56 protein-coding genes and 1 tRNA gene (2 of these 57 only partly in view) are annotated in these 54,555 nt (G+C 67.1%); 25 read left to right on the top strand and 32 right to left on the bottom strand.

What is annotated here, in order from left to right:
* The 7 genes from ACN8ZM_RS04520 to ACN8ZM_RS04550 form a co-directional block, all read left to right on the top strand.
* Positions 1–1,013 carry the final stretch of a glycosyltransferase family 2 protein gene (locus tag ACN8ZM_RS04520; protein ID WP_420210659.1) on the top strand. It extends 1,060 nt beyond the left edge of the window, so the window shows 1,013 of its 2,073 coding nt (coding positions 1,061–2,073); its start codon lies off the left edge, out of view; the stop codon is at positions 1,011–1,013.
* Between the two features lie 34 nt (positions 1,014–1,047).
* Positions 1,048–1,980, top strand: a complete 933-nt coding sequence (locus ACN8ZM_RS04525) for an ABC transporter permease (RefSeq protein WP_143330969.1) — start codon at positions 1,048–1,050, stop codon at positions 1,978–1,980.
* A 2-nt stretch (positions 1,981–1,982) separates the two neighbouring features.
* The gene (locus ACN8ZM_RS04530; RefSeq protein WP_089450040.1) at positions 1,983–2,717 is read left to right on the top strand and encodes an ABC transporter ATP-binding protein; all 735 of its coding nucleotides are present in this window, start codon (positions 1,983–1,985) and stop codon (positions 2,715–2,717) included.
* A 69-nt stretch (positions 2,718–2,786) separates the two neighbouring features.
* Positions 2,787–3,644 (top strand): glycosyltransferase family 2 protein, encoded by an 858-nt coding sequence (locus ACN8ZM_RS04535; RefSeq protein WP_420210660.1) that lies wholly within the window; start codon positions 2,787–2,789, stop codon positions 3,642–3,644.
* Entirely contained in the window at positions 3,641–4,606 is a 966-nt protein-coding gene (locus ACN8ZM_RS04540; RefSeq protein WP_420210661.1) for a UDP-glucose 4-epimerase family protein, read from the top strand. Before ACN8ZM_RS04535 ends, ACN8ZM_RS04540 begins: the two co-directional genes overlap by 4 nt.
* A gap of 5 nt (positions 4,607–4,611) precedes the next feature.
* Positions 4,612–5,628 (top strand): MraY family glycosyltransferase, encoded by a 1,017-nt coding sequence (locus ACN8ZM_RS04545; RefSeq protein ID WP_089450043.1) that lies wholly within the window; start codon positions 4,612–4,614, stop codon positions 5,626–5,628.
* Between the two features lie 12 nt (positions 5,629–5,640).
* Complete coding sequence (locus ACN8ZM_RS04550) at positions 5,641–7,524, top strand: polysaccharide biosynthesis protein (protein ID WP_089450044.1); 1,884 nt, start codon at positions 5,641–5,643, stop codon at positions 7,522–7,524.
* Between the two features lie 84 nt (positions 7,525–7,608).
* On the opposite strand, the gene ACN8ZM_RS04555 is transcribed toward ACN8ZM_RS04550, so the two are convergent.
* Genes ACN8ZM_RS04555 through ACN8ZM_RS04575 form a run of 5 tightly spaced genes read right to left on the bottom strand, consistent with a single transcriptional unit; the run spans position 7,609 to position 13,046 of the window.
* On the bottom strand, positions 7,609–8,715 hold the full coding sequence (locus ACN8ZM_RS04555; RefSeq protein ID WP_089450045.1) for an MraY family glycosyltransferase: 1,107 nt from the start codon (positions 8,713–8,715) through the stop codon (positions 7,609–7,611).
* Between the two features lie 27 nt (positions 8,716–8,742).
* Positions 8,743–9,765, bottom strand: a complete 1,023-nt coding sequence (gene galE, locus ACN8ZM_RS04560; protein WP_089450046.1) for a UDP-glucose 4-epimerase GalE — start codon at positions 9,763–9,765, stop codon at positions 8,743–8,745.
* Between the two features lie 15 nt (positions 9,766–9,780).
* Positions 9,781–10,917, bottom strand: coding sequence for a glycosyltransferase family 4 protein (locus tag ACN8ZM_RS04565; RefSeq protein WP_089450047.1), 1,137 nt, complete (start codon positions 10,915–10,917; stop codon positions 9,781–9,783).
* A gap of 51 nt (positions 10,918–10,968) precedes the next feature.
* Entirely contained in the window at positions 10,969–11,793 is an 825-nt protein-coding gene (locus ACN8ZM_RS04570; protein WP_420210662.1) for a glycosyltransferase, read from the bottom strand.
* Entirely contained in the window at positions 11,790–13,046 is a 1,257-nt protein-coding gene (locus tag ACN8ZM_RS04575) for a lipopolysaccharide biosynthesis protein (RefSeq protein ID WP_089450049.1), read from the bottom strand. The genes ACN8ZM_RS04570 and ACN8ZM_RS04575 overlap by 4 nt, the downstream gene beginning before the upstream one ends.
* A gap of 263 nt (positions 13,047–13,309) precedes the next feature.
* Between ACN8ZM_RS04575 and ACN8ZM_RS04580 the strand changes: the two genes are divergently transcribed.
* From ACN8ZM_RS04580 to waaA, 4 genes are all read left to right on the top strand, one after another.
* A complete protein-coding gene (locus ACN8ZM_RS04580) occupies positions 13,310–14,704 on the top strand; it encodes a phosphomannomutase/phosphoglucomutase (RefSeq protein ID WP_089450051.1) in 1,395 nt (464 codons plus the stop codon).
* A 175-nt stretch (positions 14,705–14,879) separates the two neighbouring features.
* Positions 14,880–15,875 (top strand): lipopolysaccharide heptosyltransferase I, encoded by a 996-nt coding sequence (gene waaC / locus ACN8ZM_RS04585; protein ID WP_043183065.1) that lies wholly within the window; start codon positions 14,880–14,882, stop codon positions 15,873–15,875.
* A 34-nt stretch (positions 15,876–15,909) separates the two neighbouring features.
* Entirely contained in the window at positions 15,910–16,794 is an 885-nt protein-coding gene (locus tag ACN8ZM_RS04590) for a Kdo hydroxylase family protein (protein ID WP_085039638.1), read from the top strand.
* A 37-nt stretch (positions 16,795–16,831) separates the two neighbouring features.
* On the top strand, positions 16,832–18,187 hold the full coding sequence (waaA, locus tag ACN8ZM_RS04595; protein WP_420210663.1) for a lipid IV(A) 3-deoxy-D-manno-octulosonic acid transferase: 1,356 nt from the start codon (positions 16,832–16,834) through the stop codon (positions 18,185–18,187).
* 63 nt (positions 18,188–18,250) lie between these two features.
* On the opposite strand, the gene ureG is transcribed toward waaA, so the two are convergent.
* The 16 genes from ureG to hemN all read right to left on the bottom strand — a co-directional run bounded on the left by ureG (position 18,251) and on the right by hemN (position 32,985).
* On the bottom strand, positions 18,251–18,898 hold the full coding sequence (ureG, locus tag ACN8ZM_RS04600; protein WP_420210664.1) for an urease accessory protein UreG: 648 nt from the start codon (positions 18,896–18,898) through the stop codon (positions 18,251–18,253).
* Between the two features lie 17 nt (positions 18,899–18,915).
* Positions 18,916–19,596, bottom strand: coding sequence for an urease accessory protein UreF (locus ACN8ZM_RS04605; RefSeq protein WP_420210665.1), 681 nt, complete (start codon positions 19,594–19,596; stop codon positions 18,916–18,918).
* Positions 19,583–20,194, bottom strand: a complete 612-nt coding sequence (ureE, locus tag ACN8ZM_RS04610) for an urease accessory protein UreE (protein WP_420210666.1) — start codon at positions 20,192–20,194, stop codon at positions 19,583–19,585. Before ureE ends, ACN8ZM_RS04605 begins: the two co-directional genes overlap by 14 nt.
* 22 nt (positions 20,195–20,216) lie before the next feature.
* A complete protein-coding gene (ureC, locus tag ACN8ZM_RS04615; RefSeq protein WP_043181640.1) occupies positions 20,217–21,923 on the bottom strand; it encodes an urease subunit alpha in 1,707 nt (568 codons plus the stop codon).
* A gap of 29 nt (positions 21,924–21,952) precedes the next feature.
* Positions 21,953–22,258 carry an urease subunit beta gene (locus ACN8ZM_RS04620; protein ID WP_043181642.1) on the bottom strand — a complete coding sequence of 102 codons (306 nt, stop codon included), beginning with the start codon at positions 22,256–22,258 and terminating at the stop codon, positions 21,953–21,955.
* A gap of 8 nt (positions 22,259–22,266) precedes the next feature.
* Positions 22,267–22,569 carry an urease subunit gamma gene (gene ureA / locus ACN8ZM_RS04625; RefSeq protein WP_006406310.1) on the bottom strand — a complete coding sequence of 101 codons (303 nt, stop codon included), beginning with the start codon at positions 22,567–22,569 and terminating at the stop codon, positions 22,267–22,269.
* Positions 22,570–22,805: 236 nt separating this feature from the next.
* Entirely contained in the window at positions 22,806–23,681 is an 876-nt protein-coding gene (locus ACN8ZM_RS04630; RefSeq protein WP_301770326.1) for an urease accessory protein UreD, read from the bottom strand.
* A 208-nt stretch (positions 23,682–23,889) separates the two neighbouring features.
* Positions 23,890–24,582, bottom strand: coding sequence for an urea ABC transporter ATP-binding subunit UrtE (gene urtE / locus ACN8ZM_RS04635; protein WP_420210667.1), 693 nt, complete (start codon positions 24,580–24,582; stop codon positions 23,890–23,892).
* Between the two features lie 4 nt (positions 24,583–24,586).
* Positions 24,587–25,444 carry an urea ABC transporter ATP-binding protein UrtD gene (gene urtD / locus ACN8ZM_RS04640; RefSeq protein ID WP_420210668.1) on the bottom strand — a complete coding sequence of 286 codons (858 nt, stop codon included), beginning with the start codon at positions 25,442–25,444 and terminating at the stop codon, positions 24,587–24,589.
* Positions 25,441–26,628: an urea ABC transporter permease subunit UrtC gene (urtC, locus tag ACN8ZM_RS04645; RefSeq protein ID WP_420210669.1), complete on the bottom strand. Its 1,188-nt coding sequence runs from the start codon at positions 26,626–26,628 to the stop codon at positions 25,441–25,443. The genes urtD and urtC overlap by 4 nt, the downstream gene beginning before the upstream one ends.
* Before the next feature lies 1 nt (position 26,629).
* Positions 26,630–28,249, bottom strand: coding sequence for an urea ABC transporter permease subunit UrtB (urtB, locus tag ACN8ZM_RS04650; RefSeq protein ID WP_420210670.1), 1,620 nt, complete (start codon positions 28,247–28,249; stop codon positions 26,630–26,632).
* 143 nt (positions 28,250–28,392) lie between these two features.
* Positions 28,393–29,700, bottom strand: a complete 1,308-nt coding sequence (urtA, locus tag ACN8ZM_RS04655) for an urea ABC transporter substrate-binding protein (protein ID WP_039367747.1) — start codon at positions 29,698–29,700, stop codon at positions 28,393–28,395.
* 456 nt (positions 29,701–30,156) lie between these two features.
* Entirely contained in the window at positions 30,157–30,480 is a 324-nt protein-coding gene (locus tag ACN8ZM_RS04660) for a rhodanese-like domain-containing protein (protein WP_011351193.1), read from the bottom strand.
* 14 nt (positions 30,481–30,494) lie between these two features.
* A complete protein-coding gene (locus ACN8ZM_RS04665; RefSeq protein WP_043181658.1) occupies positions 30,495–31,151 on the bottom strand; it encodes a protein-L-isoaspartate O-methyltransferase family protein in 657 nt (218 codons plus the stop codon).
* Positions 31,152–31,255: 104 nt separating this feature from the next.
* Entirely contained in the window at positions 31,256–31,513 is a 258-nt protein-coding gene (locus tag ACN8ZM_RS04670; protein ID WP_006488573.1) for a hypothetical protein, read from the bottom strand.
* Between the two features lie 80 nt (positions 31,514–31,593).
* Entirely contained in the window at positions 31,594–32,985 is a 1,392-nt protein-coding gene (hemN, locus tag ACN8ZM_RS04675) for an oxygen-independent coproporphyrinogen III oxidase (RefSeq protein ID WP_420210671.1), read from the bottom strand.
* Positions 32,986–33,146: 161 nt separating this feature from the next.
* Between hemN and ACN8ZM_RS04680 the strand changes: the two genes are divergently transcribed.
* The 3 genes from ACN8ZM_RS04680 (at position 33,147) to ACN8ZM_RS04690 (ending at position 34,963) form a co-directional block, all read left to right on the top strand.
* A complete protein-coding gene (locus ACN8ZM_RS04680) occupies positions 33,147–33,473 on the top strand; it encodes a YkgJ family cysteine cluster protein (RefSeq protein ID WP_301770321.1) in 327 nt (108 codons plus the stop codon).
* Positions 33,470–34,051: a DUF1439 domain-containing protein gene (locus ACN8ZM_RS04685; protein WP_420210672.1), complete on the top strand. Its 582-nt coding sequence runs from the start codon at positions 33,470–33,472 to the stop codon at positions 34,049–34,051. The genes ACN8ZM_RS04680 and ACN8ZM_RS04685 overlap by 4 nt, the downstream gene beginning before the upstream one ends.
* A gap of 81 nt (positions 34,052–34,132) precedes the next feature.
* Positions 34,133–34,963 (top strand): undecaprenyl-diphosphate phosphatase, encoded by an 831-nt coding sequence (locus ACN8ZM_RS04690; protein WP_043181663.1) that lies wholly within the window; start codon positions 34,133–34,135, stop codon positions 34,961–34,963.
* Between the two features lie 111 nt (positions 34,964–35,074).
* On the opposite strand, the gene trmB is transcribed toward ACN8ZM_RS04690, so the two are convergent.
* Both trmB and ACN8ZM_RS04700 read right to left on the bottom strand, forming a co-directional pair.
* A complete protein-coding gene (gene trmB, locus ACN8ZM_RS04695) occupies positions 35,075–35,842 on the bottom strand; it encodes a tRNA (guanosine(46)-N7)-methyltransferase TrmB (RefSeq protein ID WP_089450063.1) in 768 nt (255 codons plus the stop codon).
* A gap of 347 nt (positions 35,843–36,189) precedes the next feature.
* Entirely contained in the window at positions 36,190–36,714 is a 525-nt protein-coding gene (locus ACN8ZM_RS04700; protein WP_420210673.1) for a 2-oxo-4-hydroxy-4-carboxy-5-ureidoimidazoline decarboxylase, read from the bottom strand.
* A gap of 34 nt (positions 36,715–36,748) precedes the next feature.
* Here ACN8ZM_RS04700 and ACN8ZM_RS04705 point away from each other — a divergent pair, with 34 nt between their 5' ends.
* Positions 36,749–37,081 (top strand): hypothetical protein, encoded by a 333-nt coding sequence (locus tag ACN8ZM_RS04705; protein WP_420210674.1) that lies wholly within the window; start codon positions 36,749–36,751, stop codon positions 37,079–37,081.
* A 237-nt stretch (positions 37,082–37,318) separates the two neighbouring features.
* On the opposite strand, the gene ACN8ZM_RS04710 is transcribed toward ACN8ZM_RS04705, so the two are convergent.
* Positions 37,319–37,393 (bottom strand) — tRNA-Gly (locus ACN8ZM_RS04710).
* A 335-nt stretch (positions 37,394–37,728) separates the two neighbouring features.
* Between ACN8ZM_RS04710 and ACN8ZM_RS04715 the strand changes: the two genes are divergently transcribed.
* The 3 genes from ACN8ZM_RS04715 (at position 37,729) to ACN8ZM_RS04725 (ending at position 40,253) form a co-directional block, all read left to right on the top strand.
* Positions 37,729–38,697: an Imm71 family immunity protein gene (locus ACN8ZM_RS04715; RefSeq protein WP_420210675.1), complete on the top strand. Its 969-nt coding sequence runs from the start codon at positions 37,729–37,731 to the stop codon at positions 38,695–38,697.
* Entirely contained in the window at positions 38,694–39,599 is a 906-nt protein-coding gene (locus ACN8ZM_RS04720; RefSeq protein WP_420210676.1) for an Imm72 family immunity protein, read from the top strand. The genes ACN8ZM_RS04715 and ACN8ZM_RS04720 overlap by 4 nt, the downstream gene beginning before the upstream one ends.
* A gap of 309 nt (positions 39,600–39,908) precedes the next feature.
* Complete coding sequence (locus tag ACN8ZM_RS04725) at positions 39,909–40,253, top strand: cupin domain-containing protein (RefSeq protein WP_006752094.1); 345 nt, start codon at positions 39,909–39,911, stop codon at positions 40,251–40,253.
* A gap of 121 nt (positions 40,254–40,374) precedes the next feature.
* Here ACN8ZM_RS04725 and ACN8ZM_RS04730 read toward each other — a convergent pair whose 3' ends face one another.
* A complete protein-coding gene (locus ACN8ZM_RS04730; protein WP_420210677.1) occupies positions 40,375–41,430 on the bottom strand; it encodes a GlxA family transcriptional regulator in 1,056 nt (351 codons plus the stop codon).
* A 333-nt stretch (positions 41,431–41,763) separates the two neighbouring features.
* Positions 41,764–43,158 (bottom strand): GABA permease, encoded by a 1,395-nt coding sequence (gene gabP / locus ACN8ZM_RS04735; RefSeq protein ID WP_043183073.1) that lies wholly within the window; start codon positions 43,156–43,158, stop codon positions 41,764–41,766.
* Between the two features lie 508 nt (positions 43,159–43,666).
* Here gabP and ACN8ZM_RS04740 point away from each other — a divergent pair.
* Positions 43,667–44,827 (top strand): mandelate racemase/muconate lactonizing enzyme family protein, encoded by a 1,161-nt coding sequence (locus ACN8ZM_RS04740; protein WP_420210678.1) that lies wholly within the window; start codon positions 43,667–43,669, stop codon positions 44,825–44,827.
* Here the strand turns inward: ACN8ZM_RS04740 and ACN8ZM_RS04745 are convergent.
* The 3 genes from ACN8ZM_RS04745 to ACN8ZM_RS04755 all read right to left on the bottom strand — a co-directional run bounded on the left by ACN8ZM_RS04745 (position 44,813) and on the right by ACN8ZM_RS04755 (position 46,978).
* Complete coding sequence (locus tag ACN8ZM_RS04745; RefSeq protein WP_420210679.1) at positions 44,813–45,457, bottom strand: LysE/ArgO family amino acid transporter; 645 nt, start codon at positions 45,455–45,457, stop codon at positions 44,813–44,815. The two genes, ACN8ZM_RS04740 and ACN8ZM_RS04745, sit on opposite strands and share 15 nt — an antisense overlap.
* A gap of 126 nt (positions 45,458–45,583) precedes the next feature.
* Positions 45,584–45,925 (bottom strand): DMT family transporter, encoded by a 342-nt coding sequence (locus ACN8ZM_RS04750; RefSeq protein WP_420210680.1) that lies wholly within the window; start codon positions 45,923–45,925, stop codon positions 45,584–45,586.
* A gap of 123 nt (positions 45,926–46,048) precedes the next feature.
* Positions 46,049–46,978 (bottom strand): LysR substrate-binding domain-containing protein, encoded by a 930-nt coding sequence (locus ACN8ZM_RS04755; RefSeq protein WP_089450069.1) that lies wholly within the window; start codon positions 46,976–46,978, stop codon positions 46,049–46,051.
* A gap of 170 nt (positions 46,979–47,148) precedes the next feature.
* On the opposite strand from ACN8ZM_RS04755, the gene ACN8ZM_RS04760 reads away from it, so the two are divergent.
* The 3 genes from ACN8ZM_RS04760 to scpB all read left to right on the top strand — a co-directional run bounded on the left by ACN8ZM_RS04760 (position 47,149) and on the right by scpB (position 50,562).
* The gene (locus ACN8ZM_RS04760) at positions 47,149–48,471 is read left to right on the top strand and encodes an MFS transporter (protein ID WP_420210681.1); all 1,323 of its coding nucleotides are present in this window, start codon (positions 47,149–47,151) and stop codon (positions 48,469–48,471) included.
* 61 nt (positions 48,472–48,532) lie between these two features.
* Positions 48,533–49,756, top strand: a complete 1,224-nt coding sequence (locus ACN8ZM_RS04765; protein WP_420210682.1) for a CaiB/BaiF CoA transferase family protein — start codon at positions 48,533–48,535, stop codon at positions 49,754–49,756.
* Complete coding sequence (gene scpB, locus ACN8ZM_RS04770; RefSeq protein WP_420210683.1) at positions 49,753–50,562, top strand: methylmalonyl-CoA decarboxylase; 810 nt, start codon at positions 49,753–49,755, stop codon at positions 50,560–50,562. Before ACN8ZM_RS04765 ends, scpB begins: the two co-directional genes overlap by 4 nt.
* 119 nt (positions 50,563–50,681) lie before the next feature.
* Here the strand turns inward: scpB and ACN8ZM_RS04775 are convergent, their stop codons facing one another.
* The 3 genes from ACN8ZM_RS04775 to ACN8ZM_RS04785 form a co-directional block, all read right to left on the bottom strand.
* A complete protein-coding gene (locus ACN8ZM_RS04775; protein ID WP_420210684.1) occupies positions 50,682–51,221 on the bottom strand; it encodes a chromate transporter in 540 nt (179 codons plus the stop codon).
* Positions 51,218–51,829 (bottom strand): chromate transporter, encoded by a 612-nt coding sequence (locus tag ACN8ZM_RS04780; RefSeq protein WP_089450073.1) that lies wholly within the window; start codon positions 51,827–51,829, stop codon positions 51,218–51,220. Before ACN8ZM_RS04780 ends, ACN8ZM_RS04775 begins: the two co-directional genes overlap by 4 nt.
* Before the next feature lie 374 nt (positions 51,830–52,203).
* Complete coding sequence (locus ACN8ZM_RS04785) at positions 52,204–52,959, bottom strand: DeoR/GlpR family DNA-binding transcription regulator (protein WP_089450074.1); 756 nt, start codon at positions 52,957–52,959, stop codon at positions 52,204–52,206.
* Positions 52,960–53,040: 81 nt separating this feature from the next.
* On the opposite strand from ACN8ZM_RS04785, the gene ACN8ZM_RS04790 reads away from it, so the two are divergent.
* The 3 genes from ACN8ZM_RS04790 to ACN8ZM_RS04800 all read left to right on the top strand — a co-directional run.
* A complete protein-coding gene (locus tag ACN8ZM_RS04790; RefSeq protein WP_089450075.1) occupies positions 53,041–53,640 on the top strand; it encodes an NUDIX domain-containing protein in 600 nt (199 codons plus the stop codon).
* Positions 53,637–54,017 (top strand): NUDIX hydrolase, encoded by a 381-nt coding sequence (locus ACN8ZM_RS04795; protein ID WP_043181683.1) that lies wholly within the window; start codon positions 53,637–53,639, stop codon positions 54,015–54,017. The genes ACN8ZM_RS04790 and ACN8ZM_RS04795 overlap by 4 nt, the downstream gene beginning before the upstream one ends.
* A gap of 174 nt (positions 54,018–54,191) precedes the next feature.
* Positions 54,192–54,555 carry the start of an SIR2 family NAD-dependent protein deacylase gene (locus ACN8ZM_RS04800; protein WP_420210685.1) on the top strand. It continues 509 nt past the right edge of the window, so 364 of the gene's 873 nt are visible here — the first part of the coding sequence; its start codon is at positions 54,192–54,194; its stop codon lies off the right edge, out of view.

The raw sequence follows: 54,555 nt of genomic DNA on the forward strand, positions 1-54,555 counted from the left end.
ACATCACGTTCTCGTTCCGCGGTTGGGACTACGAGCAATCTCGCGAAGGGGCGTTTCAAACGTTCGAACACGTGCCGGCGGACGCGCCACTCGTGAGCATCGTGGTGCGTACGTGTGCGGGGCGCCTGGGCAAGCTGAAAGAGGCCGTGCAGTCGGTCGTGCATCAGACTTACCCGAACGTCGAGCTCGTGGTGGTGGAGGACGGCTCGGATACCGCGCAATCGTTCGTCGAAGCCGTTCGGGCATCGGGCGCGCTTGCGCGGGTGCAGTACCACCCGATTCCGAAAGCAGGGCGCTGTGTCGCCGGCAACGTCGGGCTCGAGGCGTCGACCGGCAAGTACGCCTGTTTCCTCGATGACGACGACCTGCTGTTTGCCGACCACGTCGAAGTGCTGGCGCGCAAGCTCGACAGCCGTCCGGATCTGGCCGGCGCGTATGCGCTCGCGTTCCAGGTGGATACGGAAATCGTCAGCCATGATCCGTGGGTGTACCGGGTTGCCAGCCGCTACGTAGCGTACCGCGAGGGTTTCTCGCGGGCGGCGATCTGGCATCACAACTTCATTCCGATTCAGGCGATTCTGTTCCGGCGCTCGCTGTTCGAGCAGTACGGCGGGTTCAACGTGCAGCTGGATCGCCTCGAGGACTGGGACTTGTGGGTGCGTTATTGCCAGCGCAACGATTTCGAGCTCGTCGAGAAGGTGACATCCGAGTATCGGGTGCCGGCTCAAGACTCGGTTGCATCGGTCCGTCAGCAGGAACTGGACGACTACTATCAGAAAGCGGTGCAGGCCCGGGACGGCATGGTGCTGCAGATGACGCCGAACGAGGTGATGAAGTACGCCGAGGAACTGGCGAAGATCATGTACCCGATCGCGGTGTCGAGGAGCCGGCTTCGCGCGATCGCGCTGCGGATTCCCGGAATCTGGGTATTGCGTCGCTTCTATCTGATTTCTCGTGGCGTAATGGGGCGGGTCAAGCGGAAGTTCGCGTCGGCGGCGAAGCGGCAAGGGTAATCCTGCGCCGGATCGGTCGCTGATTGCGCGACCGGTGCGCTATAATTTGCGCCCCCTCCGATCCGGGCCGGAGTCCGATGCGTGGTGCGAGACGTGGAAAGCCGTTCGCCGTATCGGGTCCGCGGCCGCCGAGCGGTCGCCGGGGCTGGTTTGCATGCCGATTTTGCCAAATTGCCGGTTTCAATTGAACTCGATAATGTTTACCAAAGAGCTGTTTGCCTATCGGCACGTGCTGTACCAACTGGTGACGCAGCAACTGCTGGCCCGTTACCGCCGGACCATCTTCGGATATTTGTGGACGATTCTCAATCCGCTGATGATGATGACGGTGTCCGCCGTCGTTTTCTCGCATATCTTCCGCCTCGGCCTGCGCGACTACGCCATTTTCCTGTTCGCCGCCACGGTGCCGTGGAACTTCTTCAGCGGATGCGTGGTGCAGGCGGGCAGCTCGATCGTGTCGAACGAAGGGCTGATCAAGAAAGTCTATGTCCCGAAGCTGATCTTCCCGATCTCGACCGCGATCGGGTGCCTGCTGGATTCGCTGTTCGGCCTGGTTGCGCTGTTCGTCATCGCGTTTGTCGTGGGCGCGCGCATCAGTCCGGCCCTGTTCTTTCTCCCGATTTCCTTCGCGATCCTGTATTTCTTCGCGCTCGGTCTCGCGCTGATGCTGTCGGTTGCGATGGTGTATTTCCGGGATCTGCAGCATCTGATCGGCGTGCTGATGCAGGCGTTGTACTTCCTGACGCCGATCATGTACCAGCCGAGCGCCATTTCGCCGCGACTGCAAAACATCCTGCGTTTCAATCCGCTGCTCTATTTCGTGGATCTGTTCCGCGCACCGATTTATCGCTCGGAATTGCCGTCGTTGACGGTGATCGGCATCGCGTTGGGCGCTGCGATCGCAAGCTTCTCGATCGGACTCAAGCTGTTTCGGTCGTACGAGAACAAACTTATCTTTAGGCTTTGATTATGTCTTCGATTGAAGTGGTAAATGTGTCGCTCAAATTTCGACTTTACCATGACAAGACGCCGAGTCTGAAAGACTACCTTGCGCAGTTTTTCCGCTCGAAATCCCATTCGAAATTCACGGATTTCTGGGCGTTGAAGAATGTCAGCCTGACGATTCGGCGCGGCGATCGTGTGGGTATCGTCGGACATAACGGCGCCGGTAAAAGCACGCTGCTGAAGACCATCTGCCGCATTTATTCCGCGCAGTCCGGCGACGTCAAGATCACCGGGCGCGTCGCGCCGCTCATCGAGATCGGCGCCGGCTTCAATCCCGAATTCAGCGGTCGCGACAATATTTATTTCAGCGGCAGCATTCTCGGCTATTCGAAAGACGAGTTGCGCCGCCTGGAAGGCGAAATCATTGAATTCACGGAGCTGGAAGAATTCATCGACACGCCGGTGAAATACTATTCGACCGGCATGTACATGAAGCTGGCGTTTGCAATTGCGACGGCCGTTCATCCGGAAATCCTGATTCTCGACGAAGTGTTTGCCGGCGGCGACGCGTCTTTCATCGCCAAGGCCAAGCAGCGGATGACGGAGTTCATCGACAAGGCCAGCATCATGGTCTGCGTGTCGCACGACATGGACCTGTTGAAGACGCTGTGCAATCGCGTCGTGTGGCTCGATCACGGGCAGGTAAAGGCGGACGGAAATCCCGATGAAATCATCACGCAGTACCTGGCGGCGCGTTGACGCACGCGTAGCGGTCAGCCTGTCCGGCATGACCCCGGTGCGCGTTCGACGTGGCGCCGCAGCGGCGCGGTGCGCCGACCCACTCGGGCGGCTGGCGTGACGGGCGGTTCAGACAACCGGTTGTCGGTATCCGTCGTCGTCTATCGGCCTGACGCGACGGTGCTGGCGCGCACGCTCGAGAGCTTGTGTGTTGCCGTCGACGCGACGCGCAAGTCCCGCCCCGGATTTGCCGTCGACCTGTACATGATCGACAACGGCGGCCTTGCGGACGCCGGATGGAACCCGGGCGTGCTCGATGCCGCCGGGATCCGCCATGTGACCGTGAGCGGCCAGGGTAACGTCGGATACGGGCGAGGGCACAATCTCGCGATCGAGCGCGTGGATGGCGGCTACCACCTGATTCTGAATCCGGACATCGACGTCGAGCCCGATGCGCTCACGCACGCGCTGAAATTTTTCGATGCCCAACCGGATGTCGGTCTGCTGACGCCGAGGATCGATGATGGCGACGGCCATATTCAGTATCTGTGCCGCCGCTATCCGACGGTGCTGGATCTGGCCGTGCGGGGTTTCATGCCGGCGCGGTTCAGGCGGTTTTTCTCGTCGCGACTGTCCCGATATGAAATGCGGGACGTGATCAACGATCGCGACATCGTGTGGGATCCCCCGATCGTCAGCGGCTGCTTCATGCTGTTCCGGACCGGCCTCCTCAAGAAGCTCGGCGGCTTCGATCCGCGCTATTTCCTGTATTTCGAAGACTACGACCTGAGCTTGCGCACGCTCGATGTCGCGCGGGTTGCGTACGTGCCGACCGTGCGGGTGTCGCACTATGGCGGCGGCGCTTCGCGCAAGGGATTCGCGCACATCCGGATGTTCTCGGCGTCGGCATTCAAGTTCTTCAACCGCTTCGGCTGGAAGTGTCTATGAGCGATGTGCTCGTGACCGGAGCGAACGGGTTCGTCGGCCGTGCGCTTTGCTTGGCGCTGCAGCGTCGCGGGCATACCGCGAGCGGGCTGGTGCGCCGCTCGGGCGCGTGTGTTGCCGGCGTTCTAGAGTGGGTTCATCCCGCCGATGACTTCGCGGGCCTCGCCGAGGCGTGGCCGGCTGGGTTCGCGCCGGATTGCGTGGTGCACCTCGCGGCGCGCGTCCACGTGATGCGTGACGACGCCGTCGATCCGGTTGCCGCATTTCGCGCGGCAAACGTCGAAGGCGCGTTGCGGGTTGCGCAGGCCGCACATCGCCACCAGGTCCGGCGGATGGTGTTCGTCAGCAGCGTGAAGGCGGTGGCGGAGTCCGACGGCGGCGTGCCGCTGGACGAGCGTGCGCCGCCGCATCCGGAAGATGCGTACGGGCGGTCGAAACTCGAGGCCGAGCAGGCGCTGGTCGAGTTTGCCGCGCAAACCGGCCTCGACGTCGTGATCGTTCGCCCGCCGCTCGTCTACGGCCCCGGTGTGCGCGCCAATTTCCTGCGGATGATGGATGCGATCGCGCGCGGCGTGCCGCTGCCGCTCGGCGCGATCGCCGCGCGCCGCAGTCTGGTCTACGTCGACAATCTCGCGGATGCGCTGCTGCATTGTGCGACCGACCCGCGTGCGGCGCAGGGCTGCTTTCACGTTGCCGACGACGACGCACCGTCCGTGACGGAGCTGCTGCAGATGGTCGGCGATGCGCTCGGCAAGCCGGCGCGGTTGTTCCCGGTTCCGGTCGGGGTGTTGCGCGCGGTGGGCAAGTTGACCGGCCGGACTGCCGCGATCGACCGCCTGACGGGCGGCCTGCAGCTCGATACCGGCTGCATCGCACGGGTGCTCGACTGGCGGCCCCCCCATTCGACCCGGCAGGGGCTCGAAGCGACGGCGGCATGGTATCGTTCGCGCGACACGGAACAATAACCGACATGCATTTCGCGATTTCCACGTGGCCGACCGCCGCCGCGATGGCGCTGGCCTGCGCCATCGTGACGGCAGCGATCCTGCGCACGCTGCTCGTCACCGGGCTGGCGTGGCGGCTTGCCACCGACATTCCAAACGATCGTTCGTTGCACGTGCGTCCGACGCCGCGCGTCGGCGGCTGGGGCATCGTGCCGGTTTCCGTGCTTGCGATGCTCGGGTTCGCGCCGCAGCTCTGGCTGATCGCCGTCGCGGCGGCGGCGCTGGCAGCCCTGTCGCAATTCGACGACCGGCACGGGTTGCCCGCCCGGGTCAGGTTCGCCGCGCATCTGGCCGCAGTCGTCGCGCTGATCGCCTGCTATCCGGCCGCGGCCCCGTGGTGGCTGCTGGCGGGTGTCGGTTTCGCGATGGTCTGGCTGACCAACCTCTACAACTTCATGGACGGTGCGGACGGCCTTGCAGGCGGCATGGCGCTGTTCGGTTTCGGGGCCTATGCGGTGGCGGCGCTGGCCGGTGCGCATCCGTCCCCAGATCTTGTCGCCGGTGCCGCCGCAGTCGCGGGTGCCGCGCTGGGCTTCTTGTTTCTCAATTTCCATCCGGCGAAGCTGTTCCTCGGCGATGCGGGCTCCATCCCACTCGGGTTCATGGCGGGCGCGCTCGGCTACTGGGGCTGGCGACGCGGGGTCTGGCCGATCTGGTTCCCGGCGATGGTGTTCGCGCCCTTTATTGCCGATGCATCTGTAACACTCCTGAGACGTTTGTTACGCGGAGAAAAGTTCTGGCAGGCGCACCGGGAGCATTATTATCAAAGGATGGTGCGATCCGGCATCGGTCATGGACGCACCGCCGTATATTGGTACCTCATCATGCTCGCGGGCATAATCGTTGCCCTGTGGGCATTGGGTCGCCCGGAACCGCAGCAGTGGTTGCTGTTTGCCGCCTGGTACGGCGTTCTCGTATGTCTCGGGCTCGTCATTGACATGCGCTGGCGCCGGACTCGGCAGGCCGCCGAAAACAAATCATGAGGTTTCCCGCCGATGTTGCGATCCAAAGCATCGTGGCTGTCGCTGAGTGCTTTCCTGTTCGACCTGACCGCGGTACTTGCCGCGTGGTTGTTCGCTTATCTCGTTCGTTTCAACGGTAGCGTCCCGCATGAGTTCCTGCGCGGCGCGCTGAAGGCGCTGACATGGGTGCTGCCCGTGTACGCGCTGATGTTCCGCGGGTTCGGCCTGTATCGCGGGCTCTGGGTATTCGCGAGCCTGCCCGACCTGATGCGCATCTCGAAGGCGGTGGCCGGCGGCGGCGTGATCGTGATGATCGGCGCCGTGATGTTCCAGCCGACGCCGATCATTCCCCGCTCGGTGCTGCTCGTGTCGCCGCTGATGCTGTTCCTGGTGATGGGCGGCGCACGCGCGCTGTATCGCGCGACCAAGGAGTACTACCTGTACGGCGGGCTCGTCGGGAAGGGCAAGCCGGTGCTGGTGCTCGGCGCCGGCACGGCCGGTGCGAGCCTCGCACGCGAGCTGTCGCGCTCCGGCGAATGGCGCCTCGTCGGCCTGCTTGACGATGACGTCGCCAAGCAGGGCCGCGAGATATACGGTCACAAGGTGCTGGGCTCGTTCAACGACCTCAAGCACTGGACCGACGCGATGAAGGTCGAATACGCGATCATCGCGATTCCGTCGGCGTCGGTCGAGGTGCAGCGCCGCGTCGCGACGTTGTGCGTGCGGGCCGGCGTGAAGGCGATGGTGCTGCCGTCGCTGACCGCGCTGATGCCGGGGCAGGGCTTCCTGTCGCAAGTGCGGAACATCGACCTCGAGGATCTGCTCGGCCGCGAGGCCGTGACGATCGACACGCCGCACGTCGAGGCGTTGCTGCGCGGTCGTGTCGTGATGGTGACGGGCGCGGGCGGGTCGATCGGCTCCGAGCTGTGCCGGCAGATCCTGCGTTTCGCGCCGGCGCAACTCGTCGCGTTCGACCTGTCCGAGTATGCGATGTACCGGCTGACCGAGGAACTGCGCGAGCGCTTCCCCGATTTGCCGGTCCTGCCGATCATCGGCGACGCGAAGGATTCGCTGCTGCTCGACCAGGTGATGTCGCGTCACGCGCCGCACATCGTGTTCCATGCGGCCGCCTACAAGCATGTGCCGCTGATGGAGGAGCACAACGCGTGGCAGGCCTTGCGCAACAACGTGCTCGGCACCTACCGCGTGGCCCGCGCGGCGATTCGCCACGATGTCCGTCATTTCGTGCTGATCTCGACCGACAAGGCGGTCAATCCGACCAACGTGATGGGCGCGAGCAAGCGCCTGGCCGAAATGGCCTGCCAGGCGTTGCAGCAGACGAGCGAGCGCACGCAGTTCGAGACCGTGCGCTTCGGCAACGTGCTGGGCAGCGCGGGCAGCGTGATCCCGAAATTCCAGCAGCAGATCGCGAAGGGCGGCCCGGTGACGGTCACGCATCCGGAGATCACGCGTTTCTTCATGACGATCCCGGAGGCGTCGCAGCTCGTGCTGCAGGCGTCGAGCATGGGGCATGGCGGCGAGATCTTCATCCTCGACATGGGCGAACCGGTGAGGATCGTCGATCTCGCGTGCGACCTGATCCGCCTGTACGGCTTCGCGGAAGAGCAGATCCGCATCGAGTTCACCGGGCTGCGGCCCGGCGAGAAGCTCTACGAGGAGCTGCTCGCGGACGACGAGGCGACGACGCGCACACCGCACCCGAAGCTGCGGATCGCACGTGCACGGGAAGTGCCGGACAATTTCCTCGACGAGCTGCTGCCGTGGCTGATGCAGCATCGTGTACTGCCTGACGACGAAGTGCGGCGCGACCTGCGGCGCTGGGTGCCGGAATATCAGACGGCCATTGCCCCCGTGTTGCAGAGCGTCCCGTCGGTGCGCGCCGCATCGAACGGGTGACGCGGCCCCGGGCCGTGAACCGGACGGCAAGACAAAAAAAGCGCCCTGCGGGGCGCTTTTTTTGTCTGGAAGTCGGTACGCGGCTCAGTGGCTGCGTCGATGCTTTCTCACCACCATCCACCGCGGCGCCTTGAACCGCACGATGCTGAGGTACAGCCACACGTAGGTTAGCGCGAACAGCACGACGAACACGAACAGGTGCACCGTGTGCCGCCAGAACAGCGTCGCGGGAATCACCGCGACGAGGCACAGCAGCCACAGATACGGCGACGTCAGCGAATTGCGTCGCGTCAGGTCGTGGGCGTGCTTCGTGCCGACCGCCCAGCGCATCAGCCGCTTGTACACGAGCATGTGCAGGTGCACGCCGTCCGGAATGCCGGGCGACATTCCGCGGATGAATTTCTTCCGGTAGATCGAGAAGCAGGTCTCGAAGATCGGGTACATGAACAGCAGCACGGGGTACCACGCGGACACCTCGCGGTTGCGCATCACGAGCAGGATCGCGAGTTCCGCGAGCATGAAGCCGATGAAGTACGCGCCGCCGTCGCCGAGGAAGATCAGGCCGGCCGGGAAATTCCACAGGAAGAAGCCGAGCACGGCGCCCATCATGATGATCGACGCGGACATGACGACCGGGTCGCCGACCTGGAACGCCACGTACGCGAGCGACGCGAACATCATGAAGCTGACCATCGACGCGAGCCCGTTGAAGCCGTCGATGATGTTGACCGCATTCGCGAGCGCCGCGACCGCGAGCACGGTGACGAACGCCGAAATGGCGCCATAGCTGAGCAGGAAATCGAGCGGCGGCACGCTGATGCGCGTGACCGCGATGTGCAGCAGCCAGAACGCGAGCGCGGCCGCCCCCATCGTGCAGAGCAGCCGCGCGCGCGGCGACACGCGCTTGGTCAGGTCCTCGACCAGGCCGGACAGGAACGCCGGCATGCCGCAGGCAACGATGCCGAGAATGCTGCCGGCGATCGTCGGGTAGCGCTGCATGAGCAGCAGCGCCCCGGTGATGACGCCCGCGAGGATCCCGATGCCCCCGACCCGCGGCACGGGCCGCACGTGGAATTTCTGCACGCCGGCCAGGTCGCTGTCGATCGAGAATTTCTCGTGAAGGTGCGCGTAGCGCACGATGAACAGCGTGACGAGCAGGGAGACAATGAAGCCGGACGCGAAGCTGAGCATGGGACCGCTCGAAAAATGGACAGCGGATTATACAAAACCGCGGGGGTTCCCCTCCTGCCATCGCCAGTGATCGGCACACATTTCTTCGATGCCGAGCGTCGCGCGCCAGCCGATGATGTCGGCCGCGGCCTGCGGGTTCGCGTAGCACTCGGCGATGTCGCCCGGGCGGCGCGCCACGAGCTCGTACGGCACCGGCCGGCCCGATGCTTTTTCAAACGCCCGCACGACTTCCAGCACGCTGTAGCCCTGGCCCGTGCCGAGGTTCACGACGAAGCTCGCATCGCGCTTCGCGAGCGCGTCGAGCGCGGCGATGTGGCCCTTCGCGAGATCGACGACGTGGATGTAGTCGCGCACGCCCGTGCCGTCCGGCGTCGGGTAGTCGGCGCCGAACACGCGCAGCTTTTCGAGCTTGCCGACCGCGACCTGGGCGACATACGGCATCAGGTTGTTCGGGATGCCGGCCGGATCCTCGCCGATCAGCCCGCTCGCGTGCGCGCCGACCGGGTTGAAGTAGCGCAGCGTCGCGATCCGCCACGACGGGTCCGACACCTCGAGGTCGCGCAGGATCTGCTCGGCGATCAGCTTCGACTGGCCGTACGGGTTGGTTGCCGACAGCGGGAACGATTCGTCGATCGGCGAGCGTTCGGGCACGCCGTACACGGTCGCGGACGAGCTGAACACGAACTGCTTGACGTTGCGCTCGCGCATCACCTTCAGCACGGCGAGCAGGCCGCCGAGGTTGTTCTGGTAGTACTCGAGCGGCTTCGCGACCGATTCGCCGACGGCCTTGAGCGCCGCGAAATGGATCGTGCCGGTGATCGGGTGCGCGTCGAACACCTTGGCGAGCGCGGCTTCGTCGCACACGTCGACCTGATGGAACGCGGGCGTCTTGCCCGTGATCCGCTCGATGCGGCGCACGGATTCGGACTTGCTGTTGACGAGGTTGTCGACGATCACGACGTCGTAGCCGTTGTCGAGCAGCTCGACGGCCGTGTGCGAGCCGATGTAGCCCGCACCGCCGGTAACGAGGATGGTGCCTTTAGCAGTCATTGCAGAGGTGCTCCTTCAGAGGGTAATGCCTGTCAATGAATGAATGGTCTGCCGGTAGCGCTCGACGACCTGCTGCTCGTCGAATTCCACCGCGACCTTGTGCCGGCCGCGCGCACCCATCGCGTCGCGTCCGGCCGTGCCGAGTTCGATCATGCGGAGCAATTGCTCCGCGAGGCTCGCGCTGTCGCGCACGCGGCACAGGAAGCCGGTTTCGCCGTCGGCGACGACGTCGCGGCAGCCCGGCACGTCGGTTGCGACGATCGGGCGGCCCATCGCCGACGCTTCCATCAGCGTGCGCGGCACGCCTTCGCGGTACGACGGTAGCACGACGCAGTCGGCCGCCGCGATATGGGGGCGCACGTCGTGCGCTTCGCCGAGATACTCGACGACGCCTTCGCTCGTCCACGCATCGACATCGGCGCGGCCGATCGCGCTCGGATTGTCGACGCCGAGCGGCCCGAGCAGCTGGAAGCGTGCGTTCGGGAAGCGGGCGTGCACGATGCGCGCGGCCTCCACGTATTCGCGCACGCCCTTGTCCCACAGCAGCCGGCCGATCAGGATGAAGACGGGGGCATCGCCGGCGGGCAGCGGCGCCGGCGCGAACTGTTCGAGATCGACGCCTTCGCCGTGCAGCAGCCGCGCGCGATCGGGATGCGCGAGCAACCGCTCGTCGGTGAAGGTCGCGAGATCGTCGCGGTTCAGGAACCACACTTCACGCGGGAAGCGGAACGCGAACCGGTACAGGCGCTTCGCGACGCTTGCCGCGCGGCTTTTCTGGATGAAGACGTAGCCGAGCCCGGTCGTCACCGCGATCGACGGCACGCGCGCGAGCCACGCGGCGACCGAGCCGTAGATGTTCGGCTTGATCGTGTAATGGAACACGAGATCGGGCCGCAGCGCGCGGTAGTGACGCGTCAGCGCGGCGAGCGTGCCGAGATCCTCGCGCGGGCTCGTGCCTTTCGACGCGACCGCGAGCGCCACGTAGCGGCAGCCCATCTGCTCGAGCAGCGGCACCGTGCGGTCGTGCGGCGCGATCACGATGACCTCGGCGCCGCGCGCGACGAGCGCACGGATCAGCCCGTGGCGATACGTGTAGATCGCCCAGGCCGTGTTGCAGACGAGCGCGATGCGCAGCGGGGAGGTGGCGGACATGAAAAAAAGAAAAAATAAAGCGTCGAAATGACCGAAAGCGCCGGATCCGCGTCACGCGGACGGCCGCGCGGCGAACAGCGTCTGCTTGATCCGCTGCAGCGTGCGGTACGGCGTCACGAAATGCAGCAGGTTCTTGGCGAGGCCGGCCCAGTCGTACGGGTTCAGCGCGTTGAAGTGGCTCAGCAGCAGCGTGAGCGTCGACACCAGCTGGCGCCGGCGCCTGGTCGCGCTGATCCCGCCCTCGTTGAGCTCGTAATAGAGGCCGAGCTCGGGCAGGTTCGCGCAATCGTAGCGTTGCATTAACCGTAAAAAAAGATCGAGATCTTCGGCCGCACGGTATTTCGCACGATAGTTCCCCACTTCTCGCACGGCATCGATGCGCAACATGACCGACGGATGCACGAGCGGCGAGCGCAGGAAGCGCGTGCGGCGCAGCGTATGCGGATCAGCGGGCGGGGTCAGCATGAAGCGCGGCTCGCCGGCGCGGGACACGACTTGCGTCCACATGCCGACGCAGGCCACGCGCGGGTGGGCGCCGAGATACGCGCGCTCCTTCGCGAGCCGCTGCGGTGCGGCGAGATCGCCCGCGTCGATGCGCGCCGCATAGCGGAAGCCGCGGGCGGCCAGCGCGTCGATGCCGGCCGCGAGCGCGCGCTCGATGCCGCCGTTCTGCGGCATGCGCAGCACCTCGATCGCGAGGCCGGGCAGGTCGGGCGCGACGATCGGCGGCGTGCTGCCATCGTCGACGATCAGCACGTGCACGGGCGTGTCCTCGCGAAACGACGCGAGGGTCCGGACGACGTCGTCGTGCCCGTTGTAGGCCGGCATCAGCACGGCCACATCGTCGAGCGAGGGCGGGCAATCAGGGGACGTCATGGTCGCAGCTTGAAACGGATGTAATAAAAATTGACGGCGGCGGCGGCCAGATAGCCGGCCGCCAGCCCGACGAGCGCGCCGTACAGGCCGAGCCGCGGGATCGCGAACAGGTTGACGAGCGCGGCGATCGCGAGCGCGAGCAGCCATTTCGACAGCAACACGAATTTTGCTTGATATTTGAGAACGATAAGATTGCCTATCGCCTCGATGCCGGCCGGCACCGACAGCCAGACCGCCCAGCGGAAGATGTCGACCGACGCCTCGTAGCCGTGGCCGAACACCTTGCCGACGATCAGCGGGGCGGCGGCGTCGAGGACGAGCGCGCCGGCTGTCATCAGGCCGGCCGTCATCGCGATCAGCCGGACGATGTTGCGGCGCAGCCGTGCGACGTCCTGCACGCGGTAGACGAAGGCGGGCGCGATCGTCTGCGCAAGCATCAGCGCGAGCGTGATCCAGTTCTCGTTGAGCTGCTGCGCGGCCGAGTAACGGCCGAGATCGGCGAACGAGACATGACGCTCGAGCATCAGGCGGTCGAGCTTCAGGAACAGGTACATGCAGATGAGGCCGAGCCAGAACACCGTGCCGGCGGTCGCAAAGTGCCGGAACAACGGCTTGTCGAAGGTCCAGCCGAGTGCGCCGCCGTTGCGATGCCGGTAGTACAGCAGCAGCGCGAAGCCGATGGCGGCGGCTTCGAGCGCCCACAGCCACGCGAAGCGGGCGGGGCCCGCGGCCGCGCGGACCAGCAGCCAGACGAGCAGCGCCTTCGCCAGCGCGGTGACCATGCTGGTGACGAGCTGCGGCTTGCTGTAGGTCATGCTCTGCAGCCACGCGTTGACGACGCCGACGAACGGCTCGCGGAACACCATCGTGACCGCGAGGCCCGCGAGCATCGCGCCGACCAGCGGGTCGAAGGCGCCCGCGGCGATCGCGATCCATGTCGCGGCGAGCGCGGCGACCGACACGGCGATGCGCAGCACGAACGCGCTGCCGAGCACCGCGCCGAGTTGGGCGGGCGGGCGCTGGACGATGGTCGGGACGAGGATTTCCGCGCCGCACACCCAGGTGAGCGGCGCCAGTACCAGGAGAAGCGTATTCGCATACTGCCATTTGCCGAACACATCTGGCCCGAAATAACGGGCCAGCAGGCCGCTGATCGCGATCGCGACGCCGATCTGCGTGAGCCGTTCGAGCCCCAGCCAGACGAGGTTCGCGACGGCCTTCGCGACATCCGGGTTGCCGAAGCGTTTCAGCATGCGCGGTGGCGGCGTGCGCGCAAGGCGGCCGGCAGGGCGCCCGAAGGCTGCAGATTGGCGGCGGCGGGACGGCTAGGCATTAAAATGGGCGGTATGCGCGTCATCAAAACCCGCGATTATAAGTGGGATCGGGGGCGCTCCCGCCGTTCCGCGCCAGCGGTTTCGCTCGATGCGGGGCCAGCATGTATCATGCGCGGCACCGGCGAGCGGCGGCCAGGCGAGCCAGACAAATTTCCATGCACGCAACTGAGAGAAGAGAATCGATGATCTCCCAATCCATCTTCAAGGCATATGACATTCGTGGCGTGGTCGGCAAGACGCTCGACACCGACACGGCGCGCGGGATCGGCCGGGCATTCGGCAGCGAAGTGCGCGCGCAGGGCGGCGATGCGGTCGTCGTCGCGCGCGACGGCCGCCTGTCCGGGCCGGACCTCGTCGGCGCGCTGGCCGACGGCCTGCGTGCCGCGGGCGTCGACGTCGTCGACGTCGGCATGGTGCCCACGCCGGTCGGCTATTTCGCGGCGAACGTCCCGCTCGCGCTGAAGGGCGGCGAGCGCCGCGTCGATTCGTGCATCGTCGTCACGGGCAGCCACAACCCGCCCGACTACAACGGCTTCAAGATGGTGCTGCGCGGCGCCGCGATCTACGGCGAGCAGATCCAGGCGCTGTACCAACGCATCGTCGACGAGCGCTTCGAGACGGGCAGCGGCTCGTACGAGCAGTTCGACGTGGCCGATCAATACATCGCGCGCATCGTCGGCGACATCAAGCCGGCCCGCCCGATGAAGCTCGTCGTCGACGCCGGCAACGGCGTGGCCGGCCCGCTCGCGACGCGCCTGTTCAAGGCGCTCGGCTGCGAGCTCGTCGAGCGCTTCACCGACATCGACGGCACGTTCCCGAACCACCACCCCGATCCCGCGCACCCGGAAAACCTGCAGGACGTGATCCAGGCGCTGAAGGACACCGACGCCGAGATCGGCTTCGCGTTCGACGGCGACGGCGACCGCCTCGGCGTCGTCACGAAGGACGGCCAGATCATCTATCCGGACCGCCAGCTGATGCTGTTCGCGGAAGAAGTGCTGTCGCGCAACCCCGGCGCGCAGATCATCTATGACGTGAAGTGCACGCGCCACCTCGCGCAATGGGTGAAGTCGAAGGGCGGCGAGCCGCTGATGTGGAAGACCGGCCACTCGCTCGTGAAGGCGAAGCTGCGCGAGACGGGGGCGCCGCTCGCCGGCGAAATGAGCGGCCACGTGTTCTTCAAGGATCGCTGGTACGGCTTCGACGACGGTCTCTACACGGGCGCGCGCCTGCTCGAGATCCTCACGAAGACGGCCGATCCGAGCGCGCTGCTGAACGGGCTGCCGGACGCGATGAGCACGCCTGAACTGCAGCTGTGGCTCGACGAAGGCGAGAACTTCCGCCTGATCGACAAGCTGCAGAAAGAGGCGAAGTTCGACGGCGCCGAGGAGGTCGTGACGATCGACGGCCTGCGTGTCGAGTACGCGGACGGCTTCGGCCTGGCGCGTTCGTCGAACACGACGCCGGTCGTCGTGATGCGTTTCGAGTCCGAGACGCAGGAAGGGCTCAAGCGCATCCAGGAGGACTTCCGCCGCGTGCTGACGGCCGCGAAGCCGGACGTCAAGCTGCCGTTCTGAGCCTCGGCGGCCGATGGGCCGCCAACGGCGCGATGGTGAGTCCGATCGTCGCGCCTCCCCCGAAAAGCGGCGCACGCGACACGCGTGCGGCCGCTTTTTGCCTGTGTGACTCCCCGGGCGCGATAAAATCGCTCCTTTCTGCTTGTCGCCGGCTGCCAGCCGGCGTTTTTTCAGCGTGCAAAAGATCCTGATCGTGCGTGTGTCGTCGCTGGGCGACGTCGTGCACAACATGCCGGTGATCGCCGATATCCGGCGCCGCCACCCCGATGCGCAGATCGACTGGCTCGTCGAGGAAAGCTTCGTCGACCTGGTCAAGCTCGTCGACGGCGTGCGCAACGTGCTGCCGTTCTCGCTGCGCCGCTGGCGAAAGAAGCCGTTCTCGGGCGCCACGTGGCGCGAGATCCGGGCCTTCCGCCAGCGCCTCGCGGCCGAGCAGTACGATCTCGTGATCGACTGCCAGGGCCTCATCAAGACGGCCTGGGTCGCGAGCTGGGCGCGCGGCCCGCTCGTCGGGCTCGGCAATCGCACCGATGGCGCCGGCTACGAGTGGCCGGTGCGCTTCTTCTATCGCAAGCGCGTGCCGATCGCGCCGCGCACGCACGTCGTCGAGCGCTCGCGGCAACTCGTCGCGGCCGCGCTGGGCGACCCGGCGCCGACGCCGGCCGATCCGGTCGACTTCGGCCTCGATACGCGCGCGGCGGCGCTCGCGGTGGCGGCGCTCGGCCTGAACCTGCCGGTGCCGTACGTGGTGTTCGTCCATGCGACGTCGCGTGCCGACAAGCAATGGCCGGACGCCGCGTGGATCGAGCTCGGCCAGGCGCTCGTGCGGCGCGGCGCATCGCTCGTGCTGCCGTGGGGCAACGACGCGGAGCGCGCGACCAGCGAGCGGCTCGCGAAGGAATTCGGCGCGGCGGCGATCGTGCCGCCGCGGCTGTCGCTGCCGGCCGTGGTCGGGCTGATCGACGGCGCGGCCGCCACCGTCGGGGTTGATACAGGTCTGGTTCACATCGCGGCCGCGCTGAAGCGTCCGACGGTCGAACTGTACAATTTCGCGACGGCCTGGCGGACCGGCGGCTACTGGTCGCCGAACGTCGTCAATCTCGGCACGGCGGGGCAACCCCCGTCGATCGCGCAGGTGAAGTCGGCGCTCGCGGGCTTCGGTCTCCTGTAACGCTGTCACACGCGCGAACCCACGCGAACCGAACATGAGCGAATCCCAGATCATCGAAGTCCCGTCCGCCGACTGGAGCGGACACAACCTGTCGGCGCCGCGCGAGCAGCTGCTGGCCGCCGTCGAAGAAGGCAAGGTGCTGTATTTCCCGCACCTGCGCTTCGCGATCGAAGGCGGCGAGGAAGCGCTGCTCGATCCGGCGCTCGCCGACCCGAAACGCAAGAACATCAGCCTCGCGCCGAACGGCGGCGCGCTTGCCGGCGTGCTCGGCGACAGCGTCACGCAGTCGGCGGTGCGCGCGCTCGTCGCACGCTTCCAGCAGCAGGCCGGCACGCTCGTCGACGGCCTCTTTCCCGAATACCGCGGCAAGCTGCGCGTCGCGCCGACCAGCCTGCGGCTGATGCAGGTCGAGACGCGCCAGACGTCGTGGCGCAAGGATGACAGCCGGCTGCACGTCGACGCGTTCCCGTCGCGGCCCAACTACGGCGAGCGGATCCTGCGCGTGTTCACGAACGTGAACCCGGCCGGCGTGCCGCGCGTGTGGCGCGTCGGCGAGCCGTTCGAGGACGTCGCGAAGCGCTTCCTGCCGCACATCAAGCCGCAGTTGCCGGGCGCCGCGTGGCTGCTGAACCTGCTGCACGTGACGAAGTCGCCGCGCAGCGCGTACGACCACCTGATGCTGAACCTGCACGACAGCATGAAGGCCGATCTCGACTACCAGAAGACGAGCCCGCAGGAGACGATGCCGTTTCCGCCGGGCTGCGTGTGGATATGTTTCTCGGATCAGACTTCGCACGCTGTGATGTCCGGCCAGTTCATGCTCGAGCAGACCTTCTTCCTGCCGGTCGACGCGATGGTCCGCCGCGAATGCGCGCCGCTCGGCATTCTCGAACGCCTGAAGGGCAGGGCGCTGGTTTGAGCGCGCATTTTCTTCGAAGCAAGACAAGGGACGCGGCATGCTGAGGGTGATCTATCGCGCGCTGTGGTGGCTCGTCGCACCGATCGCCGTCATCCGGCTTGTCGTGCGCTCGCGCAAGGAGCGCGGCTATCGCGAGCACATCGGCGAACGCTTCGGCCACGTGGCGGGCCGCTCGCGTGACGACCGTGCGCCGCTGATCTGGGTGCATGCGGTATCGGTCGGCGAGACGCGCGCGGCGCAGCCGCTGATCGACGCGCTGATGCATGCGCGCCCCGATGCACGCATCCTGCTCACGCACATGACGCCGAGCGGCCGTGCGACCGGCGAACAGATCTTCGGCGATCGCGTGCTGCGCTGCTACCTGCCGTACGACATGCCCGGCGCGGTGCGGCGCTTCCTGCGCGCGTGGCGGCCGACGCTCGGCCTCGTGATGGAAACCGAGGTGTGGCCCACGCTGATCGACGAGTGCCGCCGTGCGGACGTGCCGCTGGTGCTGACCAATGCGCGCATGTCCGCGCGTTCGTTCCGGCGTGCCTCGAAGTTCGGCGCGGCAACGCACGACGTGTTCGGCGGTTTCTCGCGCGTGCTCGCGCAGAGCCCGGCCGATGCGGAGCGGCTGACGTCGCTTGGCGCGCGCAACGTGACCGTGCTCGGCAACCTGAAGTTCGACATGACGACGCCGCCGGAACTCGCGGCGCGCGGCCATGCGTGGCGCGACGCGATCGGCGCGCGGCCCGTGTGGGTGGCCGCGAGCACGCGCGAGAACGAGGAGGCGCTGGTGTTGCAGGCATTCGCGTCGATGCGCACGCCCGGCGCGCTGCTGGTGCTCGTGCCGCGTCATCCGCAGCGTTTCGCCGAGGTCGAGGCGCTGGTCGAGCGCAGCGGGCTCAAGTGCGTGCGACGCTCGGTATGGGCGGCCGATAAGGCCGCGCTCGCGGCCGGCCGGCCGGCCGCCGAGCCGTTGCCGGACGACGTGACGGTGCTGCTCGGCGATTCGATGGGCGAGCTCGGCGCGTACTACGCGGCGGCCGACGTCGCGTTCATCGGCGGCAGCCTGTTGCCGCTCGGCGGCCAGAACCTGATCGAAGCGTGCGCGGTCGGCGTGCCGGTGCTGATCGGGAAGCACGTATTCAACTTCACGCAGGCGACCGCCGACGCGGTCGCGGCCGGCGCGGCGCTGCAGGTCGAGGATCCGCTCGATCTCGCGCACGTGCTCGATGCGCTGTTCGCCGACAAGGCGCGGCGCATCGCGATGGGCTCGGCCGGTGCCGCATTCGCGGCGCGTCACCGCGGCGCGACCGCGCGCACGGTCGACGTGCTCGCGGCACTGCTGCCGCCTGCCGAGCGCGGCGGGCGCGCGTTGCAGGACGCGCAGGATAATTCCGACGACTAGGCGACGGCGGCGCAATGCCGCCGGGAGCATGCGTGGCGGCACCGTATGGCGCCGCCGCGCCGCTCAGACCGTCAGCAAACCCTTCTTCTCGATGAACGCGATCACGTCCGCGACGCCGTCGAGCGCCTTCAGGTTCGTCATCACGTAAGGCCGCTCGCCGCGCATCTTCTTCGTGTCGGACGCCATCACGTCGAGGTTCGCACCGACCAGCGGTGCGAGATCCGTCTTGTTGATCACGAGCAGGTCGGACTTCGTGATGCCGGGGCCGCCCTTGCGCGGAATCTTCTCGCCGCCCGCGACGTCGATCACGTAGATCGTCAGGTCCGACAGCTCGGGGCTGAACGTCGCCGCGAGATTGTCGCCGCCCGATTCGATGAACACGATGTCGGCGTCGGGGAAGTGCGACAGCATCCGGTCGACCGCTTCGAGGTTGATCGACGCATCCTCGCGGATCGCCGTGTGCGGGCAGCCGCCCGTCTCGACGCCCATTATGCGCTCCTCGGGCAGCGCGCCCGCGACCGTCAGCAGCCGCTGGTCTTCCTTCGTATAGATGTCGTTGGTGATCGCGACGAGGTCGTACTGGTCGCGCATCGCCTTGCACAGCATCTCGAGCAGCGTGGTCTTGCCGGAGCCGACGGGGCCGCCGATGCCGACGCGCAGCGGCGGCAGTTTCTTCGTGCGGCGGGCGGAGGAAGGGGCAGGTGCGTTCATGGCGGATAGTGTCGGGTTCAGGAGCGGAACAACCGCGAATACTGGGTTTCGTGTCGCGCCGACAGGATGCCGAGCTGCGGCGCGAACGTGTTGACGGCGTCGGGCCGCGTCGCGAGCGCGTGGCGCACGGCCGCGTCGATCGCGCCGCGCAGCGCGACGATGATGCGTTGTCCGGCGAGCTGGCCGAGCGGTACCGCCTTCAGCGCGGCGGACGTCTGGTTCTCGACCCAGCCGAATGCATACGCGGCGAGCACGGCGTCGGCGCTCGCGTCGTGCGCGGCGGCGGCATAGGCGAATGCGGTGGGCAGCGCGACCGGCGAAATCGACGCGAGCGTCGCGCGGCGCGCGGCGTCGCCCCATTCGAGCGATGCGCACAGCTGCGCAAGCGACCAGCCCATCTGTTCGGTCTCGCGGCGCAGTTCCGCCGATTCGCGGCTCGCGATGAACCACGCGTTTTCGGTGGCGAGCGCCGATGCGTCGTGCGCGTGCCAGCGCACGAGCTGGTGCGCGAGGAACGGCAGCTCGCCGTGCGCGAGCACGTCGGTCAGGCCGCTTGCGATCCAGTCGCGCGCGGTGTCGGCGTCGCGGATCAGGTTCGCGTCGAGCGCCGCTTCCAGACCCTGCGAATAGCTGAATGCGCCGATCGGCAGCGCCGGTGACGCGAGGTGCAGCAGCGCGACGAGTTCAGTGGTGGTCATGGCCGTGGCCGTGAGAACAACCCGGACCATGCTGGTGATCGTGATCGTGATCGTGATCGTGCGAGTGCGAGTGCGAGTGGCCGTGATGCTCGCCGAACACTTGCTGCGCGAGTGCGTAGTCCTCGGCGAACGTCGCGTCGTGCCCGTGCTTGTGGCCGCCGCCGTATGCACCGGCTTCCGGCTGGAACGGCGCGCTCGCTTCCTCGACCTGCGTGCCGAGCCGGCGCAGCATGTCCGCGAGCACCGGGTCGGCTTCGAGCTTCAGGTAGCCGTCGCCGATCTCGACCGGCGTGTGGCGGTTGCCGAGATGGTACGCGGCGCGCATCAGCGTGAGCGGATCGGCCGCGCGCACGCGCAGCACGGTTTCGGGCGCGGCGGCAATGCGCACGAGTGCACCGTCGTCGGCGACCAGCACGTCGCCGTCGCGCAGGATCGTGCCGCGCGGCAGCAGGACCGCGACGTCCTCGCCGGTGTCGAGCGTTGCCGCGAGGCGGCTCTTGCAGCGGGCGTCGTAGGCGAGTGTGAGCGTCGGCGCGCGCGCGACGAGCGACGCGGCGAGTTTCACGTTCGGGGCAATGCGTTTGTCGAGGGTGCGCATGAATCGTAAACCGGCAATCAGGTCAGAACAGGAAATAGCGCTGCGCCATCGGCAGCACCGAAGCGGGCTCGCAGGTGAGCAACTGGCCGTCGGCGATCACGTCGTAGGTTTCGGGATCGACGCTGATCGACGGGCGCCACGCGTTGTGGATCATGTCGGCCTTCGTCACGTTGCGGCAGTTGCGCACGGGCACGATCCGCTTCGCAAGGCCGTAGCGTTCCGCGATGCCCGCATCGGCTGCCATCTGCGACACGAAGGTCAGCGACGTGCGCGCGAGCGCGCCGCCGCGGGTGGCGAACATCTCGCGATAGTGGACCGGCTGCGGCGTCGGGATCGACGCGTTCGGGTCGCCCATCTGCGCCATCGCGATCATCCCGCCCTTCAGGATCATGGTCGGCTTGATCCCGAAGAACGCCGGCTCCCACAGCACGAGGTCGGCCCACTTGCCGGGCTCGATCGAGCCGACTTCGTGCGCGATGCCGTGCGTGAGCGCCGGGTTGATCGTGTACTTCGCGACGTAGCGCTTCGCGCGGAAGTTGTCGTTGCGCGCGCCGTCTTCCGGCAGCGCGCCGCGCTGCACCTTCATCTTGTGCGCGGTCTGCCAGGTGCGGATGATCACTTCGCCGACGCGGCCCATCGCTTGCGAATCGGACGACAGCATCGACAGCGCGCCGAGATCGTGCAGGATGTCCTCGGCCGCGATCGTCTCGCGGCGGATCCGCGATTCGGCGAACGCGAGATCCTCGGCGATCGACGGATCGAGGTGATGGCACACCATCAGCATGTCGAGATGCTCGTCGAGCGTGTTGATCGTGTACGGGCGCGTCGGGTTGGTCGACGACGGCAGCACGTTCGACTCGCCGCACACCTTCAGGATGTCGGGCGCATGGCCGCCGCCGGCGCCTTCGGTATGGTACGTGTGGATCGTGCGGCCCTTGAACGCGGCGACCGTCGATTCGACGAAGCCGCCTTCGTTCAGCGTGTCGGTATGGATCGCGACCTGCGTGTCGGTATCGTCGGCGACCGACAGGCAGTTGTCGATCGCGGCGGGCGTCGTGCCCCAGTCTTCATGCAGCTTCAGCCCGATCGCGCCCGCCGCGATCTGTTCGACGAGCGGCTGCGGCAGGCTCGCATTGCCCTTGCCGAGGAAGCCGAGATTGATCGGCCAGCCGTCGGCGGCCTGCAGCATCCGCTCCATGTGCCACGGGCCCGGCGTGCAGGTCGTCGCGTTGGTGCCGGTGGCCGGCCCCGTGCCGCCGCCGAGCATCGTCGTGACGCCCGATGCGAGCGCCTCGTCGATCTGCTGCGGGCTGATGAAGTGGATGTGCGTGTCGATGCCGCCCGCCGTCACGATCAGCCCTTCGCCGGCGATCACTTCGGTCGCGGCGCCGATCGCGATCGTCACGCCGGGCTGGATGTCGGGGTTGCCGGCCTTGCCGATCGCGGCGATGCGGCCGTGCTTGATCGCGATGTCGGCCTTCACGATGCCCCAGTGATCGAGGATCACCGCGTTCGTGATGATCGTGTCGGGCACCTCGGCCGCCACGCGCTGCGACTGGCCCATCCCGTCGCGGATCACTTTCCCGCCGCCGAATTTCACTTCTTCGCCGTAGGTCGTGAAGTCGCGTTCGATCTCGATCAGTAGTTCGGTATCGGCGAGCCGGACGCGGTCGCCCGTCGTCGGCCCGAACATTTCCGCGTACGCGCGGCGGCTCAAGCGTAGTGTCATGTTGCTGTTCCTGAAGAGCGGGGCGCGGCTTACAGCGGCCCCATCACCTTGCCCTGAAAACCGTAGACGGCGCGCTCGCCCGCGAGTGCGACGAGCTCGACGGTGCGCGTCTGGCCCGGCTCGAAGCGCACGGCGGTGCCGGCCGCGATGTTCAGGCGAAAGCCGCGCGCGGCCGCGCGATCGAACGACAGTGCGTCGTTGACTTCGAAGAAGTGGTAGTGCGAGCCGACCTGCACCGGGCGGTCGCCGGTGTTCGCGACGACGAGCGTCAGCGTGGCGCGGCCTGCATTCAGTTCGTGTTCGCCGTCGTCGGTGAGGATTTCGCCGGGGATCATGCGGGGCCTCACGGAATCGGGTGATGGACGGTCACGAGCTTCGTGCCGTCGGGGAAGGTCGCCTCGACCTGGATGTCGGGAATCATCTCCGGCACGCCGTCCATCACGTCGTCGCGCGTGAGCAGCGTCGTGCCGTAATGCATGACCTCGGCGACCGTCTTGCCGTCGCGCGCGGCTTCCATCAGCGCGGCGGTGATGAAGGCGACCGCCTCCGGATAGTTGAGCTTCAGGCCGCGTGCGCGACGACGCTCGGCCAGCAGCGCCGCCGTGAAGATCAGCAGCTTGTCTTTCTCTCGGGGAGTCAGTTTCATGAAGGCAAACGTTCAGGAAAACGTAATTTTTATCGGTGCGTGCGCAACGGGGCGAACGCGCGGGTCATCGTAGCACCGCGCTGTTTTGCGTGCGTCGCGTATCGGTTATGTAAGGAGCAAGGCGTGTGCCATGTGCGTGGAACGCAGCGCGATGCGCGCTCGTGGTGCGCGATGCATGCGCAACGTGCAGCGCCGCTCGCGACGCTGCGCCGAAACGGTGCGTGGCGCGATCGCGCTCAGGTCTGCCAGAGACGCAGCGGCCGTGCGTCGACGCCGTGCACGATCGGCCGCAGATGCAGCCAGCAGTCGGTGAAGTGGCGTTGCAGTGCTTCCATCGACGTCGACAGCGCACGGACCAGCACGACGCCCGGTGTCACGCAGGTCGCGCCCGCGCGCAGCGTGGCATCGAACGGCATCCGCGCGGCGAGCGATTCCGCGAGCGCGGCGTCGCACGCGGCGCCGGCCGCCCACAGCGTGCCGTACGCGGGAAAGCCGGCGAGACCCTGCAGCGCGCCACGCAGCGGGTCGTGCGCATCGAGCAGCGCGCGTTCGGTCCATAGTGGCCGGCCGTCGGCATCGACGAGCGCCGACGTCGACGCGATGCGGCCCGCCGACCAGGTTTCGCCGGCCGCTTGCCGGCCGAGCTGCGACGCGTCCCAACCGATCGCACTGGCGCCCGCGCCGAGCTTGACCGTGAAATCGAGCGACGCGTGCGCCGCGTCGAAGAACAGGTTGTTCTGCGGCAGCCAGTCGAGCTTCGCGTGCTCGCCGACCGCGAGGCCGATGCGTTGCGTCGCGTCCAGCCCGTTCGACTTGTACCACTTGGTCGCGCCGGGTGTCGTCAGCACCGCGTGCGTGCCGTTGCCGAGTGCGATGTCGATGTCGAGCCGGTCGCCGCCCGCGACGCCGCCCGGCGGGTGGACGATCACCGCGTGGCAGATCGCGTCGCCTTCCGGGTACAGCGGCCGCTGCACGCGCAGCGGGCCGTCGTGCAGCCGGTGCGTGAGTGTCGTGCGCGCGCCGTGCCGTTCGAAGCCGAGTTCGAGGCGGCCGTGCCACGACTTGGCGACGGCGGGGCGGGACAGCGGGGCATGGGAATCGGGGGCGGACATCGGCGGGAAGCAGGGGGACGGGCGCGGTGAACGAGGATGCTACCGCAACAATATACGCCGCGGTGCCCGCGTTGCGGGGCGTGGCAACGCCGTTCCCGGGCCGTGCCGCTTCGCCGGCGCGTGCCTGACAGGCGCCGTTCGGCGAGGCACCGGATCGGTGTTGCGGGCCGATCGTCGGACGCGGCGCCGCCCCGGGCCGCCTTTCCCGCTATACCGCGATCAGCTCCCGCACGCCGTTCGTCTCCATGTCGCGCGCGTCGCCGCCCGCGACGATCTCGCCACGGCTCATGACCCAGTAGCGGTCCGCGATCGACTGGGCGAAGTCGTAGTACTGCTCGACGAGCAGCACGGTCATCTTCGATTCGTCGACCAGCTGGCGAAGCGTGCGGCCGATGTCCTGGATGATCGACGGCTGGATGCCTTCGGTCGGCTCGTCGAGGATCAGCAACTGCGGCTCGCTCATCAGCGCGCGGCCGATCGCGAGCTGCTGCTGCTGGCCGCCGGACAGGTCGCCGCCGCGTCGCGCGCGCATGTCCTTCAGCACCGGGAACAGGTCGTAGATGCGGTCGGGCACTTTCGACGGCGCCTTGCGGCTCGCCGCGCCGACGAGCAGGTTTTCCTCGACGGTGAGCCGCGGAAAGATGTCGCGGCCCTGCGGTACGTACGCGAGCCCGGCCGCGACGCGCGCGTACGGCGGCATCGCGCCGAGCGCCGTGCCGCGCCACGACACGCTGCCGCTCTTGGCGGCGACGACGCCCATCAGGCAGCGCAGCAGCGTGCTCTTGCCGACGCCGTTGCGTCCCAGCAGCACGGTGAGCTTGCCGTCGTCGGCGGCGAGGCTCACGTTGCGCAGGATATGGCTGCCGCCGTAGTACTGGTTCAGTGCATCGATCTTCAGCATCGCATCATCGTCCAAGGTAAGACTCGATCACCGCGTCGTCGCGCTTGACCTGGTCGAGCGTGCCTTGCGCGAGCACGGCGCCTTCGGCCATCACCGTCACGCGGCCCGTATCGCCCGCGAGTGCCGCGACGAATTCCATGTCGTGCTCGACGACCATCATCGAGCAGGTGCCGCGCAGCGTGTTCAGCAGCTCGGCGAGTTCCATCGTCTCGTGATCGGTCATCCCGGCCGCCGGCTCGTCGAGCAGCAATAGGGCGGGGCGCTGCATCAGCAGCATGCCGATCTCGAGCCGCTGCTTCTGCCCGTGCGACAGCTCGCCGGCCGCGCGGAATGCGTGGCTTTCGAGGCCGATCAGCGCGAGCGTCTCCTCGATCTTCGCCTGCGCGCCACGATCGAGCCGGGCCCGCAGCGACGCGAGCCAGCCCTTGTCGGTCTGCATCGCGAGCTCGAGGTTCTCCCACACCGGGTGCTGTTCGAACACGGTCGGCTTCTGGAACTTGCGGCCGATGCCCGCGCGCGCGATCTCGGGCTCGTTCATCCGCGCGAGGTCGAGCGTCTGGCCGAGAAACACCTTGCCCGCGTCGGGGCGCGTCTTGCCGGTGATCACGTCCATCATCGTCGTCTTGCCGGCGCCGTTCGGGCCGATCACGCAGCGCAGCTCGCCCGCATCGATCGCGAGCGACAGCTTCTTCAGCGCGCGAAAGCCGTCGAAGCTCACCTCGATATCCTCGAGGTAGAGGATCGTGCCATGCGACGTATCGATGCCGGGCTGCACCACGCGCCCCATCGATGCGGTGCCGCTGACGGCCAGCAGTTCGTCCTCCGGCGGCGGCGTGAATTGGTAGAGGGCCGTTCCGTTCATGCGCGTTTCCCCTTCGCGAGCACGGTTTCGACGAGGCCCATGATCCCGCGCGGCAGCAGCAGCGGCACGAGCACGAAGATCAGGCCGAGGAAGAACAGCCAGTATTCGGCGAAGTACGCGGTAAACAGGCTCTTCGCGCCGTTCACCGCGAACGCGCCGACGATCGGCCCGATCAGCGTGCCGCGTCCGCCCACCGCGACCCAGATCGCCATCTCGATCGAGTTGCCGGGCGACATCTCGCCGGGGTTGATGATGCCGACCTGCGGCACGTACAGTGCGCCCGCGATGCCGCACAGCACGGCCGACACGGTCCACACGAACAGCTTGTACGCGAGCGGGCTGTAGCCGAGGAACATCAGCCGCGTCTCGCCGTCGCGCACCGCGGTGACGACGCGCCCGAGCTTGCTCGTGACGATCGCACGCGCGGCGATGAACGCGAGCACCAGCGTCGCGAACGTCAGCAGCAACAGCACCGTGCGCGTGCCGGGCGACGTGATCGCGAAGCCCGCGATGCGCTTGAAGTCGGTGAAGCCGTTGTTGCCGCCGAAGCCGGTCTCGTTGCGATAGAACAGCAGCATCGCGGCGAACGTCATGGCCTGCGTGATGATCGACAGGTACACGCCCTTCACGCGCGAGCGGAACGTGAAGAAGCCGAACACCCACGCGAGCACGGCCGGCACGAGCACGACGAGCGCGAGCGCCCACGCGAGATGCTGCGTGCCGCTCCAGTACCACGGCAGCTGGTGCCAGTCGAGGAACACCATGAAGTCGGGCAGGTCGCTGCCGTACTTGCCGTCTCGGCCGATCTCGCGCATCAGGTACATGCCGATCGCATAGCCGCCGAGCGCGAAGAACAGCCCGTGGCCGAGGCTCAGGATCCCGCAGTAGCCCCACACGAGATCGAGCGCGAGCGCGGCGATCGCGTAGCACATCAGCTTGCCGGTGAGCGTCATCGCGTACGCGGACAGATGGAACGCGCTCGACTCGGGCGCGACGAGCGCGGCGAGCGGCACGCCGATGCCGATCGCGATACACAGCGCGATCAGCGCGAGCCACGCGCGCCGCGACAGCAGCGCGGGGCGGGGCGGCAGGCCGAGCGCGAAGCGTTCTTCCGCGCGGGCGGCGGTAGCCGGCTTCGGCGAATCGGCGGCCGGGTTGGACAACGAGTGGGTGAATGAAGTCACGTCAAGCCTCCGCACTGCGGCCCTTCGGGGCAAACATGCCCTGCGGACGTTTCTGGATGAACAGCACGATCATCACGAGCACCGCGATCTTCGCGAGCACGGCGCCCCAGAACGGCTCGATCGCCTTGCTCGCGAGGCCGAGCTCGAAGCCGCCGAGCACGGTGCCGGCGATCTGCCCGACGCCGCCGAGCACGACGGCCATGAACGAATCGATGATGTAGTTCTGGCCGAGGTCGGGGCCCACGTTGCCGATCTGCGACAGCGCGCAGCCGCCGAGGCCCGCGATGCCCGCGCCGAACGCGAATGCATACGCGTCGACGCGCGCGGTCTTCACGCCGACGCACGCGGCCATCCGGCGGTTCTGCGTGACGGCGCGCACGAACAGGCCGAGCCGCGTCTTCGTCAGCACGGCCCATGCGACGAACACCACCGCCAGCGCGAACGCGAGGATCGCGAGCCGGTTGTACGGCAGGATCAGGTTCTGCATCACGGTTACGCCGCCGCTCATCCACGACGGATTCACGACCTGCACGTTCTGCGCGCCGAACAGCATCCGCGTTGCCTGGATCAGGATCAGGCTCACGCCGAAGGTCGCGAGCAGCGTTTCGAGCGGGCGGCCGTACAGGTGCCGCAGCACGAGCCGTTCGAGCACGATGCCGACGAGTGCAGCGGTCACGAACGACACCGGCACTGCGACGAGCGGATACCAGTCGAACGCGCCGGGCGCATAGCGCTGGATCAGCGTCTGCACCACATAGGTTGCGTACGCACCGATCATCAGGAATTCGCCGTGCGCCATGTTGATCACGCCGATCAGCCCGTACGTGATCGCGAGGCCGAGCGCGGCGAGCAGCAGTACGCTGCCGAGCGACAGGCCGGCGAACAGCGTGCCGACGATCTCGCCGCGGCGCTGCAACGCGTGCAAGGCATCGAGCCCCTGTTGCGCGGCGTCGCGCACGCGCGCGTCGGGCTCCGTGAAGCTGCCGTCGGCGTTCTTCGCGACGAGCGGGCGCAACTGCTCGATCATGTCGAGATCGCGGCGCGCGGCCACCACCTGCACGGCTTCGAGGCGCTTCGCCGGATCGGCGTCGTGCAGCGCGGCGATTGCCCACAACGCGTCGAGGCGGCGCTTCAATGCGGGATCGGTTTCCTTCGCACGCGCGCGGTCGATCATCGGCTTGAGTGTCGGGTCGGGCGATTTCAGCAACGCATCGATCGCGTCGCGGCGCGCGGCGACGTCGGGCGATGCGAGTGCGAGCCCCGACAGCGCGCCCGCGATCTTCGTGCGCAGCAGGTTGTTCAGCATCACGGGCTGCGCGTCGCCGGCCGGCGTCGCGGCCTGCGTGAGCGCGTCGTGCGCGGTGTCGCCGGTCTGGACCAGCAGGCGGCCGTCGCCGGTCGCGAGCGCGTCGCCGGTCGACAGCGCGTTGAGCAGCGCGACGGCGCGCGGATCGGGATCGGCGGCGAGCCGTTCGATCGCGGCCGTCTTCGCGTCGAAGTCGTCGCCGGCAAGTGCGGCGGTATCGGTCGCCGTCAGCGCGAACGCGGCGCGCGGCAGCCCGCCCGCGAGGGCGGCGCACGCGACGATCGCGACGGCGGCTCGGCGAAAGCGTGTAGGCATCGGGAAATCCTGTCGGGCGTGGGGAAGCGAATGCGGGCGGCGATGCGCGTGCGGGTCATCACTGCAAGCGCGGCGACCGCATCGATATCGGCATCGGTGTGCGAGCGGCACGTCGCGCATGAAGCGCGACGCGCCACCCGGCATCAGGCGAGCGCCGCGCGCTGCCGGCGCAGGAAGGCCGGGATCGACGTGACGATGTCCGGCTTGCCCTGGTTGCCCGCGATGAACGGGCTCCACGGTTGCGCGCGCACCGCGGTCTTGGTCTTCCACACGACGTTGAACTGCCCGTCGCCACGGATCTCGCCGATCATCACCGGCTTGTGCAGGTGATGGTTGCCGTCCATCGCGAGCGTGAAGCCCGACGGCGCGGCGACGGTCTGGCCGATCATCGCGACGCGCACCTTGTCGACGTCGGTGCTCTTCGCCTTCTCGACGGCCTGCTTCCACATGTGGATGCCGACGTAGGTCGCTTCCATCGGGTCGTTGGTCACGCGCTTCGCGCCGCCCGGCAGGTTGTTCGCCTTTACCCACGCGGCGAACTGGTCCTTGAACTTCGTGTTGGTCGGGTTCTTCACCGACATGAAGTAATTCCACGCGGCGAGGTGGCCGACGAGCGGCTTCGTGTCGATCCCGCGCAGCTCTTCCTCGCCGACCGAGAACGCGACGACCGGCACGTCGGTCGCCTTGATCCCCTGGTTGCCGAGCTCCTTGTAGAACGGCACGTTCGAGTCGCCGTTGATCGTCGAGATCACGGTCGTCTTGCCGCCTTGCGAGAAGTTCTTGATGTTCGCGACGATGGTCTGGTAATCGCTATGGCCGAACGGCGTGTAGACCTCCTGAATGTCGGCGTCCTTCACGCCCTTCGATTTCAGGAACGCGCGCAGGATCTTGTTGGTCGTGCGCGGATACACGTAGTCGGTGCCGAGCAGGAAGAAGCGCTTTGCGCCGCCGCCTTCCGCGCTCATCAGATACTCGACGGCCGGGATCGCCTGCTGGTTCGGCGCGGCGCCCGTATAGAACACGTTGCGCGACATTTCCTCGCCTTCATACTGCACCGGGTAGTAGAGCAGGCCGTTCAGTTCCTCGAATACCGGCAGCACGGACTTGCGCGACACCGACGTCCAGCAGCCGAACACGCACGCGACCTTGTCCTGCGTGAGCAGCTGGCGCGCCTTCTCCGCGAACAGCGGCCAGTTCGATGCGGGATCGACCACCACGGGCTCGAGCTTGCGGCCCATCACGCCGCCGCTCTTGTTGATGTCGGCGATCGTCATCAACGCGGTGTCCTTCAGCGACGTCTCCGAGATCGCCATCGTGCCCGACAGCGAGTGCAGGATGCCGACCTTGATCGGGCCGGTGCCCGCATCGGCCGCGTGCGCGAACGGGCTCTTGCCCGCGAGCGCGAGTGCGCCGGCCATCGAACCGAACTTCAACAGACTGCGACGTTTCATCGGGTTCCCCTTGACGTGTTGGATATGCGTGCGCCGTGTAGGCGTCGGCCAAGGGGGTAACGCAAGGCATGTGCCAGTCGTGCGGATGCACGTCAGGCGTGCCTGAGCGGGGCGGTGCGGGGCGTCGGGACGGTGCGCATGACGCGTCGTGCAGCATGCGCGGTCCGTCGCGGTGCAGGTTCACGGGCGCAAATGGTGCACGGTCGGGGTTCCCCGTTCCGGTGCCTGCACCTGCACGCGGTGCGGGACTGCCGGGCACCGTGACTTCGCGCCACGCGGGCAGGGCAGGACTCGGACACAGCGCGGTGCCGCTGCCGGTCATCGAGACGGCGCTGAAGTGATGAACCAGCGCGGAAAAGAGAAACGGGCACGCGATGCGTGCCCGTTCGGGGGATCAGTGCGGCCGGCGGCAGTGTGCCGATCGGCGAGGCGGCGCGCGATGCGCCGCCGGCAGGATCAGTAACGCGGCACGGACGGATCGACGTCGCGCGACCACGCGTCGATCCCGCCTTGCAGGTTGTACAGCTTCGTGAAGCCGCGCGATTCGAGGAACATCGCGACCTGCGCGCTGCGCATTCCGTGATGGCACACGCAGACGATTTCCGCTTCGTCGTCGAGCTCTTCGCTGCGCGCGGGAATCTGCTGCATCGGGATTGACACGCTGCCGGCGATATGCGCGGTCGCGATTTCCCACGGTTCGCGCACGTCGAGCACGACCGGCGCGGGACGCGCCTTGTCGCCGAGCCATTCCGCGAGCATCGCGGCCGTCAGGATCTGCATGGTGGCTCCGTCGCTCAGAACTTGAAGCGCGACGGCTCGATCGCGTTGACGAGGTGGTCGATGTACGTTTCGAACACGTCGGCGACGCGGTACTGCTTGTCGTCGATGCGCGTGATGATCTGCGCCTTCATCACCGGACGGCCGCCGACGAATGCCGCGAGGCGGCCGCCGACCTTCAGCTGTTCGAGCATTTCCTGCGGCACGACGGGCAGGCCGCCCGCGACGCAGATCACGTCATACGGTGCCTTGCCGGCCCAGCCGCGCGAACCGTCGCCGAGCACGACTTCCGCGTTGGTCACGCCGTCGTTGCGCAGGTTGTCTTCGGCGAACTTCGCGTTGGTCGGATCGATCTCGACGGCCGTCACGTGCTGCGCACGGTGCGCGAACAGCGCAGCCAGGTAGCCCGAGCCGGCGCCGATGATGAGCACGTTCTCGTGCTTCTTGACCGTCAGCTCCTGCAGCACGCGCGCTTCGACGCGCGGGAACAGCATCTTGCTGTTGCCGTTGGGCAGCGGGAGTTCGAGGTCGGCGAACGCGAGATCGCGGTATTCGGCCGGAACGTAGTTTTCACGCTTGACGATCGACAGCAGGCCCAGGACGTCGAGATCCAGCACGTCCCACGGCCGGATCTGTTGTTCGATCATGTTGAAACGCGCGTTTTCGATATTCATGGTGTGGTCACGCAGCCTGGTCGGCCATCAGCGGGGATAGAGAAACTTCGTGATTGTACCAAACGGGGCGGCCGCGAAGCCTTCAGGCGGCCTGCAACAGACCTTTACCCCTTGCTCTTCTTGATCTGCGCCTCGAACGCGAGGTCGAGCTTGCTCGCCTTGCGCGGTTTTTTGGGGCCGAATTCGTCGACGAACTTGACGAACTCGTCGAGCGGCAGCGGCTCGCAGCGCTTCTCGGCCGTGCCGCCGGAGCGGTCGACGAGATAGAACAGGCCGCCCGCCATCGCGACGGCCGCGAATTGCGGGTTGCCGGAGCGGGTCTTCAGGCGTTCGACCGCGTGGGTCGCTTTGGTGGTGCGCATCGTGCGGAATCTGGCGGGGCGTAAGCCCCACACTGTATCAAACCGGCCGCCCGCGTGCGGCCGGCCGGGGCCCGCCGGGTTCAGACCGTGCGCGAGTAGCGCTGCTGCTGCGTCTGGCCGAGATACGCGTCGAATGCCATCGCGATGTTGCGCACGACCATCCGGCCGGCCGGATGGATCGTCAGGCGGTCGGCCGCGATCGTCAGCAGCCCGTCGCGCTCGAACGGGCGCAGTGCGTCGAGTTCGCGCGCGAAATGATCGGCAAAGCGGATGCCGTGCGCGGCCTCGACGTGCGAGAACGGCAGGTCGAGGTTGCACATCAGTTGCGTGATCACGTCGCGGCGCAGCCGGTCGTCGGGCGTGAGCCGCACGCCGCGCGCGATCGGCAGCCGGCCCGCGTCGAGCGCGGCGCCGTAGGCGGGCAGGTCTTTCGCGTTCTGCGCGTAGACGTCGCCGACCTTGCCGATCGACGACACGCCGAAACCGACGAGATCGGTATCCGCGCGCGTGCTGTAGCCCTGGAAATTGCGCTGCAGCGTGCCGTTCTGCTGGGCGTGCACGAGTTCGTCGGACGGCCGCGCGAAGTGGTCCATCCCGATGTACACGTAGCCGGCCGACGTCAGCATGTCGATCGCGAGGCCGAGCAGCGCGATGCGCGTTTCCGGCGGCGGCAGCGTCGCATCGTCGATCTGCCGTTGCATCTTGAACAGCTGCGGCATGTGCGCGTAGCCGAACACCGACAGCCGGTCGGGCGCGAGTTCGATGATCGTTTCCAGCGTGCGCGCGAAGACGGAGACGGTCTGGTGCGGCAGCCCGTAGATCAGGTCGACGCTCACCGAATGAAAGCCCGTCGTGCGCGCGGCGGAAAGCAGGTCGGCCGTCATCTCGAGCGGCTGGATCCGGTTGATCGCCTGCTGCACGACCGGATCGAAATCCTGCACGCCGAGGCTCAGCCGGTTGAAGCCGATGTTGCGCAGGTGCACGAGCGTCGCGGGCGTGACCGTGCGCGGGTCGATCTCGATCGAGAACTCGGCGTCGGCATCCGGCGCGAGCGCGAAGTGCTCGCGGGTGGCCGCCATCAGCTCGGCCGTTTCGTCGTTGGACAGGAAGGTGGGCGTGCCGCCGCCCCAGTGCAGCTGGGTAACCGGGCGCGCGGGATCGAACAACGCGGCCTGCAGCGCCATCTCGCGCTTGAGCTGGTCAAGATACGGGCGCGCACGGCGGTGGTTGTTGGTCGCGATCTTGTTGCAGCCGCAGTAGAAGCACGCGGTGTTGCAGAACGGGATGTGGAAGTACAGCGACAGCTCGCTCGACGACGCGCCGGGGTCGCTTGCCGCGCGCACGTAGTCGGCCGGGTCGAAATCGTCGCGGAACTGCAGCGCGGTGGGGTACGACGTATAGCGCGGCCCGTTCGCGCCGTATTTCGCGAGCAAATCGGGACGGAATACTGTGTCGGCAGAACCAGAACGCATGATGGTCTCGCGCTTTTTAGATGCTTTCGAGTATATAAACGCGCGATTGGGCTGCATTGTGTAATAACGTCGCAGCCGGCGATGGCACAATGCGGGGTGGGGCTGCCGGCACCGCGTCCGGTTGCCGCACCGTTTTTTTGTTGTTCGTTCGAGAGAGTCGAGTGTCCGTCGAATTGCCTGTCCGCCCGGCGTCAGCCGTCCCGCCGCCGCATGCGTGCCGCGAGGGCTGCGGCGCGTGCTGCATCGCGCCGTCGATTTCCAGCCCGATTCCGGGCATGCCCGACGGCAAGCCGGCCGGCGTGCGCTGCGTGCAGCTCGGCGACGACCTGCGCTGCCGGATCTTCGGCCGCCCCGAGCGGCCCGCGTGCTGTTCCGGGTTGCAGCCGGCCGCGGACATGTGCGGCGCGTCGCGCGACGACGCGCTCGCGTGGCTCACGCGTCTCGAGGCCGCGACGCGGCCGTCGTCACCAGGAGAGTGTTCAGCATGACCGCACCTTGCGCGCCCGGCCGGCGCCGTTTTATTGTCGCAACCGTCGGCGCCATCGGCGTGACGCTCTCGCTCGCCGCGTGCGCGTCGACGTTCCCGTTCATCCCCGATCACTACACGTTCTCGCGCGGTGACGTGCAGAAAGCCGTCGCGCGCAAGTTTCCGTACCAGAAGACGGTCGCGCAGGTCGTCGACGTGTCGCTCGCGAACCCGGCCGTCAACCTGCTGCCCGACCAGAACCGCGTCGCCGTGCAGCTCGACGCGCATTTCGTGAGCCCGTTCCTGCGCGCGCCCGTCAACGGCAAGTTCACCGTGTCGGGCCAGTTGGCTTACGACGCGCCGAGTCGCTCGGTCGTGCTGAAGTCGCCGGCCGTCGACAGCCTCGCGCTCGACGGCGACGCGCAGATGTACGCGCAGCAGGTCGGCGCGGCCGCCGGCCTGCTCGCGACGCAGTTGCTGACCAACTATCCGATCTACACGTTCAAGCCCGAACAACTGCAATTTGCCGGGGTGAACTACGAACCCGGTACAATTACGATTCTTACAAACGGCATACGCGTGGCGATCGTCGAAAAATGACGACGAACCGCGCTCGGCCGGAGGGGGGCCGCGCGTGGAAGAGTGGCCCATTCATTCGACCATTTCGGAGTTGGGCCACGGATGGACTGGATCCTGATCTGCAAGGCTTTGATCCTCGGCGTCGTCGAGGGGCTGACGGAGTTCCTGCCGGTGTCGAGTACCGGTCACCTGATCGTCGCGGGCAGCTTCCTGAATTTCAACGATTCTCACGCGAAGACATTCGACGTCGTGATCCAGTTCGGCGCGATCCTCGCGGTCTGCTGGGAATACCGGCAACGGATCGCGTCCATCGTGTCCGGGCTGCCGAGCCGGCCCGACGCGCGGCGCTTCACGCTGAACGTCGTGATCGCGACGATTCCCGCCATCGCGCTCGGCCTCCTGTTCGAGAAGAAGATCAAGGCCGTGCTGTTCTCGCCGGTCCCCGTCGCGTTCGCGCTCGTCGTGGGCGGCGCGATCATCCTGTGGGCCGAGGCGCGGCAGCGCGAGCGTCGCGAACCGCCGCGCGTGGTGTCGGTCGATGCGCTGACGCCGCTCGATGCGCTCAAGGTCGGCATCGCGCAGTGTTGCGCGCTGATTCCCGGCATGTCGCGCTCGGGCTCGACGATCATCGGCGGGATGCTGTTCGGCCTCGACCGGCGCGTCGCCACCGAATTCTCGTTCTTCCTCGCGATCCCGATCATCTTCGGCGCGACGCTCTATGAAACCGTCAAGGACTGGCAGGCGTTCACCGTCGATTCGCTCGGCCTGTTCGCGCTCGGCCTCGTCGCGGCGTTCGTCAGCGCGTTCGTGTGCGTGCGCTGGCTGCTGCGCTACGTCGCGACGCACGATTTCACGGTGTTCGCGTGGTACCGGATCGCGTTCGGGCTGTTCGTGCTGCTGGTCGGGTACAGCGGCTGGCTGAACTGGGCGTGACGCGAATACGGAGGCCGGCGCGCCTCCCATGAAAAAAGCCCGATCGGCGGATGCCGGTCGGGCTTTTTCTTGTCCGGAGCAGGGCGGCATGCGCCGCCTCGGCGGGAGGGCTCAGCCTGCGCGCTTGCGGAACACCAGGTCCCACACGCCGTGGCCGAGCCGCAGCCCGCGCCGTTCGAACTTCGTCACCGGGCGGTAGTCGGGGCGCGGTGCGTAGTCGGCGGCCGTGTTTTCGAGCGTCGGCTCCGCGCCGAGCACTTCGAGCATCTGTTCCGCGTAGTTCTGCCAGTCGGTCGCGCAGTGAATGTACGCGCCGGGCTTCAGGCGCGACGCGAGATGCGCGACGAGCGGCGGCTGGATCAGCCGGCGCTTGTGGTGGCGCGCCTTGTGCCACGGGTCGGGGAAGAAGATGTGCACGCCGTCGAGGCTTTCCGGCGCGATCATGTGTTCGAGCACCTCGACCGCGTCGTGCTGGATGATGCGGATGTTCGGCAGATCCTGCTCGCCGATCAGCTTCAGCAGCGCGCCGACGCCCGGCTCGTGCACCTCGACGCCGAGGAAGTCGTCGCCGGGGCGGTTCGCCGCGATTTCCGCGGTCGATGCGCCCATGCCGAAGCCGATTTCGAGGATGCGCGGCGCGTTGCGGCCGAACACCGCGTTCCAGTCGGGCAGTTCCGGCGTGTACGGCACCACGAAGCGCGGGCCGAGTTCGTCCATCGCGCGGCGCTGGCCGGTCGATACACGGCCGGCGCGCGTCACGAAGCTGCGGATGCGGCGGTGGTGCAGCGGATTGACTGCGTCGGCGCCTTCGGCGGCTTCGTCGGGAATGGCGTCGTCGTGCGGCGGCAGGCCGGTTTCGTTCGGATCGTCGTGCATCATCGGTGACAGAGAAAGGCTCGGTTGCGGGCGAGGGCATCGGGCGCGCGGGACGCGCCAGCGCGGTACAAAAAAGCCGCCTTCGACGAGGCGGCTGGGCGCGCGGTTGCGGAACGTGGCGACGGGAGCGGCGATACGCCGTCAAGCCGTTGATCCTTAAGGATTTCCCGTTCAGCCAACCGGAAAGAGCCGGATTATGGACTGGTTTGATCCGACTGGCAAGGTTGCGGGGGCTGCGGCCGTGCTGCCGTCGGCCAGGCGTCGACGTGCTCGGGGGCGGGGGCATATGGGGACGGGGCCGAAGCGCATGCGGCATCGGCCCTCGTTTCAGCGAACGGATGCGTTGCGCGTCACCCGACGCGCTGGTCGAGCCGGCGGCGCGGGATCGCCATGATCTGATTCAGCGTGTAGTCGAGTTCGAATGCGGTCTCGCGTGACACGCGGCTCTTCGGTTCGAAGAAGATGCCGGCCTTCGTGTAGTGACGCACGCAGATGATGAACGGGAAGCCATGCTGCTCGCGATATGCGCGATTCATCCGCTGCGGGCGGAGTTCCTCGTCGTCGGTCAGTGCGTCGAGGCCGGCGCTCGTCTGTTCGCTGACCGGTTTTCCCGACGAGGGAGAGGGTGTCTTTGTTCTTCGGGGGCGGGATGGTTCGGACGATGTGCTGTCGCCGGGCGATTGAGTAGAATCGCGTACGCAGCCGGCATGACCGGATGCGTGAGGCGCGTGCGCAACGTGATGAAAATGAACAGTGCGCGTTTCGTTTCGACGGCCTGCGGCCAGAACGACAAGAAGCGATGACGGCCGCCGCGACGATTCATGCTTCGCCGGTGGTTGCGCTTGCAACAACCGTGCGAGAGGGTGCGTCGGCATGATCCGCCATCACTGGCCTTTGGGGAGAAAAGCCATGAGTGAAACAACTTCCGTGCGTCGCAAGATCGGTAGCAGCCCGGCCATCCTTGCACTCGCCGAGTGTGTGATTGCCGGCATCGTCGGTATATCGATCCTGAATAATCCGGAGGCCTTTGCGGGGGCGTCGGGATTTGGTGCGATCGGTACGGCGCTGGTTGTCGTGGTTCTGTGCGGCGTTGTTTCGCTGGGCGGTCTCGTCTGGGCGATCGGTGCGTTGCTGCATGCGAAAGATGATGCCGGAGTGGACTTGGTGCCGGCCTATTGCGCGATCGTGCTTCATGGCCTGCTGTGCTTGCCCATCCTCATCGTGATGTTGCGGGCGGTATGAGGTAGGCGCCGCGTGCGCCGACCGGCCTTCGCCTGTCGTTGGGCGAGGGCGGCTGGAGGTATGTGGCGGATGGGCAGACGCCGGACGCTACGTCACGGGTGAGCTATCGGGCGATCCTGGCGCAGGCGCGCGACGGAAATGCGCCGTGGCACACATTTGAGACGGATATCGCGGGAAGAGGGGCAGTGACTGCCGGAGAACCCTGCAAGCCTTGTGCGGCAGGGGTTTGAGATGTACTGGAGCGGGCGATGGGAATCGAACCCACGTCATCAGCTTGGGAAGCTGAGGTAATGGCCATTATACGACGCCCGCAGAACGCGTAATTCTACAGGGGTTTCGGTGCGGATGGCAAGCGAGAGGTTTTGGCCGGTGGCAGCGAAACTGGCATGACTCGATGCGGGAGCCGTGGTGTCGCGGGCCGTGTCGGGCGAGCCCCTCGTTATTTACGAGATCACCCATCCAGGCTGAACGCACATCCCTTCGGCGCGCTGTAGCATCGGAGCCGAATTTCAACGGCCAAACGGATGGGGCGAATACAGTCGGCGATACCGTCGTCGTCGCCGTCCGCGGGGGCCTTCTCGCATAGGCCATGCGCGGCGAGCCCTCACCGATGTCGGAAAACAATCCACGGAAGAACAGAACCCACGATGCTGAATACCCTGACCATGACGCCCGAGCAGGAACTGGATGCGCGCGCCAAAGCGTTTTACCTGCTCAAGAAATGGACGAGCGTGACGTTCCTGGATCATGCCGTGAGTCTGTTCAGGGATTTCCTTCACGCGTACGCCAGGCAGTTGGACACGCCGAGCCCGAATCAGGAGGAATTGGCGGCAGCGTATGCCGGCGATTTCCTGAATGCATTGGCGAGGATGGATCAGGGCATTGAGACCTTGCGACAAGGTGCCGACAAGCGATCGGCCTACGATGCGCTCATAGCGGGTAGCGAGAAGGGCGGCGAGCTGTTGTTCGGGCGGAGTGCACACGAGGTCGGTCGAACATACGACCCGTTTTTCCACGCGCTTGGCGTGAGGGATACGCGATTCTCGGATTTCGAATATGCAACGGGGTATGCGGAAGGGGCGTGGATTGAAGAGTTGAGCTGTCAGGCGCTCAAGTGCACGGTCGGGCTCGGTTTTTCCGAATACCTTGCCTATGGCAAGCGTGCCGACGGCGGCACGCGTGTGTTCAAGCACTGGACGTATGAATCGTTGTTCCAGGATCCGTTTTTTCCTGCATGGCGATATTGGCCGCCCGGTCGCAGCTACCCCGCAGAACTTCCGCCTTGTCCGCCCAGGAACGAATCCGGGGCCGGCGAGGTTTGCAGCGATCAGGCGATTCCTGTCGAGGGTATCTGGGAGCCATGGTTTCCGGCCGGCAAGGTCGGCTGTCCGAGCTACTTCCTCGAAGGCAGTATTGCCCACAAATACCTGCTGGAAGGGTCCAACGACGAGCAGGTGGTGCGCTGGCGGCTGCTGTGGGAAGACACGCGTTACCGGGATGGCAGCATTCCGGCGGAGGAGGGAACTTACTTCCCCGAACCTCTCACGTTGTCGCCGCTCGATCAAGCTGCGGTAGCCGATGCTGGCAAGCAATCGACGGACGAACAGGGTCCATGATGTTGAATATTTTGACCATGACCGCCGAGCAGGAACAGGATGCGCGCGCCAAGGCGTTTTATCTGCTCAAGAAATGGACGAGTTTCACGTTCCTGGAATACGCCGTTGGACTCTATCGGGATTTTCTCGGCGCGTACGCAAGACAACTGGACACGCCGAGCCCGAATCAGGTGGAACTTGAGGAGGCCTACAGACATGATTTCCTGGGGGCACTGGTGCAAATGGATCTGGGCATCGATGCATTGCGCCGGGGTCTCGACAAACGAGCGGCATACGACGCGCTGATGACAGGAAGCCAGCAAGCTGGCGACCTGTTGTTTGGACGGAGTGCGCTTGAAATCGGTCGTAGATACGATCCGTTTTTTCATTCACTGGGACTGAAGGACACCAGCTTTGCGGACCCGGTGTATGCCACGGAGTTCGCGGAGGGCGTGTGGATCGAGAGATTGATCGGCTACGCGCTCAAGTGCACGGTCGGATTCGGTTTTACCGGGATGCTTGCATACGGAACCCGTGCGGATGGCGGGACCCGCGTTTTTGAGCACTGGACCTATGAATCCATGTTCGAAGAGGCGCCTCTTCCGGCATGGAGGTATTGGCCGCCCGGTCGCAGCTATCCCGCAGAACTTCCTCCCTGTCCGCCCAGGAACGAATCCGGCAGCGGCGAGGTTTGCAGCGATCAGGCGATTCCTGTCGAGGGTATCTGGGAACCATGGTTTCCGGCCGGCAAAGTCGGCTGTCCGAGTTACTTCCTCAAAGACAGTATTGCCCACAAATACCTGCTGGAAGGGTCCAACGACGAACAGGTGGTGCGCTGGCGGCTGCTGTGGGAAGACACGCGTTACCGGGATGGCAGCATTCCGGAGGAGGAGGAAACGTACTTCCCCAAGCCTGCCGCGTAACCGAGGCTACGGGTCCTGCGCGGAGAGTTTTGTCCGCGCACCGGTTACGGGCAAAGCCCGGCCGTGAAAGATCCGGTTTACGTCGAGCCGGAGCGTCCATGCCGGGGCCGCACCGCGCAGCGTGCGGGATGGTCATTCGGCATTGTGGCGATCCTCAACCGGACCATCGAATCGCTGCCGAGGCGGAGTGCCCGCCCGCACGCCCGTGTCGAAAATAGACGAGTCCGCGTCGGAAGCATACAAGTCCCCACCACGCTTTCGAACTAACGTGACAGGCCTCTCTTACACGATCGTTAGTCTGGAGCCGACATGTCCGATTTCATCACCGTCTTGCGCGAAACCTGCCCGACCCCCGTCCTTGACGCGACCAAGTGGAAGCGCATCGGCGGCGATCCGCACACCGTGAACCTGAACGCTTATCTCTCGAAGGACGGCAGCAAGATCATGGGCACCTGGATCTGCACGCCGGGCAAGTTCGAGGTGAACTACGAGAAATGGGAGTACTGCCACTTCCTCGACGGCTACTGCATCATCACGCCGGAAGGCGAGGAGGCGGTGCACCTGAAGGCCGGCGATGTATTCGTGATCGAACCGGGCATGAAAGGGACGTGGGAAGTGGTGGAGACGGTGCGCAAGTATTTCGTGTTCGCCTGAGTGAATGGATCGGTTCGGCCTGCGCAAAAGGCGCCGGTCGTTCCGACACGTTGAGCCGCACCCGTCAGCCGATACCATCGAACGGGGATGGCTGCCGGGATGACCCGCGGCGGATTCCGGCTCAATAAAACTCGTTCCGGTTCGGAAACAGCTCGCCGAGCGTGGTCGCGTGCCCGGCCGGTTCCGCCATTCCGCCGATCGCGCCGGGTGCCTGACGCTCGCGATACGCGCTCGGCGACATCCCGTACGCGCGCCGAAACTCGCGCCCGAGATGTGACGCATCGGCAAATCCGCAGGCGGCCGCGATTTCGGAAATGTTCTTGTCCAGATGCGTCAGCATCCATGCGGCCGTGCGAATCCGGATTGCCCGGTAGCACGCTGCCGGCCCGCTGCCGGTCGCTTCCCTGAACAGCCGTTCCAGCTGTCTCGACGAGACGTCCAGCCGTCGCGCCAGCTCGTCGATCGTAATCGAATGGCTGATGTGTTGTTCCATCAGCAGGATCGCGCGCTTCACCTTCGGATGCGCGTTGGGCGCGACGCCGGGCGGATGCGGTTGCGGCGCGCTGACCGTTTCGCGCCCGTCTACCAGCAGGATCCGGAGCGCCTTGTAGACGATCGACGGCTCGATGTGCCGCACCAGGATCGCGGCCGCGACGTCAATCGACGCGCGTCCGCCGGAGCAGGTCACGCGCCGGCCGTCCACCACGTAGAGGCGATCGGACACCACGAGCTTCGCATCGACCGACGGAAACCGCTCGATGAAATCCCAGTAGTGAAACCAGCTGATGCAGATCCGGTGTCCGGCCATCACGCCCGCACGGGTCAGCGCGAACGCGCCCGTGCAGATGCCGACCAGCATCGCACCGGTCGATGCGGCCGCGCGAATGAATTCCAGCGTGGCCGCGTCGAGTTCCGAGCGGGCATGCAGGAGCCCGCCCACGACGACCACGTAGTCGTATTCCTGACGCGCATTCAACGACTCCCACGCCGGGATCTGGATCCCGCAGCTGGCGCGAACGGGGGCGGCCATGTCGCCGAGGATCGTCCACGACAGTCTGACCGGACGGCTGTTGTCGCCTTCGTCGGCCGCGAGCCGCAGCACGTCGATCATGCCCGAGAACGCCGTCAGCGTGAAATTCGGCAACAGGATGAAGCCGAACCGGATACGTGCCGGCATGGCGGGTTCCGGCGGGCTGGCGACAGGTGCTGCATGACTCATGATGATGCGCGGATAAGGCAGCTGCTCGCGCAGATGCGAAACAAGGAGGGCCGGCGCGATGCTCGGCGAATCGCACCGGCGGGCAACGTGGGCCGCCGCGCCGGGTTGCCGTGCGGACGGACGTCGGGAACGACGCGGCCGGGATATCGCCGGCCGGGTCGAGTCGGAAACATCGCCGTGGCATGGCAGTCGTCGGCGCAGGGCGCCACGCACCCGAAACTCGCGAAGCCCGATGCGACCGACTCGCCGGCAGCGGCAACCGCGCGCCTGCCTGCGCGCGTCGATGTGTCCTCAGGCCGACGACACGCCGCGGCGGCTGAGGCTCGACTGCGCATCGCGGCTGCGCTGGTTGAGCCACGCGGCGATCAGGACGAGCCCGGCGAGCACGCCGGTTGCCGCGACCTCCATCCGGTGGCCGTCGAGGAACAGCATCGTGACGAGCGTCCCGCAGATGAACACGATGACTGCCCACGTGAGCCACGGGAACATCCACATCCGCAGCGTCAGCGCCGAACCGCTCACTTCGAGCATGCGGCGCATCCGCAGTTGCGACACCGCGATCACCAGATACACGAGCAGCGCGATTGCGCCGGACGTCGCGATCAGCACGTTGAACACCTGTTCCGGTACCACGTAGTTCGCGATCACGGTCAGGAAGCCGAACGCGGTCGACGCGAGCACGGCCGCGCGCGGCGTGCCGGTCGAATCGGTGCGATGCAGGAACGCCGGTGCATCCTTGCGCTTCGACAGCGAGAACAGCATCCGCGACGCGGTGTACAGCGCCGAGTTCAGGCAGCTCGCGACCGACACGAGCACGATCACGTCGATGATCGCTTTCGCATGCGGGACGCCGAGCAGTTCCATCACGCGCTGGTACGAGCCGTGTACCGGCAGCAACGGGTCGTTCCACGGCACGATCGCGGTGACGAACAGGATCGAGCCGAGATAGAACAGCGAGATGCGCCAGATCACCGAATTCGTCGCGCGCACGATCTGCCGCTCCGGATGCTCGGATTCGGCCGCGGCGATCGTCACGATCTCGGTGCCGACGAACGAGAACATCGTCATCAGCATGCCGGCGAACACCGCGCCGATCCCGTTCGGCATGAACCCGCCGTGCGTGACCAGGTTCGAGAAGCCCGACGCGTGGCCGCCCGGCAGCAGCCCGAACACGGCCGCACCGCCGATCGCGATGAACACGGCGATCGCGACGACCTTGATCAGCGCGAACCAGAATTCGAATTCGCCGTAGTTCTTGACGGAGAAGAGGTTGGTCACCGTCAGCAGCAGCGTGACGCCGAGCGCAAAAATCCACGTCGCGATACCCGGGAACCACGCGTTGAGGATGGTGGCCGCCGCCGTCGCCTCGATCGGGATCACGAGCACCCAGAACCACCAGTACAGCCAGCCGATCGTGAAGCCGGCCCAATGGCCGATCGCGCGATCGGCATAGGTGGAGAACGAGCCGCTGTCCGGATGGGCGACGGCCATTTCCCCGAGCATGCGCATCACGAGGACGACGAGCGCGCCCGTCAGTGCATAGGCGATCAACGCTGCCGGTCCCGCTGCCGCGATCGCGTGGCCGGAGCCGACGAACAGACCTGCGCCGATCACGCCCGCGATCGACAGCATCGTGACGTGGCGTGGCTTCAGGCCGGTCGCCAGGCCCGTATGACTACCATTCATGTCGTCCTCCAATCCCTGTTTCCAGTATCTGGTTTGTTGTTCAATGAGCTGCCCGTTGCAGGGAGCCATCGCGGCGTTTCCGCATGCGTTGGCCTGCCTGACGACATGTATCTTCTCGGCACAAAACCACGCGATCTAGAAAATATCCGACCGCAACCCATAACAAATGCGACGCGCGGTTGATCTGCGGCGACACTTTTCGCGTGTGATGTCGATGGAAGCGGCGATGCCCCGGGCAAACGCGGATTGCGGGGCGCGATCGGATATCGGCAGGCGCCGCCGATATCGGGCGCAGATGACAGGGCGGGACACCTGCAGCGCGTGACGGGGAACGCGTCGGTACGCCGATGTGGCGCGGCGCGATTCGGACGCTGCCAATCACGTCGCATGACGTTCGCGAGCCTGCAAGGCGTCGCGCAAGCACCTATGATGCAGCGATCCGCCCGTCGCGCCGGCCACCATGCGTGCATGACCTGCGAACACCGAACGTATTCCCGGAACCCCGACCATGCGCATCACCGCGATCCACGAACGAGCGATTCCCGTGTCCCGCTATGCCGATCCGGCGATCGCGTCCGGCGGCCTGACGACGAGTGTGGTCGCGGTCATCACCGACGTCGTGCGCGACGGCCGTCCCGTGACGGGCTACGGCTACGCATCGGTCGGCCGTTTCGCGCAGGGCGGCCTGATTCGCGAACGGTTCGCGCCGCGCCTGCTGGCCGCCGCCGACACGCTCGCGGACGAAGCGGGCACGAACCTCGACCCGTTCCGCGCATGGCGCGCGATGATGGCCGGGGAAAAGCCGGGCGGACACGGCGAACGATGCGTCGCAGTCGGCACGCTCGACATGGCGATCTGGGATGCCGCCGCGAAGATCGCACACTTGCCGCTTCATCGCTTGCTCGCCGACCGGCTTGACCGCACGGTAGCACCACGCGTGCGCGTCTATGCAGGCGGCGGCTACCGCTATCCGCATGACGATCTCGCGCGTCTGTCGGACGAGATGCGCCGCATCGCCGATCTCGGCTACACGCACGCGAAGATCAAGATCGGCGGCGCGGATCTCGACCAGGACCGCAGGCGTATCGAAGCTGCGGCCACGCAACTGGCGGACAGTTCGCATCTCGCGGTCGACGCGATGAACACGTACGACGCGACGACCGTCGACGCGGCCGCCGCGATGCTCGCGCCGTTCGACCTCTGGTGGTTCGAGGACATCTGCGATCCGCACGACCTGTCGCTCCAGGCGGATCTTGCCACGCGCTACGCACCGCCGATCGCGGCCGGCGAGGCGCTGTTCTCGCTCGCGGAAGCGAAGCTGCTCGACCGCTACGGCGGTTTGCGCCCCGAGCGCGACGTGCTGGTGTTCGATCCGGTGCACTGCTACGGGCTGCCGGGCTATCTGCAGATCGTCGACCACTTCGCATCGCGTGGCTGGCGGCGCGACGCATTCTGGCCGCACGGCGGCCACCTGTTCTCGCTGCATGTCGTCGCGGCGCTCGGGCTCGGCGGCGCGGAAGTCAATCCGTTCGCGTTCCATCCGTTCAGCGGACTGGCCGATGGCGCGAGTGTCGACGCCGGATATGCACCCGTACCGCAAGCACCGGGCATCGGCTTCGAGCTCCATGCCGGCGCACACGACGTGTTTCGCACGTTATCGAGCCGCTGACGCCTGAAGCGCGTCGATCGCGAAACGCACCGCGAAGCCGAGCATCATCGCCGCGACGAAGCAATCGAGCAGGCGCCATGCCAGCACGTGTGCGAACCACGCGCGGCAAGCGTGTGCGCCATAGGCGAGCAGCAGGAACCACGCGAGCGAAGCCGTCATCGCGCCGATCGCAAACGGCGCGCGTGCGGCGGGCGCGTGGCTCACGATCACGGTGCCGAGCAGCAGCACGGTGTCGATCCACGCATACGGATTGAGCAACGAGACGGCGGCGGTCGCGAGCACGGTGCGCGACCGCGTGGGCTCGCCGCCCGGGCGTGGCCCATCGACGTGTTCCGGCTGTCGCCGCCGGATCGCGGAGCGCAGGGCGAGCAGGCCATAGCCGGCGAGATACGCGATGCCGGCCCACAACGCGGCCGATACCACGCCGGGATGCTGCGACAGCAACGACGACAACCCGTGCGCGCCGAGCGCGATCAGCAGCGCGTCGCTGCCGGCGCAGACGAGGGCGATGGAGAGCAGATGGGGGCTCGAGATCGAGCGCTTGATGACGAATGCGTCCTTGGGGCCGACCGACGTGAACAGGGCGGCGCCAAGCAGCAGGCCTTCGGCGAAGGCAGAGGTGTCGAGCACGAGCGGGCCGACAACCTCTTAAGCTGAACCGGTGATGGTTACGATGAACGAAACGTTAAGGGGCGCCCGGGGGTGTTGTCAATGCCCCGCCAGGCGCCCATGCGCCGATGACCGGCCCGGCACCGGTCAGTGCGTGGCCGCTTCGCCGAGGTTGAGCGCAACGAGCGCACAGACGGTCAGCGCGATGCCGGCGAGCTTCAGCGACGACACCGATTCATCGAAGCAGACGATGCCGATCACGGCCGTGGCCGCGGTGCTGGCGGCGGCCCAGCTTGCATACGCGAGCCCCATTTCGAGGCGCTTCGTCGCGAGCGCCATCAGCCAGACCGCGCAGGCATAACAGACGACGGTGAGCGCGGAGGGGAGCGGGCGGGAAAAGCCGGCCGACAATTTCAGGCCGACGGAGCCGAGGACTTCGGCGAGGACACTGACGCCCAGCAAAAGCCAGGCAGACTGGAGCGGGGACACGAACGGCCTCCTTCCCCCGACGCTTATACCGAGCGGCGAGGAGAAGTGGCGGTGTCAGCGGTACCCAGGATGAACGGAGCTTAGTACGCACGGCGCGGCAGCACAAGGCACGCAGCGTACCCGTCACGCGCCGTCGGCCTGCCCGGACGCCCACTCGGGCCGCTGCCCGAGCGCGTCGAACAGCCGGACGATCTCGGTTTTCACTTTCTGCACCGCGTTGCTGACGAGCGCCGTATCGTGCCAGCACAGCGACAGGTCGCGCGCGAACAGCCGGTGCGCGACCGTCGACAGCTTGAGCTTGCGCTCCTCGATCTCGACGTGCGCGGCCGTCCACGGCAGGATCGTCACGCCGAGCTGCGCCATCACGGCCGCGAACAGCAACCCGGTCGAGCTCGCCTCGAAGCTGATCTCATACGACAGCCCGGCCTCGCGCATCGCCCAGTCGACCCGGTTGCGGATCGTGTTCGGCGCGCTCGGCAGCACGAGCGGCATCCGCGCGATCGCGTCGAGCGGCACCGGATCGTCCGGCACCTGGAACCCGGGCCACGTGATCAGGTACAGCGTCTCCGTCAGCAGCCGGTGGATCGCGATGCCGCGCGTGTCGACCGCGTCGACGACGATCGCGAGATCGAGTCGCGCGCGTTCGAGCAGCGTGTCGAGATCGGCGCTCGGCGCCTCGATCAGCTCCAGCATGATGCCCGGGTAGCGGTCGCGCACCGCGCGGGCGAGCGGAATGGCCAGCACGCGCGCGGTGCTCGACGGCATCCCGACCGTCACGCGGCCTTGTGGCGTGTCGGCGTCGCGGCGCAGCAGCTCGCGCGTGCCGTCGGCCTGGCGCAGCAGGTCGAGCGCGTGCTGATACAGCGTGCGGCCGGCGGCGGTCGGCGCAACGCCGCGCACGCTGCGTTCAAGCAACTGCATCCCGAGATCCTGTTCGAGATTGCGCATCTGCTGGCTGACCGCCGGCTGCGCGACATGCAGCGCCTCGCTCGCATGCGTGACGTTGCCGCATTCGACGACCTTCACGAAATAGCGCAACTGCCTCAAGTCCATCGCCGCCGCCTCCCGATTCGAGCCATAAGCCAATCCGATCGAGCAAGATGAATATCATATTTTTCCCCGATCGATGGGCTTTCTATACTCGTCTCACAAAAGAGCCAGCCTCCCGGCCATCCCGGACCGGACGCGGCAAACGCGCCGGCCCCGCCGGCAAGGAGACGAAGATGTTCAAGGCGATCGACGCGCCGGCGGCCGGCGCGAAGCCGCAGCGCACGCCGCTCACGCGCGAGCAGGTCAAGGGCTTCTGGGCCGTGTATGCGGGCTGGGTGCTCGACGGCGTGGATTCGGTGATCTATGCGCTGGTGCTGATTCCGGCACTGACCGAACTGCTGCCGGCGTCCGGCATCGCGGCGACGCCCGCGAATCTCGGGATGTACGGTTCGATCCTGTTCGCGCTGTTCCTGATCGGCTGGGGGCTGTCGTTCATCTGGGGGCCGCTCGCCGACCGCTTCGGCCGTGTGCGCACGCTCGCCGCGAGCATCCTGATCTACTCGGTGTTCACCGGCGCGGCCGCGTTCGTGCACGACGTGTGGGCGCTGGCCGCATGCCGGCTGATCGCCGGGATCGGCGTCGGCGGCGAATGGGCGCTGGCGGGCACCTACGTCGCCGAGAGCTGGCCGGAAGACCGCCGCAAGATGGGCGCCGGCTACCTGCAGACGGGCTACTACTTCGGCTTCTTCATCGCGGCGTGCCTGAACTACACGATCGGTGCGACCTACGGCTGGCGCGCGATGTTCCTGTGCGGCCTCGCGCCCGCGCTGCTCGCGGTGTTCACCGTGATGCGCGTGAAGGAGCCGGGGCAGTGGCGCCGGCACGATGCGCGCGACGGCAACGTGGCCGACGCGCGGCGCGCGCATCCGCTGCGCGAGATCTTCGCGCCGGCCTTCCTGCGCCGCACGCTGACGAGCGCGAGCCTCGTCGGCGTCGCGATCGTCGGGCTGTGGGCCGGCTCCGTCTACGAGGCGAGCGCGGTCAGCACGCTGGCGGCGCGCGCGGGCATCGATCACGTCGGCGCACTGCGGCTCGCGTCGGTCGGCGCGGCGATCCTGTCGTGCGCGACGATCGTCGGCTGCCTCGTTGCTCCCTGGCTGTCCGAACGGCTCGGCCGGCGCACCGCGCTCGGCGTGTATTTCGCGGGCATGGCCGCATCGATCGTGTTCGCGTTCGGCTGGGCGTTCTACCAGCCGAACGGGCTCGCGGCGTTCATGGTGTCGCTCGCGTTCCTCGGTTTCTTCGGCGGCAATTTCGCGATCTTCTCGCTGTGGCTGCCCGAGCAGTACCCGACGCGCGTGCGGGCCACCGCGTTCGCGTTCAACGCGTCGGTCGGCCGCTTCATCGGCGCAGGCGTGAACTTCCTGCTCGGCGCCGCGATTCACGGCTACGGATCGCTCGGCGTGCCGGTCGCATGGACCGCGGCGGTATTCGGGCTCGGCATCCTGATCCTGCCGTTCGCGGTCGAAACGCGCCACCAGACGCTGCCCGAATGAGCGGTGCGCCGCGATCGTTCGGAAACGAGCCACACCCAGTCATCAATATCAGGAGTCCGGAATGCAGGCATTACAAGGAATCAAGGTCGTCGATCTGAGTCGCGCGCTGTCGGGGCCGTTCTGCTCGATGGTGCTCGCCGATCTCGGCGCCGACGTGATCAAGGTCGAGTCGGGGCCGCACGGCGACATGAGCCGCGCATGGGGGCCGTTCGATCGCGGCGTGAGCACGTACTACCTGTCCTGCAACCGCAACAAGCGCGGCATCTGCGTCGATTTCCGGCAGCCGGCCGGCCTCGACGTCGTGCGCCGGCTGATCGCGCAGGCCGACGTCGTGATCGAGAATTTCAAGGCCGGCACGATGGACGCGATGGGGCTCGGCTACGCCGCGCTGAGCGCGCGCGATCCGCGGCTCGTGATGGGCAGCGTCACCGCGTTCGGCCCGCGCGGCCCGTTGCGCGACTGGCCCGGCTTCGACCAGATCGCGCAGGGTTATGCGGGGCTGATGAGCCTCACCGGCTTTCCCGACGGCGAGCCGACCCGCACGGGCACCGCGATCGGCGATCTCAGCTCGGGGATGTGGGTCGCGACCGGCGTGATGGCCGCGCTGTTCGAGCGTGAGCGCACGGGGCGCGGCCAGCACGTCGGCACGTCGCTGCTCGAAAGCCTCGTTTCGCTGCTGAGCGTGCACGGGCAACGTTACCTGAGCCTCGGCGACGTGCCGCGCCGCACCGGCAATGCGCATGCGGTGATCGCGCCGTACGGCGTGTTCGAGACGGCCGACGGGCCGCTCAACCTCGCACCGATCACGACCGACATGTGGCTGCGGCTGTGCCAGTTGCTGGACCTGCCCGAACTGCCGAACGATCCGCGCTTCGCGACCAACGACGCGCGCGTCACGCACCGCGACGAACTGAAAGCGTTGCTCGAAAGCCGGCTGCGCACGCGCGGCAAGCGCGAATGGACGCAGCGTTTCGTCGACGCCGGGCTGCCGGCCGGGCCGATCAACACGCTCGACGAAGTGTTCGACGATCCGCAGCTCGCGCATTGCGGGCTGGTCGAGCCGGTTGCGCATCCGACGCTCGGCACGCTGCGCCAGGTCGTCACGCCGCTCGGCGGGATGGGGGACGAGATGCCGGCGCCGCGCACGCGTCATGCGCCGCCGCTGCTCGGCGAGCATACGGTCGACGTGTTGCGCGAAGCGGGCTACGGCGACGACGCGATCGATGCGCTGCTGGCCGGGCGTGCGATCTTCCAGGCTGAAGCAGTGGCGGAGGCCGTGCAATGAGCGACACGACGAAACACGAAGGGGCGTCGAACGTGACGGTCGACATGATCGGCGAACGGATCGCGCGCGTGCGGTTCGCGAACCCGGCGCGACGGCATGCGCTCGACGCGCCATTGCTAGATGCGCTCGTCGCGCGTCTCGATGCGCTGGCCGAACATCGTCCGCCGCCGATCGTGATCCTGTCGAACGACGGCAGCGGCGACGTGTGGAGCGCAGGGCACGACCTGCGCGAACTGGCCGACGATCGCGATCCGCTCGCGCACGGCAAGCCGCTCGAACGGGCGCTGCGGCGCGTGCGGACTTATCCGGGCGCGGTGATCGCGGCGGTGGCCGGCTCGGCGTGGGGCGGGGCGGTCGATCTCGTGATGAGTTGCGACCTGGTGGTCGCGGCGCGCGACGCGCGTTTCGCGATGACGCCCGCGAACATCGGCCTGCCGTATTCGACGAGCGGCCTGCTGCGCTTCTACGACAACCTGCCGATCCACGTGCTGAAGGAGATGTTCTTCTGCGCGCAACCGCTCGATGCGGAGCGCGCCGCGCATCACGGGCTCGTGAACCGGCTGGCCGACGCGGGCGGTGTCGACGATGCGGCGCTCGACGTCGCGCGCACGATCGCCGCGAAGGCGCCGCTCGCGGTGTACGCGGTGAAGGAACAGTTGAGGGTGCTGCAGGACGCACGGCCGTTGCCGGCCGACGCGTTCGAACGGATTGCCGAGCTGCGCCGGCAAGCGTGCGAAGGGGCTGACTTCGACGAAGGGTTGCGCGCGTTTGCGGAGCGACGCGCGCCGGTGTTTCGTGGCGTGTAGGCGACGTGTCGCGCGAGCCGGGCGCGCAAGCGGCGAACAGCGCGCGGACACGCTCGCGTCGCTGCGCGGGTATCGGCTGTGTCGTTCGTAGCCGCCCGCGCGTGCTGCGTCGCCGCGCGTCACATGCCGAGCGCGTGCACGCTGACGAGCAGCAGCGCGCCGATCGCGATCAGCAGCAGTGCATGAACGCGCGTATACATCACGCACAGCGTCGACGCGACCGCGATCGCGCGCGCGGCCCAGCCGCCGTCGAGCGCCTGCAGCAGCACCCACACCGACGCGAGGATCATGCCGGCCGCGACCGGGCGCAGGCCGGCCTCGAGCGCGATCTGCCAGCGCGCGCCCTGGTGCCGCCGCCACAGATGCGCGACGCCGTAGATCAGGAACGCGGTCGGGCCGAACAGCGCGAGCGTCGCGATCACCGCGCCCCAGAAGCCGGCCACCTGCCAGCCGATCAGCGTCGCCAGCAGCGAGCCGGGGCCCGGCGCCATCCGCGCGATCGCGAAGTCGTTCACGAATTGCGTGGCGGTCATCCAGTGATGCACGTCGACCACCTGCCGCTGGATGTCGGCGATGATCGCCTGTCCGCCGCCGATCGTCGCGATCGACAGCGGCGCGAACACGCCGAACAGCGCCGCGTAGCGTTGCGATGCGGTCATCGCGTATCGCTCCCGGCCGGTGTTGCGGCCGCGCGGCGGTATTCGAGCGCGACGCTCAGCGTGCCGCCGACCAGCACGGTCCACACGAGCGGCCAGTGCAGCACCGCAACCGATACGAAGGTCAGCGCCATCACCGCGAACGGCAGCGCGCGACGCGGCAGCCGGCGCACCGCGGTGATCGCCATCGAGATCGACAGCCCGATTGCCGCGGCGGCCGCGCCGGCGAGCGCGATGTGCGTGAGCGGAAAGCGCGTGAGGGTCGAGAACGCGATGCCGAACAGCACGATCAGCACGGCCGGCGGCGCGATGATGCCGGTGAAGCCGGCCACGGCGCCGCGCCATCCGGCGAGCCGGTAGCCGATCCAGATCGCGAGGTTCTTGACGTTGACGCCCGGCAGCGCCTGCGACAGCGCGAGGCCGTTGAGGAACGCCTCCTCGTCGAGCCAGCGCCGCTCGTACACGAAGTCGCGCATCATCCGGCCGCTCAGCCCGCCGCCGAAGCTGGTCAGGCCGATCTGCGAGAACGCGATGAACAGTGCGAGGACGCCGGGCGGTGGGGCATCGCCAGCCGGCGGCGCAGGCGTGGGGGTGGCGGAGGGCGGGGGCATCGGGCGGGCGGAGCGTGGCGATTGGGCGGGCGCCCATGTTAGCAAGCGGACCCTGTCAGCACGCTGACATAGGCTCGGCGGCGACGCGATGAAAGCCCGCGGACGAATCGACGGGTGAGTTCCGGCACATCGGTGCATCCGGCACATCCGGCACATCCGGTACATCCGGCACATCCGGTACATCGGCACATCGGCACATCGGCGCATCGGCACATCGGCACATCGGCACATCGGCGCATCCGGCGCATCCGGTACATCGGCACATCGGCACATCGGCACATCGGCACATCGGCACATCGGCACATCGGCGCATCGGCACATCCGGCGCATCCGGCACATCCGGCACATCCGGCACATCCGTACACCCCGCGCAGCTACGCGCGCACGACCGTCACGCCCGCCGCCTCGATCGGCTTCGTCAGTGCGGCGTCGGTTTCCTTCTCGACCACCACGGTGTGCGCCAGCGTGAGCTCGCCGATCACGAACTGCGACGCCGCGCGCAGCTTCGACTGCGACGCGAGCACGACCGTCTCGGCCGCGCGTTCGGCCAGCGCGCGCTTGATCGCCGCTTCCTCGAAATCGCCGGTGCTGAGCCCCGCGACCGGATGCACGCCCGTGACGCCCATGAAGTACAGGTCGGCGTGGATGCGCGCAATGCCTTCCATCGCCGCCGCGCCGACGGCGACGATCGAATGCTTGTAGAGCCGCCCGCCGATCAGGATCACGTCGATCGACGGATGCGCGGCCAGCGCCACCGCGACACTCGGGCTGTGCGTGACGATCGTCGCGCGCAGGTCGGCCGGCAACTGGCTGACGAGCAGCGCCGAGGTCGTGCCGCCGTCGACGATGGCCACTTGCCCAGGGGCGATCATCTCCGCGGCCCGCCGCGCGATGCGCCGCTTTTCCGCCGTCTCGAGCGCCTCGCGCTGCGCGAACGGCGCGACGGCCGGCGACGCCGGCAGCGCGCCGCCATGCACGCGCTGCAGCAGGCCCTCGGCCGCGAGCTCGCGCAGGTCGCGGCGGACGGTGTCTTCGGACACGCCGAATTGCGCGCTCAGCTCGACCGCCAGCACCTGGCCGTCGCGCGCGAGTGCGTCGAGGATCGCTTTCTTGCGTTGGGTCGTCAGCATCGTGTTTGCACGAAATTTCTTGAAGTTGCACGAATATGCACGTTACCATGGGCGCCGTCTTTTGTCGAACCGGAGGCTGGGATGGCTGCAACGCGGGACCGTGTCCGCATCGTCGATACGACGGTGCTGTCCGATGACTGGTATGTACTGAGGAAGGTGACGTTCGATTTCCTGCGCCGCGATGGGACGTGGCAGCGCCTGAGCCGCGAGACCTACGATCGCGGCAACGGCGCGACGATCTTGCTGCGCAATGCCGATACGGGCGACGTGCTGCTGACGCGGCAGTTCCGGATGCCGGCATTCGTCAGCGGGCACGACGGCATGCTGCTCGAGGCCGCGGCCGGCCTGCTCGACGACGCGACGCCGGAAGCACGCATCCGCGCGGAGGCCGAGGAGGAGACCGGCTATCGCGTGCGCGGCGTGCGCAAGGTGTTCGAGGCGTTCATGAGCCCGGGCTCGGTGACGGAGAAGCTGCATTTCTTCGTCGGCGAATACGATGCGTCGCTGCGCACCGGCGATGGAGGTGGCGTCGCGGAAGAGGGCGAGGATCTCGAGGTCGTCGAGATGCCGCTGCAGGCGGCGCTGGATGCGGTCGAGCGCGGCGAGATCGTCGATGCGAAGACGATCATGCTGCTCCAGTACGTCGCGCTGCGGGAAACCGCCGGCGCGCGCACGGCATGACGCCGCTGCTCGTGCTGGTCGCCGGCCCTTATCGCAGCGGCACGGACGGCGACCCCGCGCGCATCGCCGCGAACCTGCACCGGCTGGAGGCGGCCGCGCTCGCCGTGTATCGCCGTGGGCACGTGCCGATGATCGGCGAGTGGGTGTCGCTGCCGCTCGCCATCGCGGCCGGGTCGCGACAGGTCGGCGATGCGATCAGCGAGGCGTTCCTGTATCCGGCCGCGCACCGGCTGCTGCGCCGTTGCGATGCGGTGCTGCGTATCGACGGCGCGTCGCGCGGGGCGGACATGGACGTCGGTCTTGCAAGGCAGCTCGGCAAGCCGGTCTATTTCGCGGCCGACGAGATTCCGGTCGCGCAGGACGGTTCGGATAGCTGAACAGGCGGGGGGCGCCCGGCCGCGGTGGCGCCCTGCATCGGCCGGCTGCCTGCATCGTCTGCGGCCGGTCGAGCATCGCGTCATGCCGTTGCATCGCGCATGCCGCGCCGCGCGCGAACCGGCGTATGATCGCGACGCTACCCGCGCACCGCTCGATGCTACCGCCGCCCCATCATGCCGTTTTCCGATTCCGCTGACTCCACCGCTGCTGCCGCTGCCGCGCAACTGCCCGCCGATCTCGTCGCCTCCGCCGTTGCTGCGCTCGCGCGCGCCGACGCGTTGCTCGTGACGGCCGGCGCCGGTATCGGCGTCGATTCCGGGCTGCCCGATTTTCGCGGTACGGACGGGTTCTGGCGCGCGTATCCGGCGCTGCGTCACGAGCGTTTCGAATTCCACGAGATCGCATCGCCGCACGCGTTCCGTGCGCGTGCGCAACTCGCGTGGGGGTTCTACGGGCACCGCCTCGCGCTCTACCGTGCGACGGTGCCGCATGCGGGTTTCGCGATCCTGCGACGCTGGATCGACGCGATGCCGAACG

It is taken from the genome of Burkholderia aenigmatica (assembly GCF_048627025.1).
GTDB lineage: Bacteria > Pseudomonadota > Gammaproteobacteria > Burkholderiales > Burkholderiaceae > Burkholderia > Burkholderia aenigmatica.

What these genes read in the sequence shown, in the direction of transcription:
- ACN8ZM_RS04530 (WP_089450040.1), top strand. Translation starts at nt 1,983, where the DNA reads ATGTCTTCGATTGAAGTGGTAAATGTGTCGCTCAAATTTCGACTTTAC.
- ACN8ZM_RS04540 (WP_420210661.1), top strand. Translation starts at nt 3,641, where the DNA reads ATGAGCGATGTGCTCGTGACCGGAGCGAACGGGTTCGTCGGCCGTGCG.
- ACN8ZM_RS04545 (WP_089450043.1), top strand. Translation starts at nt 4,612, where the DNA reads ATGCATTTCGCGATTTCCACGTGGCCGACCGCCGCCGCGATGGCGCTG.
- ACN8ZM_RS04550 (WP_089450044.1), top strand. Translation starts at nt 5,641, where the DNA reads ATGTTGCGATCCAAAGCATCGTGGCTGTCGCTGAGTGCTTTCCTGTTC.
- ACN8ZM_RS04555 (WP_089450045.1), bottom strand. Translation starts at nt 8,715, where the DNA reads ATGCTCAGCTTCGCGTCCGGCTTCATTGTCTCCCTGCTCGTCACGCTG.
- galE (WP_089450046.1), bottom strand. Translation starts at nt 9,765, where the DNA reads ATGACTGCTAAAGGCACCATCCTCGTTACCGGCGGTGCGGGCTACATC.
- ACN8ZM_RS04565 (WP_089450047.1), bottom strand. Translation starts at nt 10,917, where the DNA reads ATGTCCGCCACCTCCCCGCTGCGCATCGCGCTCGTCTGCAACACGGCC.
- ACN8ZM_RS04570 (WP_420210662.1), bottom strand. Translation starts at nt 11,793, where the DNA reads ATGACGTCCCCTGATTGCCCGCCCTCGCTCGACGATGTGGCCGTGCTG.
- ACN8ZM_RS04575 (WP_089450049.1), bottom strand. Translation starts at nt 13,046, where the DNA reads ATGCTGAAACGCTTCGGCAACCCGGATGTCGCGAAGGCCGTCGCGAAC.
- ACN8ZM_RS04580 (WP_089450051.1), top strand. Translation starts at nt 13,310, where the DNA reads ATGATCTCCCAATCCATCTTCAAGGCATATGACATTCGTGGCGTGGTC.
- ACN8ZM_RS04590 (WP_085039638.1), top strand. Translation starts at nt 15,910, where the DNA reads ATGAGCGAATCCCAGATCATCGAAGTCCCGTCCGCCGACTGGAGCGGA.
- waaA (WP_420210663.1), top strand. Translation starts at nt 16,832, where the DNA reads ATGCTGAGGGTGATCTATCGCGCGCTGTGGTGGCTCGTCGCACCGATC.
- ureG (WP_420210664.1), bottom strand. Translation starts at nt 18,898, where the DNA reads ATGAACGCACCTGCCCCTTCCTCCGCCCGCCGCACGAAGAAACTGCCG.
- ACN8ZM_RS04605 (WP_420210665.1), bottom strand. Translation starts at nt 19,596, where the DNA reads ATGACCACCACTGAACTCGTCGCGCTGCTGCACCTCGCGTCACCGGCG.
- ureE (WP_420210666.1), bottom strand. Translation starts at nt 20,194, where the DNA reads ATGCGCACCCTCGACAAACGCATTGCCCCGAACGTGAAACTCGCCGCG.
- ureC (WP_043181640.1), bottom strand. Translation starts at nt 21,923, where the DNA reads ATGACACTACGCTTGAGCCGCCGCGCGTACGCGGAAATGTTCGGGCCG.
- ACN8ZM_RS04620 (WP_043181642.1), bottom strand. Translation starts at nt 22,258, where the DNA reads ATGATCCCCGGCGAAATCCTCACCGACGACGGCGAACACGAACTGAAT.
- ureA (WP_006406310.1), bottom strand. Translation starts at nt 22,569, where the DNA reads ATGAAACTGACTCCCCGAGAGAAAGACAAGCTGCTGATCTTCACGGCG.
- ACN8ZM_RS04630 (WP_301770326.1), bottom strand. Translation starts at nt 23,681, where the DNA reads ATGTCCGCCCCCGATTCCCATGCCCCGCTGTCCCGCCCCGCCGTCGCC.
- urtE (WP_420210667.1), bottom strand. Translation starts at nt 24,582, where the DNA reads ATGCTGAAGATCGATGCACTGAACCAGTACTACGGCGGCAGCCATATC.
- urtD (WP_420210668.1), bottom strand. Translation starts at nt 25,444, where the DNA reads ATGAACGGAACGGCCCTCTACCAATTCACGCCGCCGCCGGAGGACGAA.
- urtB (WP_420210670.1), bottom strand. Translation starts at nt 28,249, where the DNA reads ATGCCTACACGCTTTCGCCGAGCCGCCGTCGCGATCGTCGCGTGCGCC.
- urtA (WP_039367747.1), bottom strand. Translation starts at nt 29,700, where the DNA reads ATGAAACGTCGCAGTCTGTTGAAGTTCGGTTCGATGGCCGGCGCACTC.
- ACN8ZM_RS04660 (WP_011351193.1), bottom strand. Translation starts at nt 30,480, where the DNA reads ATGCAGATCCTGACGGCCGCGATGCTCGCGGAATGGCTCGGCGACAAG.
- ACN8ZM_RS04665 (WP_043181658.1), bottom strand. Translation starts at nt 31,151, where the DNA reads ATGAATATCGAAAACGCGCGTTTCAACATGATCGAACAACAGATCCGG.
- ACN8ZM_RS04670 (WP_006488573.1), bottom strand. Translation starts at nt 31,513, where the DNA reads ATGCGCACCACCAAAGCGACCCACGCGGTCGAACGCCTGAAGACCCGC.
- hemN (WP_420210671.1), bottom strand. Translation starts at nt 32,985, where the DNA reads ATGCGTTCTGGTTCTGCCGACACAGTATTCCGTCCCGATTTGCTCGCG.
- ACN8ZM_RS04685 (WP_420210672.1), top strand. Translation starts at nt 33,470, where the DNA reads ATGACCGCACCTTGCGCGCCCGGCCGGCGCCGTTTTATTGTCGCAACC.
- ACN8ZM_RS04690 (WP_043181663.1), top strand. Translation starts at nt 34,133, where the DNA reads ATGGACTGGATCCTGATCTGCAAGGCTTTGATCCTCGGCGTCGTCGAG.
- trmB (WP_089450063.1), bottom strand. Translation starts at nt 35,842, where the DNA reads ATGATGCACGACGATCCGAACGAAACCGGCCTGCCGCCGCACGACGAC.
- ACN8ZM_RS04700 (WP_420210673.1), bottom strand. Translation starts at nt 36,714, where the DNA reads ATGCCGACGCACCCTCTCGCACGGTTGTTGCAAGCGCAACCACCGGCG.
- ACN8ZM_RS04705 (WP_420210674.1), top strand. Translation starts at nt 36,749, where the DNA reads ATGAGTGAAACAACTTCCGTGCGTCGCAAGATCGGTAGCAGCCCGGCC.
- ACN8ZM_RS04715 (WP_420210675.1), top strand. Translation starts at nt 37,729, where the DNA reads ATGCTGAATACCCTGACCATGACGCCCGAGCAGGAACTGGATGCGCGC.
- ACN8ZM_RS04720 (WP_420210676.1), top strand. Translation starts at nt 38,694, where the DNA reads ATGATGTTGAATATTTTGACCATGACCGCCGAGCAGGAACAGGATGCG.
- ACN8ZM_RS04725 (WP_006752094.1), top strand. Translation starts at nt 39,909, where the DNA reads ATGTCCGATTTCATCACCGTCTTGCGCGAAACCTGCCCGACCCCCGTC.
- ACN8ZM_RS04730 (WP_420210677.1), bottom strand. Translation starts at nt 41,430, where the DNA reads ATGCCGGCACGTATCCGGTTCGGCTTCATCCTGTTGCCGAATTTCACG.
- gabP (WP_043183073.1), bottom strand. Translation starts at nt 43,158, where the DNA reads ATGAATGGTAGTCATACGGGCCTGGCGACCGGCCTGAAGCCACGCCAC.
- ACN8ZM_RS04740 (WP_420210678.1), top strand. Translation starts at nt 43,667, where the DNA reads ATGCGCATCACCGCGATCCACGAACGAGCGATTCCCGTGTCCCGCTAT.
- ACN8ZM_RS04755 (WP_089450069.1), bottom strand. Translation starts at nt 46,978, where the DNA reads ATGGACTTGAGGCAGTTGCGCTATTTCGTGAAGGTCGTCGAATGCGGC.
- ACN8ZM_RS04760 (WP_420210681.1), top strand. Translation starts at nt 47,149, where the DNA reads ATGTTCAAGGCGATCGACGCGCCGGCGGCCGGCGCGAAGCCGCAGCGC.
- ACN8ZM_RS04765 (WP_420210682.1), top strand. Translation starts at nt 48,533, where the DNA reads ATGCAGGCATTACAAGGAATCAAGGTCGTCGATCTGAGTCGCGCGCTG.
- scpB (WP_420210683.1), top strand. Translation starts at nt 49,753, where the DNA reads ATGAGCGACACGACGAAACACGAAGGGGCGTCGAACGTGACGGTCGAC.
- ACN8ZM_RS04775 (WP_420210684.1), bottom strand. Translation starts at nt 51,221, where the DNA reads ATGACCGCATCGCAACGCTACGCGGCGCTGTTCGGCGTGTTCGCGCCG.
- ACN8ZM_RS04780 (WP_089450073.1), bottom strand. Translation starts at nt 51,829, where the DNA reads ATGCCCCCGCCCTCCGCCACCCCCACGCCTGCGCCGCCGGCTGGCGAT.
- ACN8ZM_RS04785 (WP_089450074.1), bottom strand. Translation starts at nt 52,959, where the DNA reads ATGCTGACGACCCAACGCAAGAAAGCGATCCTCGACGCACTCGCGCGC.
- ACN8ZM_RS04790 (WP_089450075.1), top strand. Translation starts at nt 53,041, where the DNA reads ATGGCTGCAACGCGGGACCGTGTCCGCATCGTCGATACGACGGTGCTG.
- ACN8ZM_RS04795 (WP_043181683.1), top strand. Translation starts at nt 53,637, where the DNA reads ATGACGCCGCTGCTCGTGCTGGTCGCCGGCCCTTATCGCAGCGGCACG.